Origin of the sequence: Burkholderia cepacia, from assembly GCF_029962485.1 — a bacterium.
In the GTDB taxonomy this organism is placed as follows: Bacteria; Pseudomonadota; Gammaproteobacteria; order Burkholderiales; family Burkholderiaceae; genus Burkholderia.
On sequence record NZ_CP073638.1, the window covers coordinates 2,284,279 to 2,339,802 of the forward strand.

Here is a 55,524-nt window from a genome sequence, read left to right on the forward strand (position 1 = left end):
ATCGGCTTTCAAATCTGAAAGCGCGGCCCGTTGATCTGAGTCTGGATGTCGCCGGAAAGGCAGGTTTTGTCGCGATCCAGCACGATCCTGATCGGGACCGGCCGGCGTGCAGCAGCCTGGCCGAGGGTGCGAAATGGACCGGCGCCGCCGCGGCAAACGGGTTTCGCGAGTACACGCACATCAGCGAGCCGCCCGCGCGGGGCGCCGACACGGTCAAGCGATCGCGACACATTCTCACAAAGATGCGCAGACCTCGACACTACGATACGTAAACGATATGTAATATTTGGAAATGATTCGCGTTGACGCCACGCCCGAGCGTCGACGCGCGATCGCGGGCCGGCACGCGGCATCGTGTTCGAGTCATTGCTCCCGACGGGTTGAGCCATTCGTTCATAAGTAGTCCTCTGGATGGACGATCGAGGAAAAGCGACATCGTGATGAACATTCTGTACACCAACTTCCACCGCGACTACGGCGGCGGCCAGGATACCTACGTACGCGATCTCGCCGCCGCGATGAGCCGGCATCATCGCGTGACCGTCGCGTCTCCGGAGGGAAGCCGCCTGTCGCGCCTGTTGAAGGACAGCCCCGACGTGGCCATCTTCGACATGGAATTCAAGCCGCGCTGGAACCGGCTGTGCCAGGAAATCGTCCGGCTGCGCCGGCGGATCGCCGCCGAGCGCTTCGACGTCATCCACGTGAACGGGTCCGCCGACCACCGGCAGGTGATGCTCGCGCTGCTCGGGTGCCGGTACCGGCCCGCGGTCGTGCTCACCAAGCACAACACGTATCGCGCCGACAGCTTTGGCAACCTGCTGCGCGCTCGGCTCGCCACCGACCACACCATCGCGGTCAGCGACTACGTCGCGAGCATGCTCGCGCTGCGCTCCCCGTACGGAGACGTGACGGTCGTGAAGCACGGCGTGCGCCGGTCGGCCGCCGAACGACTGGCCATCGACGAGATCCGCCGCCGCAAGATCGCGCTGTTCGGGCCGTCAGGCGCGGACGCGATCGTGCTGGGCAGCAGCGCCGGCACCGCGCCGGAGAAAGGCTGGATGGACCTGATCGCGGCACTGGGCGGCCTGCCCGAGGGCGAGCGCGAGCGGTTTCGTGTGCTGCTGGTCGGCGCGGAGCCTTCCCGCGAGCAGCGCGAACAGATCGCGCGGCACGGCATGGCGTCGCGCACCGCGTTCACCGGGCGCCTCGACGACGTACGGGCGCCGTTCTCGATCATCGACGTGTCGTTCGTGCTGTCGTACCACGAAAGCCTGTCGTACGCGTGCCGCGAAGCGATGTCGCTCGGCTGCCCCGCGATCGTCACGCGCGTGGGAGGACTGCCCGAAAACGTCGAGCCGGGCGTGGACGGCTGGGTCGTCCCGCCGCGCGAGCCCGAGGCGATCGAGGCCATCCTGAGCGCGATCGCGCGCGAACCCGGCTGTGTCCGTTCGATGGGACGCAGCGCGCGGCTGAAGGGCAGGCGCGAGTTCTCGTTCGACACTTTCGTCGACGCGACGTTGTCCGTCTATCAGAAATCGATTCGACACAACCCCTACCGTTGGGTGACATCCATGAGGTCCGTTTGATGGCGATGAATATCTGGAAGAAGTACTGGGACTTGCGGACGCAGGAATGTCCGTGCGACGTGCACTTCGTCGAATGGCTGGAGTCCGTCCGTCTCAGGGGCGTGCGCATCTATCACTTCGGCACCGGCGGGCATCACCATGTCGGCGTGGAATGCGCGCGGCCGCACCTGAACAACACCGTCTTCGGCGTGACGGCGTCGCCGAAGGAATACAAGTCGTATGTCGATCTCGTCACGCGGCAACCGGAAGTCAGCAAGACCTACCTCGCGTACTTCGGCGACATCTATACGAGCAATTCGGGCTTGCTGCCGGCGTTCGACGTCGTCACGCTGTTCCATCTGTGCGAGTTCCGCGACGAGTCGAATAGCCGCTATGGCGCGAAGACCGACGAAGAGGTGCTCGACCTGTTCGCACGCCATACCGCAGCCAACGGCCATCTGCTGTTCTATAAGGGCTCGTCGGCATACCGGAAGGCCGAGCCGATCATCGCGCAGTGGGCGGCGAATGCCGATTTCGTCGAAGTCGGCGACTTCAAGACCCTGCGGATCTTCCGCAAGGCTGCGTAACCCCGCGTTTTTTCCCGTCCGCCGATGTTTACGTCCGCCCCGCGCCATCCGATCCTGATGTATCACCAGGTACGCCCGTTGCCGCCGCCGACCGACCGGCTGCGCAGCCTGAGCGTCGCACCCGATGCGTTCCGCCGCCAGATGTCGCTGTTCAAGCGGCTCGGCTACCGCGGGCTGAGCGTGCGCGAACTGCAGCCGTATCTGCGCGGCGAGCGCAGCGGGAAGGTCTTCGGCATCTCGTTCGACGACGGTTTTCTCAACGTGCTGACCCATGCGATGCCGGTGCTGGACGAGCTCGGGTTCACCGCGACCTGCTATTTCGTCGCCGGCCGCTTCGGCGGCGAGAACGACTGGGATGCAGGAGCCGACACCGCGCGCTCATCGCTGATGACCTGCGAGGACATGCTCGTGTGGCGCGATCACGGCCATGAAATCGGCTCGCATACGCTCGATCACGTCGCGCTGTCGCAGGTGCCCGGGTACGAGTCGGATCATCAGGTAAGCGAATCGAAGCGGCGGCTCGAGGCATTGAGCGGCCAGCGCGTCGAATCGTTCTGCTATCCGTACGGCGACCTGGATGCGCGGGTGCGCGACCAGGTCGCCGATGCCGGTTACGACAATGCGACGACGACCCGGCGCGGGTGCGCCGCCGCGGCCGACGATCCGTTCCTGCTGCCGCGGATTCCGGTCGCGGGCGGTGTCGGGGCCGTTCGGTTGTGGTTCAAGTGCATGAAGGCGCAGGTGCGGGCACGCGGGTAAAACGGCGCCGTCGCCGGCCCGTGCATCGATACATGGGCCGTTCACCACGACGGCGTTCGGCCCGTCCATGCAAGACCTTCACACGGACGAGCCAGCCGCCAGGTCAACCCGGCGAGCGAAACACGCGCGTCGCGGAAGGCGAACGCGCATGCTGCTTCAGGTACGCGAGCGCATCGTCGATCGACAGCACGTGCTGCTCCCCGCTCCTCATCCGCAACGACACCTCGCCGGCCAGCGCTTCCTTCCGTCCGGCCACCGCGACGATCGGCGCGGCCAGTTCCCGCGCGTCGAAAATCTTGCGCGTCAAGCGCTCGGAACGAAAGTCCCGCAGCACGCGACAGCCGATCTCCTCGAACGCGAACGCCGTGTTGTCCGCGAATGCACGGTCGTCCTCTCCGATGTTCGCGACGACGATCTGATCGGGCGCCAGCCACGTCGGCAACCAGCCCTCGTAATGCTCGAGCAGGATGCCGATGAACCGTTCGAGGCTCCCGAGTACCGCGTGATGCAGCATGACGGGCGTCGCGCGTGCGCCGTCCTCCGCGACATAGGTTGCGCCGAGCCGTTCCGGCAACACGAAGTCGAGCTGGATCGTCCCGCACTGCCACTTCCGCCCCTGGCGGTCGAGCAGATGAAACTCGAGCTTGGGGCCATAGAATGCCCCTTCTCCCGCCAGCATCGCGAAATCCAGGCCCGCCGCTCGCGCAGCCGACGCAAGCATCGCTTCCGCACGATCCCAGACCGCATCGTCGCCCGCGCGAACCGCCGGCCTCGTCGACAGCGCCACGTCGAATCCGTCGAACCCGAAGTCGGCATAGATCGTCTTCAGCAGCACGCAGAATCGCGCCACTTCGACCTCGACCTGATCGGGCAGGCAGAGCACGTGCGCATCGTCCTGCGTGAATGCACGGGCACGCATGAGCCCGTGCAGCGCGCCCGACGGCTCCGCGCGGTGCACTGCCCCGAATTCCGCGTAGCGGACCGGCAGGTCGCGATACGAGCGAACACCCTTCCTGAAAAGCTGCACATGGCACGGGCAGCTCATCGGCTTGAGGCAGTACGGGTTGCTGTCGCTCTCGAGCGAGAACATGTTTTTCCCGAACTTCTCCCAATGGCCGCTCTGTTCCCACAGCCCGCGCGACACAATCTGAGGTGTCCTGACTTCGGCGAAGCCGGCTTGCCGCATCCTGGCGCGAATGTATTCCTCGACGACCCGGTAAAGGACCATGCCGCGCGGGTGCCAGAAAATGGCGCCCGGACTTTCATCCTGCTGGTGAAACAGATCGAGTCTGCTGCCAAGCACTCGATGGTCGAAATCGTCCATCACGTTCTCCGTTGACGTCGATGCTGGACGAACGGAGCATGAAAAAAGCCCCGTCCGTTTCCGGCGGGGCTCCTGGGGATGATGTGACGCACTGGCCTACGACGTGCAACCTCCCCCCGGCCCGCCCTTGGCGGTCGTGGTGGTGGTCGTGGTGGTCGTGACGAAACGTGCGTTCATGGGGTGAATCTAGTCAACCTCGTGCCGGCTGTCAATCACGAGTTCGAATCGCGATCGCACCGGTTCGCAACGATGCGACCCCGCGCCGCGACGCAATCGCCCTTACACCGACAAGCCGCCTGACACCTCGATCGCGGTGCCGTTCACGAAACTGGCTTCGTCTGACGCGAGGAATGCATAGACGCTCGCAATTTCGCCCGGCGTGCCGAGGCGCCGCTGCCAGCACCCCAGTCGGTTCTGAATTCCCCCGGCTTCAACTGCAAGCAGATGCCGACGGGGGCGTCACGATGTGCAGCCACGGGCAACCGGAGGCGAGCGCCGCGAAGATCCCGCCTCGCCCGGACGGAGGCCAGCGACCGGACGGATTGCTCCAGAGAAGGGATACTCCGGGGCAGTTTCTGTACAATCCCGGAGTGCAGCACGCTGCAGGTGTAAATTTCACCCGGCTGCACACTTTCATACTGTACCTGAGTATAGTATATTCCCATCTACCGACAGGAAAGAGGCCATGCCTTACAGTCCCAAAGAAAAGAAGCAAGCGCTCACCCGGGTTCGCCGTATTCGCGGGCAAGCGATCGCTCTTGAGCAGGCGCTTGAAGAGAACGCCGAATGCGCTGCGATTCTTCAGCAGCTTGCGGCCGTCCGGGGTGCGGTCAACGGTTTGATGGCAGCCGTGCTGGAAAGCTATCTGCGAGAAGAATTTCCGGAGAGTGAAACCGCGACCGACTCGCAGAGAAAGTCCATCGAGGAAACCATCTCTATCGTTCGGTCCTACCTCCGATAACCGGTGCCAGGGCGGCGCCAGGTTTCGGATATCTAACTTGGTTGAGGAAGCGAAATCATGAAATCACGTGCAGCTGTTGCCTTCGGGCCTGGAAAGCCGCTGGAAATCGTCGAGATTGACGTCGAGCCGCCGCGCAAGGGCGAGGTTCTCGTGAAAATCACGCACACCGGTGTTTGCCATACCGATGCGTTCACGTTGTCGGGTGACGATCCGGAAGGCGTGTTCCCGGCCGTCCTCGGTCACGAGGGTGCAGGCGTCGTCGTTGAAGTCGGCGAAGGCGTCACCAGCGTGAAGCCCGGCGATCACGTCATTCCGCTCTACACCGCGGAATGTGGCGAGTGCCTGTTCTGCAAGTCGGGCAAAACCAACCTTTGCGTGGCGGTTCGTGCGACACAGGGCAAGGGGCTCATGCCGGACGGCACGACGCGCTTCTCGTACAACGGACAGCCGCTGTTCCACTACATGGGCTGTTCGACGTTCAGCGAATACACCGTGGTCGCGGAAGTCTCGCTCGCCAAGATCAACCCGCAAGCCAATCCCGAGCACGTCTGTCTGCTTGGCTGCGGCGTTACCACCGGCATCGGCGCGGTTCACAACACCGCCAAGGTTCAACCCGGCGACTCGGTGGCCATCTTCGGTCTCGGCGGTATCGGTCTGGCCGCCGTTCAGGGTGCGCGACAGGCCAAGGCCGGTCGCATCATCGCCATCGATACCAACCCGGAAAAATTCACGCTGGCTCGCGTGTTCGGCGCAACCGACTGCCTGAACCCGAACGACTACGAGAAGCCGATCCAGGAAGTCCTCGTCGAGATGACCGGCTGGGGCGTCGACCACACCTTCGAGTGTATCGGCAACGTCAACGTCATGCGCGCTGCGCTCGAATCGGCTCACCGTGGCTGGGGCCAGTCGATCGTGATCGGCGTCGCGGGTGCCGGGAAGGAAATCTCGACCCGTCCGTTCCAGCTGGTTACCGGCCGGGTCTGGAAAGGCTCGGCATTCGGTGGCGTAAAGGGACGCTCCCAGCTGCCGGGCATGGTGGAAGATGCAATGAAAGGCGAAATCGATCTCGCCCCGTTCGTCACGCACACCATGGGCCTCGACAAGATCAACGACGCATTTGACCTGATGCACGAAGGCAAGTCGATTCGTACGGTCATTCACTACTGATGCCGGCCTGGCTGCGCGGCGCTACGCCGCGCAGTCTTTCACTGCCCAAGGAGAGCTATTGTGAGTGCAATCTCTATCCCTCCGCCAGTGAACAACGGAACGCATCACGAACATCCCGGTTTTCCCGGCGGCATGCTCCAGTGCCGCTGTGCCGGCGACAAGGTCGAAGTTGCCGTCGCGGCGCAAACATTGCACAACCACGCCTGCGGTTGTACCCAATGCTGGAAGCCTGCCGGTGCAACCTTCGCCATTGTCGAGGTCGTGCCGCGCGACAAGGTGAACGTGCTTGCGCACCCTGAAATGCTTTACATCGTCGACGAGCATGCAGCCATTCAACGACATGCCTGCCGGGAATGCGGCGCCCATACGTTCGGTCGCATTGAAAACCGGCAGCATGCGTTCTACGGCCTTGACTTCGTTCACACCGAACGCTCTTCCCAAGAGGGCTGGTCGGAGCCGCGCTTTGCCGCGTTCGTCTCGTCGGTCATTGAAAGCGGCATCCCGCCTTCGAAGATGGCGGAGATTCGCGACAGGCTGCGCGAACTCGATCTCGAGCCGTACGACTGTCTTTCTCCGGGCCTGATGGACGCACTGGCCATTCACGCGGCCAAGCAGAAGGGCACTTACCGCGGAGCCCGAACTCGCCATTGCCGTTCTTGTACCCCTCGTCGTCCTCGCGATCTGGTTGACCGTACATCGAATCAAGAACGCCCATAGCGACACGAAACACCGAAACGCATTCGACTGACTGGCTGTCACCTGGAAACGTCACAGCCACACCATCTGCTCAAATTTGGAGAGAACCCATGGAACGCGTTGAACATCACGCCAGCTTCGACGGCTGGCAGGACGTCTATCAACACCATTCCGAAACGCTCGACTGCATGATGAGGTTCGGCGTATACCTGCCCCCGCAAGCGGCTCACGGCAAGCTACCGGTCCTCTACTGGCTGTCCGGCCTCACCTGCACTGAACAGAACTTCATGACCAAGGCCGCGGCTCAACGTTACGCGGCCGAACATGGCGTCATCGTTGTCGCGCCGGACACGAGCCCGCGTGGCGAGGGTGTCGCTGACGACGCTGCGTACGATCTCGGCCAGGGCGCAGGTTTCTATGTCAACGCAACGCAATCCCCGTGGGCCGCACATTATCGGATGTACGACTACGTCGTCCACGAGCTGCCCGCGCTGATCGAAGCCAGCTTGCCCGCCACGGATGCGAGAAGCATCAGCGGTCATTCGATGGGCGGGCACGGCGCCCTGGTCATTGCGCTGCGCAACCCGGGCCGCTATCGAAGCGTGTCGGCGTTCTCGCCCATCGTCGCACCATCCAGGGTTCCCTGGGGGCAGAAGGCTTTCCTCGCCTATCTCGGAGATGACCAGGAAGCCTGGAAGCAATACGACACCGTCGAACTCGTCCGTACCGCACCGGAACGCTTGCCGCTGTTGGTCGACCAGGGCCTTGACGACGAGTTTCGCGAAAAGCAGCTCCGGCCGGAGCTGCTTCGCGAGGCTTGCGAGGCTGTCGATCACCCGCTTCAGCTCAACCTGCGGCCGGATCATGACCACAGCTATTACTTCATCGCCAGCTACATCGGCGAGCACATTGCACACCATGCGTCTGCGCTGAAGCGCTGAGCGAGAGGAGAGCAAATCGTGTTCAGGGCCGCCGGCAAACGACATCACGTCGTGATCGTGGGTGCGGGCTTCGGTGGACTCGACGTCGTCAACGGCCTGACCAATTCCGAAGTCGACATCACGAACGCTACGCTTACTCGGCCGGCCAAACCTATTTCCCGGATGGCGTCGCACGACAGCACTGGTATCAGCCGGCCAATCAAGGGGCCGAAATCAAGATCGGGGAAAAGCTCGGCTGGTTGCGCTCGCTCGACACGGCGGCGGACGGCACCGCGAAGCCTTGATCGGTCTTTATATTGAATTCGCGCGAGTCCGGCACCAACACGAACTGCAGGAGAAGAACACCATGTCAAACGATTCGTCCGGCAAACGCTCCCGTCCCTCCACGGAGGGCTTCGTGGATGTGCGCGGTGCGCGAGAACACAATCTGAAGGATGTGGACGTCGTCATCCCGCGCGATGCACTGGTGGTATTTTCCGGCGTTTCCGGTTCTGGCAAATCCTCCCTTGCGTTCGGTACGATCTATGCCGAGGCGCAGCGGCGCTATTTCGAGTCCGTTGCCCCTTATGCGCGGCGCCTGATCGACCAGGTGGGCGTCCCGGATGTGGATGCCATCGACGGTCTGCCGCCGGCGGTGGCGCTGCAACAGCAACGCGGGGCCAGCAACGCGCGCTCTTCGGTAGGAAGCCTGACGACCTTGTCCAGTCTGGTGCGAATGATGTACTCGCGTGCCGGTGCGTATCCGGCCAACCAGCCGATGCTCTACGCCGAGGACTTCTCGCCGAACACGCCGCAAGGCGCATGCGCGAGCTGCCACGGTCTCGGTCGCGTGTACGAAGTCACCGAAGCGACGATGGTACCGGACCCGTCATTGAGCATACGCGAACGGGCGATCGCCGCCTGGCCGCCGGCCTGGCACGGGCAGAACCTGCGTGACATCCTCGTCACCCTCGGCTACGACGTCGATCGACCGTGGCGCGATCTACCGAAGAAAGACCGGGACTGGATTCTGTTCACCGAAGAGGCACCGACGGTACCGGTCTACGCGGGCCTGACGCCCGCTGAAACCCGCGCGGCCCTCAAGCGCAAGCTCGAGCCGAGCTACATGGGCACCTTCACCGGGGCGCGGCGCTACGTCCTGCATACCTTCGCCAATACCCAGAGCGCGCTGATGCGAAAGCGCGTGTCGCGCTTCATGGAGGGCAAGCTGTGCCCCGCTTGCCACGGCAAGCGACTCAAGGCCGAGGCACTCTCGGTGACCTTCGCCGGCGTGGACATCGGCGAATTCATGCAAATGCCGCTGGACCGCTTGGCGTCGCTGCTCGAGCCGATCGCCCAGGGCAATTTCGGAGCACACACCGCCGGAGCGGGTACGGACCGGGAAGCAACCGAGCGCGATCGCAAAGAACGTGCCGCATCGGGTCGCGCGACGCATACGGTAACGCCGGACGTGCGCCGCACGTCCGCACTGTCGGAGGAAAAGCGCCTCGCCGCGCAACGACTGGCTCAAGGGGTGGTTGCACGATTGCGCCAATTGCGGGAACTGGGCCTGGGCTACCTCACGCTCGACCGTGCCACGCCCACGCTCTCGGCCGGCGAACTGCAGCGGTTGCGATTGGCCACGCAGCTGAGTTCGATGCTGTTCGGCGTCGTGTACGTCCTCGATGAACCTTCCGCGGGCCTGCACCCTTCCGACAGCCAGGCCCTGTACGACGCGCTCGACAGGCTACGCGACGCCGGCAATTCGGTATTCGTGGTCGAACATGACCTCGACCTGATGCGCCGCGCGCAATGGCTCGTGGACGTCGGACCGGAGGCCGGAGAACGGGGCGGCAGAGTGCTCTATAGCGGGGCGCCGGACGGCCTGCGCGCGATCGGTGAATCACGCACCGCGCGCTATCTGTTCGACGAGATTCCTGCTGCGCCGAGTCACGAGCGCGAACCCGCCGGATGGCTCGAGATGCGGGGAATTCATCGCCACAACCTGCATGGCGTGGACGCACGCATTCCTTTGGGCGTTTTGACGGCGGTCACGGGTATCTCGGGCTCCGGCAAATCCAGCCTGGTCGCCCAGGCGCTACCCGAGCTGGTGCTCCTGCATCTCGGTCACGAACCCGAAGACGACGCGGACGAAAGCACCAGCGAAGGTCCGGCCGTGATCGACGCCACCGCCGGCCACCTGACGGGGGATCTGGACGCGGTTCAACGCCTGGTTCAGGTAGACCAAAAACCGATCGGGCGCACGCCGCGCTCGAACCTGGCGACCTATACGGGGCTGTTCGACCACGTGCGCAAGCTTTTCTCCGCCACGCCCGATGCGCGCCGCCGCCGTTTCGACGCCGGCCGGTTTTCCTTCAACGTGCCCAAGGGACGCTGCGAAACCTGCGAAGGCGAAGGATTCGTCAGCGTGGAACTGCTGTTCATGCCCAGCGTGTACGCACCTTGCCCGACATGCCACGGCGCACGATACAACGAGGCGACACTCAAGGTGCTCTGGAACGGCCGCAACATTGCCGAGGTGCTGCAGATGACCGTGGACGAGGCGCGGGACTTCTTCGCCGACGAAGACGCGGTGGCCCGCCCGCTGCAACTGTTGCGGGAGATCGGGCTCGGTTATCTGCGCCTGGGGCAGCCGGCGACCGAACTCTCCGGAGGCGAAGCGCAGCGCATCAAACTCGCGACGGAATTGCAGCGCAGCCAGCGCGGACGCAATCTCTATGTGCTCGACGAGCCGACGACGGGACTCCATGCGTCCGACGCCGATCGACTGCTGGTGCAACTGCAACGCCTCGTCGATGCCGGCAACTCGGTCGTGATCGTCGAACACGATATGCGTGCGGTCGCACAGGCCGATTGGGTCATCGATGTCGGCCCGGGTGCGGGTGACGAAGGCGGGCGCGTCGTCGTAGCGGGAACGCCTCGGCAAGTCGCTCAAGCGCCAGGCAGTCGCACGGCGCGTTTTCTTGCCGAGGAACTGGCGCGAGCCGGCTCGGGCCTGACCGAACATCGCCGCAAGCAGCGACGCACGCAGGCTTGACCGACGATACTCACATGAAAGCGCCACTGCGAGAACGGCATGGCAACTTCGACGATTGGATTCACGAACAAGTCGGCCGAAAAATTCTTCAAGCTTTTGCGTGACGCAGAGGTCAAGACGCTATTGGATGTGCGACTCAACAACGTCTCTCAATTGTCGGGATTCGCCAAAAAGGCCGACCTGAAGTACTTTCTTTCACAGCTCATCGCGGCAGAGTTCGTCGAACTCCGAGACTTGGCTCCGGAAAAAGATATGCTCAGGCAATATCAAAGAAAGGAGATTGGCTGGGAAAGTTATGCCACGAAATATATCGAATGCCTGGCGAAACGCCAGGTGAAAAACAATCTCGACATCGCGCTATTCGATCGCGGATGTTTATTGTGCAGCGAAGGCAGACTCCACCACTGTCACCGAAGACTGGCGGTAGAGTATTTGAATGCTCGCTGGAACAACAGGCTGAATGTCACGCATCTCTATTGAGCGCGATGGTCATCGACCGGCCTCGTATCGTCAACCCGGTTCGGCCCGCACCGGACTGCGCGCCTGGCCTGAAGACGCGTGTCTTCAGGCCAGGCCGTGACACGACAACAACCCGTTCAGCCGAATCCGCATGCCACGACAACCGGGTACCTCGGATTTACGCCGGCGTGAAGCTGTAAACAGCCAGCTTGTTGCCGTCGGGATCGCGCGTATAGGCGGCAAAGGCATGCGGAGCCCAGCCACGCGGGCCCACTGCGCCTTCATCGGGGCGGCCCAGGGACAGAGCGGCATCGTGGAATGCCTGGACGGCCGAACGAGTCGAAGCTTCAAAGCTCACCGTTACGCCGTTGCCGATGGTGGCGGGTTGCCCGTTGGCAGGCTTCAGAACGAAGAACGAAGGCTTGCCGGCACCCCAGATCGAACCAGCGTCATCGGGCAGGTCTGCAATGCGGGACCAGCCGAGCGTTGCGAGGACCTTGTCATAAAAGGCACGTGCTTCCGGCAGGTCGTTGGTACCAACCGTAACGTGGGTGAATGTGGTCATAATGCGATTCCTCAGCGAAAGTGAAAAAACAGACGATCCTGCCGATCTGGGTCATGCGCTCATGGGTCACGGAATCTGCGCCCGAAATTCCAATTCACATGCTTGTTGAATTAATGGCAATCAAGTGCGCCTGCAAATGCGCTTGCGTTGCACCAATTCACATCCAGCAAGATCAATTCTATTGAGACGCTTCGGATGATTCTGGCCAAGATCCAACCTTCAAATCACATGGAGTCTGAATAATGTTTCCCTTTGGGCATGACGAGCAGGCGAAGGTCCAATTTCCATCCGTGGATTCGCACAGGTCTGCTGGTCCGGCGTCGACCCATCCGGTGCATCTCGTGGTCTACCCGGGATTCAAGTTGATGGAGGCCGTGGGCCCGGTAAGCGTCTTTAGCTACGCGAACCGGCATCTCGCCGCTCAGGGGGATACGAGGCGGTACGCAATCAACCTGGTGGCCCCGACGCCGGGCGCCATTTCTTCAGACACGCTGATCTCGCTCGACGTGAGCGCAGGCTTACCCGAGGGCGAAGCACTTTCCACGGTACTGATTGCAGGCGCGCTCGACATCGAGTCGGCGATCGCTCGCGAAACCGCCCTTGTGGACTGGGTCCGCAGACGATCGATCGCCGCCAAGCGCTTCGCAGCGCTTTGCTCCGGAAGCTTCTTTCTTGCCACTGCCGGTGTGTTGAGTGGCCGACGTGCCGCGACTCACTGGAGCGTTGCCACACTGCTGCAGCAGCGGTTTCCGTCAGTCGAAGTCGACGCTGACGCGATCTTCATTCAGGAAGACAACATCTGGACGTCCGCTGGCGTCACGGCAGCGATCGACCTTACGCTGGCTTTTGTCGAACAAGATTTCGGACGCAACCTCGCGCTGGCGGTCGCCCGTGATTTGGTCATCTACCTGAAGCGCCCCGGCGGCCAGTCGCAGTTCAGCGACGTGTTGAACAGCCAGATGACCGCGGCGCCGGAGATCCGGGACGTTCAAACCTGGGTCAGTTCGAATCTGAGCAAACCGTTGCAGCTTGAAGACATGGCCGAGAAGGCCGGGATGAGCGTTCGCAACTTCACTCGCCTGTTCAAGGAGGAGGTTGGCATGCCGCCGACCCACTACCTCGTTCGAGCACGTTGCGAGCGTGCGGCAACCCTGTTGCTGGACAGTGACCTGCCGCTGAAAACGATCGCTTCCCGCGTAGGGTTTCCAACAGAGGAGCAAATGCGCAAGGTATTCGTCCGGCATTTTTCTCTGACACCACGCGCTTATCGAGCGCGCTTTTCTACTACCAGCCTGAAAACTTCGTGAAGTCGAAGCCAACCGTAATGACGATGCCGAACGAGAGCGGGATGATCTTGCACGGTGCTGCGTCAATCCGGCAAAAGAAAGCGCACAGTTCTTTCTCTTTTGTGACCGTCAACTTATTGCGTCGCACCGGTGACAACACAAGAGCGAACGCGAGCACGACATCATCGCCTGCGCACCACGCGCAGCGACGATCAACCCGACCTGGCTCAAATTGAAGTCCCGCTCGACCATCAGTTCCGTCAGTGCAGCGATAGGCAGCACGACCGACGGATGGAACAAATGCGCTTTGATCAGGGCTTTCATCATCGACTTCATCGTGAAAAGGCAATTACCGTGACGGCCACACATGTGCGTTGCCGGCTGATGGACTCAACGGCATGGATGGTGAAAGCGATTCTAGCGAGCGGGGGCGGACGATTTGGGACAGGATTGCCGACAGAAATCGAGTCGGCGAGGCACGACGGATTTCTCGAGCATGTCTGACATGCCTTCACCCGGCGTCGCTAGATCGACTCGATCCGGTTGCGACTGATGCGCTCCCGGAAAAACCAGACCTCAATCCTCTGCAGAAATCCATTCGCGGCGCGCCTCCGACAGAAGGGGGAGAAAAGAAGAAGCTGCAGGTTCGGAACGGCCGCCTCATCGAGAATGGCGGCGGCATGGCCCACGCCCCGGGTAATAAGACAACATATCGAAGCTGTGGACATCTTCTCCGAGAACCAACAAACATCGAGCCAGCCAAGCCCAACTCCCCCTCCCTCCGTACCGGCATTCGTCAAACCAACTGTACCGGTACTGTACAGAAAACCGTCGCTAAACTGACCTCCATCCCAGTCCAGAACAGAATGGAGAATCCGCGATGGAATTCCTCACCCTCAGCGCATTGCCCGCCGGCATGCTGTTCGCGCTCGTCACGTCGATCACGCCCGGCCCGAACAACACGATGCTGCTCGCATCCGGCGTCAACTTCGGTTTCCGCCGCACGATGCCGCACCTGTTCGGCATCAGCATCGGCGTCGCGATCCTGATGCTGTGCGTCGGCTTCGGCCTCGGCGAAGCGTTCAAGCGCCTGCCGCTGCTGTACACGATCCTCGAAGCCGCCAGCGTCGCGTACCTGCTGTACCTCGCGTGGCGCATCGGCACGTCGGGCGAAGTGAAGGCGCACGGCGCCAAGCCGCGGCCAATGACGTTCGTCGAAGCCGCCGCGTTCCAGTGGGTCAACCCGAAAGCCTGGATGATGGTGCTGACCGCCGCGACGACGGTCCGCCTGTCCGCCGACTACGGGATGAATGCCGCGTGGATGTCCGTCGTGTTCATCCTGATCGGCTTCCCGTGCATCTGCCTGTGGGCCGCGTTCGGCCTCGGCCTGCGCCGCTTCCTGTCGAATCCCCGCGCGCTGCGCATCTTCAACGTGACGATGGCCGTGCTGCTGATCCTGTCGCTGTATCCGCTCATCGCGCACCTGCTGCCGCAGTAAGCGCTCACAGCGCGCCCGTTGAGATTCACGCGAGGCAGGCGTACCCTTTTGGTACGGGCGCGCGCAACCGCTTCGCCGGTTGCGCCGCTGCTGTCGGGAGAGTGCCGATGAAGCCACTGCTGAGGGCGGGAGAACACATCGAGGGGATGCACTGGATCGCCGAGTATCATCCGCTCACGCACGAGATTCGCGTGCTGCGCGAAGACATCCAGATTGGCATTTACTGCGCGCCGCCGACGATGTTCGGCGAAGAGGAAGACATGGGCGCCGCGAACCTCGCCGATCATCGCAGCCGGGAAGCCGCGCTGCGCGCGTATCTGCGCAACTTCGTCAAGGAACACGACGCGGAAGAATAGCGGCCCGAACGGTGCCGCTCAAAAAGGGCCGGCGCAGCGCACCGGCCCGCACGCCGCTCAATGCCCGAGCGACTCGATCTTGCCTGCCGGCTGCGCGACGCCATGCGGCCGCGCCATCTGCTTGATCAGCAACGCGATGCACGCGAGCACGCCCGCGACGGCGATCGTCGCAAACACACCCGCGAACGAAAAGTGCCGGCGCGTCAGTTCGGCGACGAGGAACGACCCCGCGATCCCGCCGAAACGACCGACACCGAGCATCCACGCCACGCCCGTGCCACGCCCCTCGGTCGGATAGAACGCGGCGGCCAGCGCCGGCATCGACGATTGCGCGGTGTTCATCAGCACGCCGGCCACGAACACAACCAGCACGAGCAGCCCGACGTTGCCGGCCGCCTGCCCGATCGCATACACGCTCACCGCCGTCAGCGCGTAGCACACGGCAATCACGCGGTTCGCGTTGAAACGGTCCATCAGCACGCCGCACAGCACGGCGCCCACGCCGCCGAGCGGGAACAGCGCCGAGATCAGCGTTGCGCTCTTCGGCGTCAGCCCCGCGTCCTTCAGCAGGATCGGCATCCAGTTGATCGACGCGTAGAAGATCACGAGACCCATGAAGTACGCGAGCCACAACATCACCGAGCCGACGATGTACGAGCGCGACAGCACGACGCCGAGGCCCTTGCTGCCCGTCTGCGGCACGGCTTCGGTCATCGCGAACGAGCCGGCGTTCAGCGCGTCGCGCGAGATGCGCGCAAGCGTTGCGCGGATCTTGTCGACCTGCTGGCCGCTCGCGACCATGAAGCGCACCGATTCCGGCATCTTCAGCAGCAACAGCACGCCGAGCAGCAGCGGCGTCACGCCGCCGAGCATCAGCACGCTGCGCCAGCCGAAATGCGGAATCATCCACGCGGCGAGGAAACCGCCGAACGCGGCGCCGAGCGGGAAGCCGCAGAACATCAGGTTGATCACGGTCGCACGGCGCTTGTCCGGGCAGAACTCGCCCATCATCGTGACCGCGTTCGGCATCGCCGCGCCGAGCCCGACGCCGGTGATGAAGCGCAGGATCGTCAGGTGCCCAATCGTATTCGAGAAAGCGGACATCAGGCACGCGACGCCGAACAGGAACACCGAGCCGAGCAGCAGCGAGCGGCGCCCGAGCCGGTCGGACAACGGGCCCGACACGAGCGCGCCGCACGCGAGGCCGAACAGCGCGGCGCTCAGCACGGGCGCGAGATCGGGCTTGGTGAGGTTCCATTCGCCGAGCAGCGACGGCGCGATGAAGCCGATCGCGGCCGTATCGAAGCCGTCGAGCAGCACGATCACGAAACACATGAGGAACACGAGCCATTGAAAGCCGCCGAACGGCTGCTCGTTGATGAAGGTCTGGACATCGACCACGGGTGCGCGATTCATCGCGAGTCTCCTGGATGGTTATGCAAGAAACGCGGCTTCAGGGCCGCGCTTTTTCCTTTCTTCGCGCACCGATTCACTGCCGGTGCGTTCTTTCATCGTCGACGGCCCGCCAACGTCAGCGGGCCGCGCGATCGGATCACGCCCGGTGCTTAACCGGCCGCATCCTGTTCCTTGAAAATCTTGTCGGCGAGATGGAACGCGGAATTCGCGGCCGGCACGCCGCAGTAGATCGCGGTCTGCAGCAGCACTTCCTTGATCTCGTCGCGCGTCACGCCGTTGTTGCGCGCGGCGCGCAGGTGCAGCGCCAGTTCCTCGCCGCGGTTCAGCGCGACCATCATCGCGATGGTCAGCAGGCTGCGCGTATGGCGCGGCAGGCCGTCGCGCGTCCAGATCTCGCCCCATGCATAGCGCGTGATCAGGTTCTGGAATTCATCGGTCACCTCGGTGCGGTTCTCGATCGAACGGTCGACGTGCGCGTCGCCGAGCACCGCGCGACGCACCTTCATCCCTGCTTCGTAACGTTCCTGGTCGTCCATCGCCTTTGCCTCATGCGTTCAGGAAATCGAGCAGCGCACGGTTGAAGCCGTCGGTGCACTCGATGTTCGAAATGTGCGCGGCGTCGAATTCGACGTGCAGCGCACCGGGAATCGCGGCGGCAAGCGCGCGGCCCTGGTCAGGCGGCGTCGACATGTCCTTCGCACCGGTCACGACGAGCACCGGCAGCGTGATGCCCTTCACTTCCTCGCGCAGGTCGGCCGCGTTCAGCGCGTCGCAGTTCGCCGCGTAGCCGTCCTTGTCGGTATGCACGAACGTGTCGCGGATCGCGTCGAACAGGCGCGGCTCGCGTTCGACGAATGCGTCGGTGAACCAGCGCGGCAGCACGGCGTCGGCCAGCGCGGCCATCCCTTCAGCGCGCGCCTTCTGCGCACGCGGCGCCCACACTTCCGGCGAGCCGATCTTCGCGGCGGTATTCGACAGCACCGCGCGCACGATGCGCGACGGATAGCGCGCGGCGAGCGCGGCGCCCGTCAGCCCGCCCATCGAGATCCCGCAGAAATGCGCGCAGTCGATGCCGACGTGGTCGAGCAGGCCGATCACGTCGCCGGCGAGCTGCTCGACCGTGTACGAACCGGCCGGCGCGTCGGAATGGCCGTGGCCGCGCGTGTCGTAGCGCAGGATGTTGAAGTGCTGCGTGAGCGGACGGATCTGCGGCGCCCACATCTGCAGGTCGGCGCCGAGCGAGTTCGAGAAAACGAGCCACGGCGCGTCGGCGCGCGCGGCACGGTCGATCCGGTAATGCAGTTTCACGCCGTTGACAGTGGCGAAAGGCATCAATGTTCTCCTGGTTGGATCGTGCCCGCATGCAGCGCGAGCACGGCGTCGACATAGGCCTGCGCCTCGCCGACGTAATGTGCGGGATCGAGCAGCCGCGCGAGCGCGTCGCGCGACAGGTGGGCCGACACGGTCGCGTCGGCGGCGAGCACGTCGAACAGCGTCGCGCCGGTGCGCACGGCTTCCTTCGACGCGTGCTCGACGACGTGATGCGCGTCGAGCCGTCCGATCCGGTCGCCGAGCGCGAGCATCACGGCTTCGCCGAGGATCAGCCCGTGCGTCAGGTCGAGGTTCGCGGCGAGGCGTTCGGTATTGACGTCGAGGCCCGCGACGATCTGCGCGATCTGCGCAAGCGCGCCGCCGGTCAGGCGCGCGAGATCGGGCAGCGCGTCCCATTCGGCCTGCCAGCCGCCGAGCGCGCGCTCATGTTCCTGCACCATCCCCGCGAACACGGTCGCGACGAGGTTGGGCGCGCGCACCGCGGCGGTGAGCACCGCCGCGCAACCGACCGGGTTGCGCTTGTGCGGCATCGTCGACGAACCGCCCTTGCCGGCGGCGGCCGGCTCGCCGAGCTCGCCGACTTCGGTCTGCATCTGCAGCGACACGTCGCGCGCGATCTTGCCGAGCGTACCCGTCAGCATGCCGAAACAGGATGCGGCTTCCGCGATGCGGTCGCGCTGCGTATGCCACGGCACGGCCGGCGCGGCGAGCTTCAGGTCGGCCGCGAGCGCGGCGGTGACGCCCGCCGCCTGCTCGCGCAGGCTCGCGAGCGTGCCGGCCGCGCCGCCGAACTGCAGCACGAGCGCACGCTCGCGCAATTCGGCGAAGCGCGCGCGGTGGCGCAGCAGCGCATCGAGCCATTGGGCGAATTTCAGGCCGAGCGTGATCGGCAGCGCCTGCTGCAGCCACGTGCGGCCGATCATCGGCGTCGCGCGATGCGTGCGCGCGAGCGCCGCGAGCGATACGCACGCTTCGTCGAGCATCGGCTCGAGCACGTCGAGCGTGTCGCGCAGTTGCAGCACGGTCGCGGTATCGATGATGTCCTGGCTCGTCGCGCCCCAATGCACGAACTTCGCGGCCTCGGGGTCGTCGGCCTTCACCTGCGCGGTGAGCTGCTTGACGAGCGGAATCGCGAGATTGCCGCCGAGCGCCGCGCCATGCGCGAGCGCGTCGGCGTCGAGCCGGCCGGCGTCGCACGCGCGCTCGATCGGCGCGACCGCGGCGGCGGGAATCACCTGCTGCGCGGCAAGCGCACGCGCAAGCGCGGCCTCGACGTCGAGCATCCGCTGGATCGTCGCGCGGGGCGACCAGATCCGGTTGAGCGGCTCGGTGCCGCAGATGAGAGAGGTCAGGCGGGCGCTGTCTTCGAGCATGGCATCAGATAGGGGAAACGGCGTGCGCCTATTGTCCACCCAAGCGTGCCGGCCTGCGCGCGAGCGCACGCGCCGGCATGCCGGTGGTTCAGGCAGCGGCCTTCTGCGTCGCGTCGATCAGCGGCACGCCGGTCAGCTTCTGCAGTTCGTCGAACGACAGGTCGGTGAAGATCTCGCTCACCGCGAGGCCGTCGGCCGTCACGTCGAGCACCGCGAGATCCGTATAGATACGGCTCACGCATTGCACGCCGGTGACCGGGTACGAGCACTGCGCGACGATCTTGCTTTCGCCCTGCTTCGTCAGGTGCTCCATCATCACGAACACCTGCTTCGCGCCGATCGCGAGATCCATCGCGCCGCCAACAGCCGGAATCGCATCGGGCGCGCCCGTGTGCCAGTTCGCGAGGTCGCCGTTCGCCGACACCTGGAACGCGCCGAGCACGCAGTAGTCGAGGTGGCCGCCGCGCATCATCGCGAACGAATCCGAATGGTGGAAATACGCGCCGCCGGTGAGCAGCGTCACGTGCTGCTTGCCGGCGTTGATCAGTTCGTCGTCTTCCTCGCCGGGCGCGGGCGCGGGGCCCATGCCGAGCAGGCCGTTCTCGCTGTGCAGGAAGATTTCCTTGCTCGGGTCGAGGTGGTTCGCCACCAGCGTCGGCACGCCGATGCCGAGGTTCACGTACGCGCCTTCGGGGATGTCCTGGGCGACGCGCTTGGCCATTTCATCGCGGGTCAGTCGTTTCATCTGGATATCTCCCTCAAGCAGCTTGTGATGCAGCGTGTTCGGCAGCCAGCTCGGCCGCGTGCGCGGCCTGCGGCACCTCGACGACGCGCTGGACGAAAATGCCCGGCGTCACGATGTGTTCCGGGTTCAGCGCGCCGAGCGGCACGACTTCCGACACCTGCACGATCGCGACCTTCGCGGCGCTGGCCATGATCGGACCGAAGTTGCGCGCGGTCTTGCGATACACGAGGTTGCCCCAGCGATCGCCCTTGTACGCCTTCACGAGCGCGAAATCGGCGTGGATCGGCGTTTCGAACACATATTGCTTGCCGTCGATCACGCGCGTTTCCTTGCCTTCCGCGAGCTTGGTGCCGAAACCCGTCGGCGTGAAGAAGCCGCCGATGCCGGCGCCCGCCGCGCGAATGCGCTCCGCGAGGTTGCCCTGCGGCACGAGTTCCAGCTCGATCTCGCCTGCCCGGTACAGCCCGTCGAACACCTGCGAATCGCTCTGGCGCGGGAACGAGCAGATGATCTTGCGCACCTGCTTTGCCTTCAGCAGCGCCGCGAGGCCCGTCTCGCCGTTGCCCGCGTTGTTGTTGACGATCGTCAGGTCGCGCGCGCCCTGTTCGATCAGCGCGTCGATCAGCTCGGACGGCATGCCGGCCGTGCCGAAGCCGCCGATCATGATTGTCGCGCCATCGTGGATGTCGGCCACCGCCGACTGAAGCGATTCGAAAATCTTGTTGACCATGTCTCTTCCTGATACGAACCCGCGGCTCGATGCGCGGCCTGTCGAGGGGACACGCGCGTGCCGCGTGCCGCGCCGGGGCCGATGTCGATCCCGGTATTTGTTCGCTATTCGAACCTAGATTCGATTAGCGAACGATGGGCCGATCATAGAGTCGCGCACAGCGCGTTGTCAAGGCGGGTTCCCTCGGGGGCCGTCGCATCGTCGAACGGCAACCCGACGTAGTTTTCGGCAAGCGACTGCGCGGCGGCCCGCGAGCGCGTCACGTATTTCAGTTCGGCAAACTTCAGGCGATTGACGAACGGCGAGTCCTCCGGCGACGAATGCAGCATGTTCGTCATGAAGTACGAGAAGTGCTCGGCGCGCCACACGCGTTCGAGGCAAGTCGCCGAATACGTGTCGAGCGGCGTCGTGTCGCCCGTCCGGTAGCGCGCACCGAGCGCGCGGGACAGCGCGCGGACGTCGGCTACCGCGAGGTTCATCCCCTTCGCGCCGGTCGGCGGCACGATGTGCGCGGCGTCGCCGGCCAGGAACAGGCGCCCGTGCTGCATCGTCTCCGACACGAAGCTGCGCATCGGCGTCACGCTCTTCTGCGTGATCCGGCCCTCGGTCGGCGTCCAGCCCGTGTCGTTCGAGAAGCGCGTGTGCAGTTCGTCCCAGATCCGCGTGTCGGACCATTCGGCGAGGTCTTCATCGGGCTTGCACTGCAGGTACAGGCGCGTGACCGTCGGCGAGCGCATCGAGAACAGCGCGAAGCCGTTGTCGTGATGCGCGTAGACGAGTTCGTCAAGCGACGGCGCCGCATCGGCGAGGATGCCGAGCCACGCGAACGGGTAGACGCGCTCGAACGTGTTCAGCCGCTCGGCCGGAATCGTCTGGCGCGCGATGCCGTGGAAGCCGTCGCAGCCGGCGATGTAGTCGCAGTCGATGCGGTCTTCGCGGCCGTCCGCGTGCTTGAACGTGACGAACGGGTGCTCGCCTTCGACGTCGTGCAGCGCGACGTCGCTCACTTCGAAATGCATCTGATGAGCATGCTCGACGCCGGCGGCGATCAGGTCGCGCACGACTTCGTGCTGGCTATAGACGGTAATCGCGCGCCCGCCGGTCAGTTCGGACAGGTCGATGCGATGGCGCTGGCCCGAGAACAGCAGCTCGATGCCGTGATGTTCGAGCCCTTCGCGGCGCATCCGGTCGCCGAGACCGGCTTCGTTCAGCGTGTCGACCGTACCCTGCTCCAGCACGCCGGCGCGGATGCGGTTCTCGCAGTATTCGCGCGAACGCGCTTCGACGAGGATGGAATCGACGCCTTGCAGGCGCAGCAGATGGGAAAGCAAAAGGCCGGACGGACCGGCGCCGATGATGGCGACCTGGGTGCGCATTGTTCGTCTCCTGAACATTGGTTCGAGTAATGGAACACATTTGAGCGCTTTCCCGACTATGCGGCAACGCGATTCAGGAGATATGTTGTATACGTTTTGAAGATACTGCCTCCGGCGATGGATACGCTCGATCTGAACCTGATTCCCTACCTCGTCGCACTCGACGACACGCGCAACGTGAGCCGCGCGGGCGACTTGCTCGGCGTGAGCCAGCCGCGCGTGAGCACGGCGCTCGGCCGGCTGCGTGAGTACTTCGGCGATCCGCTGTTCGTGCGCACGTCGCGCGGGATGGAGCCGACGCCGCGCGCGCTCGCGCTGCTGCCGGCCGCCCGCGATGCGCTCGCGCAGATCGAGCGCGGCCTCGTCGCGCCGCACGACTTCGATCCGGCCGCGAGCACGCATACGTTCTCGATCGCGCTGTCGGACGTCGGCGAGATCGTGTTCCTGCCGAAGCTGCTGCAGGCATTCGCGACGCGTGCGCCGCACGCGAACCTGCGCTCGGTCTCGCTCGCGCACGACGAAGTCGGGCGTGGCCTCGAAGCCGGGTCGATCGATCTCGCGGTCGGCTACTTCCCCGATCTCGACGGCAACAACTTCTTCCAGCAGCGGTTGTTCACGCACCGGTTCGTCTGCCTGATGCGGCGCGGCCATCCGTTCGAACAGGCGCCACCGTTCACGGTCGAGCAGTTCCTCGCGTGCGGGCACGCAGTGGTGCGCGCCGAAGGCCGCAGCCAGGAGGTGCTCGAGAAATATCTCGCGAAGCAGCGCATGCAGCGCCGCGCGGTGCTCGAGACGCCGCACTTCATGAGCCTGCCGTTCATCCTGAGCCGCACCGACCTGATCGCGACGGTGCCGCATGCGATCGGCTATGCGTATGCGGCCGAGCACGCGTTCATCGTGCCCGTCGAGCCGCCGCTCGCCCTCCCGCGCTTCGACCTGAAGCAGCACTGGCATCGCAAGTACCACAACGATCCGCGCACCGCGTGGCTGCGCGGCGTCGTCGCCTCGCTGTTCAACGACGAACAGGACGAATGGCCGAAGTGACGGACGGTAAGCGGCAGGCCGCACACACGACCCGCGAAAGCATGAAACAATGGCCGGATATCGGCCGCCGCTGGCGGCCTTCGATGGAGCCACTACATGGGTAAGGGAAAGAAAATCGCGCAGGCCGAGCCGGCCGCCTCCCGGCCGAGCCGTGAAGAAGCAGAAGACGCCGTCCGCGTGCTGTTGCGCTGGGCCGGCGACGATCCCGCACGCGAAGGGCTGCTCGATACGCCCGCGCGCGTCGTGCGCGCGTACGAGCAGTTCTTCGCCGGTTATGCGCTGGAGCCGCGCGACATCCTCGCGCGCACGTTCAGCGAAGTCGACGGCTACGACGAGATGATCGTGCTGAAGGACATCCGCTTCGAGAGCTACTGCGAGCACCACATGGTGCCGATCATCGGCCGCGCGCACGTCGCGTATCTGCCGAACCATCGCGTGGTCGGCATCTCGAAGCTCGCGCGCCTCGTCGATGCATTCGCGAAGCGCCTGCAGATCCAGGAAAAGATGACCGTGCAGATCGCCGACACGCTGTTCGACGTACTGCAGCCGAAGGGCGTCGGCGTGATCCTCGAAGCCGCGCACCAGTGCATCTCGACGCGCGGCGTGCACAAGCCGGGCGTCGAGATGGTGACGTCGCGCATGCTCGGCACGTTCCGCACCGATCCGTCGACGCGCCGCGAATTCCTGTCGATCGTCGCGAACCCTTCTTCAGTCAACCTGACGAATACCTGATGGCGCAGACGAAGCAAGCGGCACACGCGCCCGTCGTGCTCGTAACCGGCGCCGCGCGCCGGGCCGGGCGCGCGTTCGCCGAGTATTTCGCGAAGCATGGCTATCGCACCGCGGTGCATTACGACCGTTCGGCCGACGCCGCGCAGGCCGCCGCCCGCGCGATCGCCGAACGCGGGCACGATTCGGTCGCGTTGCAGGCCGACCTGTCGGATGCCGCGCAGATCACCGCGCTGATCGACCAGGTGTATGCGCGCTTCGGGCGCCTCGACGTGCTGGTCAACAACGCGTCGGTGTTCTGGCAGGACCACTTCCCGAGCTTCGACCTCGCGGCGTTCGACCAGGCATGGGCCGTCAACTGCCGCGCGCCGATCCTGCTTACGCGGGCGTTCTACGAACGCGCGCGCGCCGCCGGCACGCAGGGCGTCGTGGTGAACGTGATCGACCAGAAGATCAAGGAAAACTTTCACCGCGACCACTTCAGCTACACGGTCGCGAAGGCCGCGCTCGGCAACCTCACGCAAATGCTCGCGCTGTCGTCCGCGCCGGTGCTGCGCGTGAACGCGGTGTTCCCGGGGCTGATGCTGCCGAGCGACGACCAGACGCAGGCCGACTTCGAACACGCGAGCCGCGCGTCGACGCCGCTCGCGCGCATCGCCGGCCCCGACGACGTCGCGAGCGCGATCCTGCTGCTGACCGGCAACGCGTACAACGGCGTGGATTTCGTCGTCGATGCGGGGCAGAACCTGATCCGCGTCGACCAGGACGTGCTGTACAAGCACCGCTCGCCGGACGGCAAGCACTGACGCACACGGCGCACGCCCGTGCGAATCGAGCGCGCCGCCGCCCGCCGCCCGCCGCCCGCCACGTTAAGGCTTCTCGGCGCTCCCGCCTTCGCGAACCTTGCCCTGCGCGACACTCGTGCCGGCCGGCACGCTGTGCGTGAGCCACACGTTGCCGCCGATCACCGAGCCGCGCCCGATCGTCACGCGGCCGAGAATCGTCGCGCCCGCGTAGATCACCACGTCGTCCTCGACGATCGGGTGCCGCGCATTGCCCTTGACCAGTGCGCCTTCGCCATCGGCCGGGAAACTCTTCGCGCCGAGCGTGACGGCCTGGTACACGCGCACGCGCTCGCCGATGATCGCGGTTTCGCCGATCACGACACCGGTGCCGTGGTCGATGAAGAAGCTCGGGCCGATCTGCGCGCCCGGATGGATGTCGATGCCGGTGGCCGAGTGGGCGATTTCATTGATGAATCGCGCGAGTAGCGGCACGCCGAGCTGGTGCAGCGCGTGGGCGAGCCGATGGTGCATCATCGCGAGCACGCCGGGGTAGCACAGCAGGATCTCTGTGATGTGCTGCGCGGCCGGATCGCCCGCGTATGCGGCCTGGATGTCGCTGACGAGCAGCGCGCGCACCGCCGGCAACTGCCGGCCGAATTCACGCGCGATTTCGAACGCGCGTTCGTCGAGTTCCGCGAACGGCGTATCGGCATGCTCGGGCAGGAACGGCAGCGCGCGGCGAACCTGCTCGGACAGGATCCGCAGCGTGCTTTCGAGCGTATGGCCGACGTAGTAGTCGACGCTTTCGTCGGTGAGGTCCGGCGCGCCGTAATGCGTCGGAAACATCGACGCGCGCAGGCCGGTCACAATCTTGCAGATCGCATCGCGCGACGGCAGCTCACGGATGCCGCGCGGATGGCGCGTGCGATGGAGTTCTTCGCGCGACTCGCGCAAGCCGGCGACGATTTCTTCGAGGCCCCACTGACGGACGGGTGATGTCGACATATGCCAATGCAGGCGGCCGCGCTCGGTCGCACGGCCGCTAATAAAGTGACGGGTTCCACAAGATTACCGCGTTTTTTGTCCGGGAGCGGTACACCGGGGATCGGCCGGACGGCCGACGACGCGCGAGCGTGGCGGCGTCACATCGTGACGCTGCTCGCGTCGATCCAGCGCACGGCCCAGTCGCGTGCGTGCGCGATCGCGTCGCCTTCGTCGTTGAACTGGAGCTCGATCGGAAAAAAACGGTTCGCAACAAGCTCCCCGTCGCTCGATCGGGAGATCACGACGTAGGGCTTGAACGAACCATCGCTGGCGCGCGCGGGCGCGCAGTTCAACAGATAACCGCGGTGCGTGAAGGCAGTAGTCGCTTGCATGAATCCGCCACCTCTAGTCCCTTGCTTTGTTGTTCACTACCCGTCTTTAAGGGTGCTGCGGCGCCCCGGCGCGGGCAGAGGCGGCGAGACTTCATCCCCTGTCGCCGCTTCGCAGGAAAAGAATCATACTCTGTAGAAAACGCGTCTTCTAGCTGAAATAAATCATGACAAATCAGTGCGCGTCGCGCGACCGCGGCGATCGCCCGCGCGCCTTTTCCCGTCGTGCCCGGAACGGGATTTGCTTCGATCCGGAGCGTTTCGCCGCCAGGAGAGCCGCGATGGAATCATCCGGTCAAACAGGTCGTGTGCGCCCGCGCAGTGTCGAACTCGACAACGACGACACGCACGACAGCACGGTCGACACCGACGGCAAGAACCGCGAGGCGGCGCGCCTCGCCGGCAACGGACCGATCTCGCCCGACGAGATCACGCGCAGCAACGCGTCGCTCGTCAATGCGATGCCGGAAGCCGGCGACGGCTTCGCCGGTTTCGACAGCCGCCCCGGCGGCAACCATCCGGCGTTCGCGCTGCGCGCGGGTTACATGGTGATCGAGAAAGGCTTCGACGCGCCGGCTCCGAGCGACGCGATGTTCGGTCCCGTCCACAGGATGTACGGCAGCGCGTACTGGCCCGGCCACGGACGGCGGCCGGAACGCATCATCGAGCTGACAGCCGTACCGCGGTAGCGGGCGCCGCGTTTGAATCGATCGTTCGTTTGCGGAAGTTTGCGGAACGGCATCGGTCGCAGCCCGATGGCGGCGGATCGGCGCGCGCGGCCGATGCTCGAGTGAACGATTTCACGCATCGGCGTCGGCGGTTTCATGCGCACCGCGAATCGTGCCGATGCACATGCGTTGATCGAAGTCATGTCGAAACGGCGCAGTTGCGATTGAATGGCGGTGCGTGCGGTGCATCGATGTGCCTGTCGCGCACGATCGACGTGCGTACCCATGAAACGCATCACGCCGCTGCATGCGCATGCGTTCCGCCACCGGCGCGAACCGCGGCTACGACCGAGCCACGCGCCACCCCTCGCGCGACGCAGCATGCGCCGCGCGCATGGCCATTCGCCACGGCGACAGACGCGGCGCGGCCACCCGACCCGACGGGCACCGCACTGCAAAGTCCCCGCCGTTGGTTTACTCTGCCTCGCAGCATTGCGCATTGCCCAGCCTGATCGGCCATCCGGCCGACTTCGTTTCAACCCGCCACTCGGAGACACTATGTACAAGCGTATTCTGGTTGCCGTCGACGGCAGCGACACGTCCCGCCACGCGTTCGATGCCGCGCTGGCGCTCGCGAAAGCACACGGCGCCGAGCTGCAGCCGTTCTACGTCGTCGAGAACGCCGCGATCTACTACAACGTGCCCGGCTACGATCCGTCCGTGCTGCGCGATCAGCTCGTCGCACAGGGCAACGAACTCGCGCAGGAATTCACCAAGCTGATGCAGGCAGCCGGCGTGAAAGGCGAAACGCGGCTGAACGAAGCGACGTCGCTCAACGATGTGTCGTCGCTGATCCTCGACGGCGCGAAGGCGTTCGGCGCCGATCTGCTCGTGCTCGGCACGCATGGCCGCCGCGGGTTCCGCCGCCTCGTGCTCGGCAGCATCGCCGAACAATGCGTGCGGCACGCCACGCTGCCCGTGCTGCTGATTCCGGCGGCTGCGAACGTCGACGAACAGGCCGCCTGAACGCCATCCGGAGGGCTCAGCCGGTCGCGACGTTTTGTCACCCGACAGCGTCAACTTGCGGTGGGACAATGATTCCGTCGATTCAACGCCGGAGTAAACGATCATGCTGACGCCCGTCGCCACACGTCCCGCCGCCACGCCTCATGCCGGTAGCTGGGCTCCTCGCCAGGCCGCGCACTGCTCGTCGTGCGCCATGCGGCACCTGTGCATGCCGCAGGGCCTGGCGCCCGAAGCACTCAGTCGCCTCGAGTCGGTCATCTGCGCGGCTCGCCCCGTCAAGCGCGGCGAAGCGCTGTTCCGCGAAGGCGACGCATTCGACAACCTGTACGCAGTACGCTCGGGTTCGCTGAAAACCGTCGCGACGCGCCATGATGGCCGCGAACAGGTCACGGGCCTGCATCTCGCCGGTGAAGCGCTCGGCCTCGACGGCATCTGCGACGATAGCCACCCGCGCACCGCGGTCGCACTGGAAGACAGTTCCGTCTGCGTGATCCCGTACAGCGCGCTGAAGACACTGTGCTCCGAAGCCGGCTCGATGCAGCTGCGCATGCACAAGCTGATGAGTGAACAGATCGTGCGCGAAACGTCGCAAACGATGCTGCTCGGCTCGCTGAATGCCGAAGAGCGCGTCGCGGCTTTCCTGCTCGACGTCTCGTCGCGTTACCTGAAGCGCGGTTACTCGCCGTCGGAATTCAACCTGCGCATGACGCGCGAAGACATCGGCAGCTATCTCGGCATGACGCTCGAAACGGTCAGCCGCACGCTGTCGAAGTTCCAGAAGCGCGGCCTGATCGAAATGCAGGGCCGCCACGTGCAGATCGTCGACTTCGACGGCCTCCAGCACGTCTGATCCCGCACGGCGCGCACGGCTCGCGCGCCGCCTGCATCGCACCCCGAATCAATCGAGAAACAGCGCGGCGCGCGTCTTCAGCGCCGCGCTGAAATCGTCGAGCCAGCCGATCGACAGACGCCAGCTCTGCCAGTAGAGATCGATGTCGATGGTTCGCCCGCGCGACATGTCCACGAGTTCGCCCGCCGCCAGTTGGCGATCGACCATCCGGTCCGGACACATCCCCCATCCCAATCCCGTTTCGCATGCGCGTAGATAGCCTGCGACGTGCGGTATCCAGTGCTGCGGCGGATCGAGATCCGCGCGTGTCACGCGCCGGATGAAACGCGACTGCAGTCCGTCCTTCGGATTGAACATCACACACGGCGCGCGGCGCAGCGCATCGCGCGTGATGCCCGCCCCGAAATAGCGTTCGTAAAACGCCGGCGAGCACACCGCGCGATAACGGATGCGCCCGAGCCGCTCCGACCGGCACCCCTGAATCGGCTCGGCCTGCGCGGTCACGGCGCCCTGCACGCTGCCGTCGCGAATGCGCGACGCCGTGTAATCCTGGTCGTCGATCACGAGGTCGAGCAACGTCTCGCGCTCCGTGCAGAACGGCCCGACCGCGTCGATGAACCACGTCGCGACGCTGTCGTCGTTGACGGCCACACGCAACGTCGGCCATGCGCTCGCGATCTGGCCCGGCAGCGCCGGCATCCGGCCGCCCAGTTCGGCTTCGAGCAGCTGCACGCGCTCGGTATGCCGGCACAGCAGCGCGCCCGACGTCGTCGCGACGCACGGCTGCCCGCGCTTGACGAGCACGCTGCCGACGCGCTCCTCCAGCAGCTTCACGCGCTGCGACACGGCCGACGGCGTGACATTCAGCTCCTTGGCCGCCCGCTCGAACGAACCGTGCCGGATCACGGCCGCGAGGGCATCGAGCAACGCGTAGTCGAGCATTAGATTTCCTTAATCTGCATTAGGTGAATTAGCTTCTCTTATTTTCATGCTGACCGCAGACTAGCGCTACCCGAATCATTCGTCTACTGCTTCCACCGCTGCCCACCATCATGAACTGGCTCGCTTTTTCCCACGGCGCCGCCCTGTGCGGATCGCTCATCGTCACCATCGGCGCGCAGAACGCGTTCGTGCTCCGCCAAGGCATCATGCGCGCGCATGTCGGCAAGATCGTGCTGCTGTGCGCGGTGTCCGACATGATCCTGATCGGCGCGGGCGTCGGCGGCGCGTCGGTGCTCGTCGAACGCTATCCGACCTTCGTCCATGCGGTGCTGTACATCGGCCTCGCGTATCTCGCATGGTTCGGCATCAACGCGCTGCGTCGCGCATTCAAGCCGGGCCACGAAACGCTCGACGTGCGCGGCGACGCGGTCGCACCGCCGTCGCAGAGCGGGCTCTCGATCGTGCTGATGACGCTCGCGTTCACGTGGCTCAATCCGCACGTGTATCTCGACACGTTCCTGCTGATCGGCACGGCCGGCGCACGCGAGCCGGAAGGCGCACGGCTCGCGTTCGCAATCGGCGCGATGACGGTCAGCATCGTGTGGTTCCTCGGGCTCGGCTACGGCGCGCGACTGCTGGCGCCGTGGTTCCGCAAGGCCGTCGCGTGGCGTGTGCTGGATGGCGCGATCGGCAGCATGGTGCTGTTTCTCGCGGCGGTGCAGTTGCGCTGACCGCCCCCTCGTACGGGCGGCCGACTGCCGCCCGTCTCCCCTTCCGCGCCGGCGCAACGCCGGGGCAACCGGCCTCCCCTCATCGCGCTCCCGGCTGCAAAAAAATCGCTCCCGATCGAATGCAGCCATACGGGACACTCACGTAACGGACGAAGCGTCCGCCATCCGCTGCAAGCCATCCGTCATCGCGGCAACGCGCCGGCTGCACGAATCGGAGCGATCGGCGAGAATGGCCGGTGTCCCGCGACAACGGCGGAACCGCACCGCGCACCCCGCCGTCCCGCCGCATTCGTATCGCCCCACCCCGCAGTTCGATCCCGTCACCCGCAGTTATCGGAGAGGAACATGGCACACCGCACCCTCGGCACATCGACCATCCAGGTTTCGCCGCTCGCGTTCGGCGGCAACGTCTTCGGCTGGACCGTCGACGAGAACGCGTCGTTTTCGCTGCTCGACGCGCTTGCCGACACCGGCATCAATTTCATCGACACGGCCGACGTCTATTCGGCCTGGGTACCCGGCAACAGCGGCGGTGAATCGGAAACCATCATCGGCAAGTGGCTCAAGCGCTCCGGCAAGCGCGAGCAGGTCGTGATCGCGACCAAGGTCGGCCTGCTGGCCGCACGCGCGGGACTGAAGAAGGACAACATCCTGAAGGCCGTCGACGATTCGCTCGGCCGCCTGCAGACCGACTACATCGACCTGTATTTCTCGCATCGCGATCTCGCCGACACGGCCCCGCTCGAAGAAACGCTCGGCGCGTATCAAACGCTGATCGACGCCGGCAAGGTGCGCATCATCGGCGCGTCGAACTACAGCGGCGCGCGCCTGCGCGAAGCCGCCGCCATCAGCCAGCGCGACGGGCTGCCGGCGTATCAGGTCATCCAGCCCGAGTACAACCTGATCGACCGCGCCGACTACGAACGCGATCTCGAGCCGGTCGTGCGCGACCTGAAGCTCGGCGTCGTCAACTACTATGCGCTCGCGAGCGGCTTCCTGTCGGGCAAGTACCGCAGCGAAGCGGACCTGAAGAAGAGCGTGCGCGGCGATCGCGTCGCCGGCTATCTCAACGAACGCGGCTTGCGCATCCTCGCGGCACTCGACGCCGTGTCGGCGAAGCACCGCACGCAGCCGGCCGCGATCGCGCTCGCGTGGCAAATCGCGCGACCGACGATCACCGCTCCGATCGCCAGCGCGACGTCGCTCGCGCAGCTCGAACTGCTCGGCGAAGCGATCCGCGTTCAACTCGATCAGGACGATATCCGCCAGATCGACGAAGCCAGCGCGACCTGAAGTCCGCGACGGCAGCAGGCCGGTGGGGAAATCGCGCGATCCGCGTGGTTTGTCGACCGGCCTGTGTCGTCTAGCCGAAAACCACGCGCGTATTTTGACTCGCACGGCCGCTTGCGTTGACTCAGCCGGACATCGATCGCGCCATCGCCCGCTGCGCCCCGCCGCAAGTGGGTCACGCGAGCGTCCCGGGTCTTTCACGGATTGACCGCGCCATTCGACGTGCCCGAGACTGCGCCGCTCAGGCGGTCATTGGGAGAACGTCATGCCGGACATCAGCACGGAGATCGCCACGGTCTCGACGCGCGCCGTACGCGGCGCCGAGCGCGTCGACTTCTGGGTCGACCATGTCGCGCGCACGCTCGTGCGGATCGAATGCAGCGGCAAGTCGTCCGAGGGCATCGACGCGTCGATGCGCAAGCGCGATCTCGGCCTGTTCAGTGCATGCGACATCGTCGCGAACCGGCATGCGGTCGTGCGCACGCCGCACAACATTCACGCGGACCAGCGTGACGCCGTGTTCATCTGCCTGATGCACGAAGGGCAAGGCTATACGTTCCAGGACGTCGACTGCATGCAGCATGCGCCCGGCGATCTCGTGCTGTACGACACGTCGATGCCGTACGGTCACGGCTTTCCGGCCGACATGGCGATGACCGTGCTCGACGTGCCGCGCGACACGTTCGAAGCGCGCGTCGGCCCGTGGCGCTATCGCAGCCTCGTCAAGATCGATCGCGACGACGGCGTGACGTCGTGGGCCGTGCGGCAGGTCTATGCACTGCTCGCCGCGCCGCAGGAGCCGACGCCCGACGCGCGCGAGCGGCGCGCCGCCGCGATCCTCGACCTCGTGCAGTCGATGCTGCGGCTGCGCGACGGCGACGCGTCGCCGACGAAGTCGACCGTCCACACGCTGTCACGCGCGAAGGCATTCATCGACAACCATCTCGCCGACGACGATCTCGACAGCCAGTCGGTGAGCCGCGCGATCAACCTGTCGCCGCGGCAGCTTGCGCGCGTGTTCGAGATCGAAGGGATGCCGCTGACGCGCTACATCCTCGCGCGGCGGCTCGAACGCTGCCGCGCCGACCTGCGCGACCGGTCGCTGAAGCACCTGACGGTCAGCGAGATCGCGTTCCGTTGGGGCTTCAACAACAGCGCGCATTTCAGCCGCAGCTATCGCGCGCGGTTCGGCGAGACGCCGAGCGAGTCGCGGGCGCCTGCCGACGCGCGCTAGGCCCGTTCGCGCCGCCACCCTCCGCCGTGTCCCGGCGAGGCAAGCGCGGCGGCCGTCCCGGTCAAATGGGGCCGCAACCCGCTCGCTAAGCTGGCTTCCTGCGCGGCGGCACTCGTTCCGCCGCCCGACAGCAAGGAGAAGAAGCGGGATGGAGACGTACGACCATATCGTCGTCGGTGGCGGTTCGGCCGGCTGTACGGTCGCGCATCGGCTGGTGAAGGCCGGCAGGCGTGTACTGCTGCTCGAGGACGGCCCGAAGGACGACAGCCTGTTCGTCCGGATTCCGGCGACGTTCATCCGCGTGCTCGGCACGCAGCGCACGGTCACGTTCGAGAGCGAGCCGCAGCCCGGCGCAGCGGGCCGCAAGACCTATGTGCCGCAGGGCCGCACGCTCGGCGGCGGCAGTTCGGTCAACGCGATGCTGTACGTGCGCGGCACGCGCGACGACTACGACGACTGGGCCGCGCTCGGCTGCACGGGATGGGGCTGGGACGACGTGCTGCCCGTGTTCAAGCGCGCCGAATCGCACCTGCGGCTGTCCGAGCCGTTCCACGGCACCGACGGCCCGTTTAAAGTCGGCGACACGCGCTTTCGGCATCCGCTGAGCCTCGCGTTCGTGAAGGCCGCGCAGGAAACCGGCATCGCGTACAACGACGACTTCAACGGCGCCGCGCAGCACGGGGTCGGCTTCTATCACACGACGATCTTCGACGGGCAGCGCGGCAGCACCGCGGCCACCTATCTCGCCGAAGCGATCGCTCATCCGAACCTGCGCGTGCTGACCGGCTGCCGCGTGATGCGCATCCGGTTCGACGGGCGGCGCGCAACGGGCGTCGAATGGCGCACCGAAAGCGGCGCAACGGGATCGGCTGCCGCGCGCGCCGACGTCGTGCTCGCGGCCGGCGCGCTGAGCACGCCGAAGCTGCTGATGCTGTCGGGCGTCGGCCCCGGCGCGCACCTGCGGGCGCACGGCATCGACGTGCTGCACGACAGCGGCGAAGTCGGCGCGAACTACCAGGATCACCTCGAGGTATCGATCTACGGCCGCAGCCACGCACCGGTCAGCCTGCTCGGCGAGGATCGCGGGCTGAAGGCGCTGCGTCACGGGCTGCAGTGGATGCTGTGCCGCACGGGCCTGCTGACGTCGAACGTCGTCGAATCGGGTGCCTTCGTCGATACGACCGGCAGCGGCCGCCCGGACATCCAGTTCCACGTGCTGCCGACCCTCGTCGGCGACGTCGATCGCGAACCGCTGCCCGGCCACGGCCTGTCGATCAACCCATGCCTGCTCAGGCCACGTTCACGCGGCTCCGTGCAACTGCGCGGCAACGATCCGGCCGCACCGATCCTGTTCGACAGCGGCGCGCTGTCCGATCCGGCCGACGTCGACGGCCTCGTGCGCGGCGTCGCGCTGGCACGGCGGATCATCCGCGCGCCATCACTCGCACGCATCGTCCGCGAAGCCGAGACGTTGACCGACGCGGCACTCGCCGACTACGTGCGGCACCGCGCGAAAACCGTCTATCACCCGGCCGGCACGTGCCGCATGGGCAACGACGCGCATGCGGTCGTGACGCCGCGCCTCAAGGTACAAGGCCTGGATGGATTGCGGATCTGCGATGCATCGGTGATGCCGCGCATCGTGTCCGGCAACACGAACGCGCCGACGATCATGATCGCGGAGCGCTGCGCCGAGTTCATGCTGGCGGAGTGACGCGGCGTGGAAGCAAAAGCGGCGCGTGACACACGCGCCGCCAAGCCGTCAGGAGAGCGGCGTCCTCACCCGCCCGCACGCGCCGCATCGCGTAGCGCCATCGGAGACGCGCCGTAGCGCTCGCGAATCGCGCGGCTGAAGTGCGCCTGGCTCGAAAACCCCCAGCGAAACGCGATCTCGCCGATGCTCGTCTTGCGCAGCCGTGCATCGGTCAGCTCGCGATGCGCGTGCGACAGCCGCTCCGACCAGATGTGCTGCGTGATCGACTCGCCTTCGGCCGCGAAGAGCCGGCCCAAATGCCGCAGCGACAATCCGACGGCATCGGCGACGGCCTGCGGCCCGAGCTCCGGCTCGCCGAGATGCGTCGCGATGTACTGCTTCGCGGTCAGCAGGTATGACAGCGACGCGCGCGACGCCCCCGCGCCATTCACTTCCGTGTCGATGAGTTCCGCGATCAGCGTGCGCGTGTGCTCGGCAAACCGCGCGGCATCGCGCTCGACCGGATCCTTCATGAACCGCTCGACGCTCGCGCGCAACGTCGCGCCGAGCATCGCACCCGCACCCGGCCTCGGCGCGATCCGCAGCGGCAGCGCGGCCAGCTCCGCATCGAGCCGGTCGTCGAACGATGTGACCGGAATGTCGATCAGCAGCTGTCGCATCGGTGTCAGGAATCCGAACAGATAAGGCACGCGCGTGTCGTAGACGACGACATCGCCGGCTTCCGCGAGCAGGCACCGGTCGCGCTGGATGAAATACGCGCGCCCGCTCAGGATCTGGCACGCGAACAGCGATTCCTTCGGCAACTGGCGCACCAGTGCAGGGCTGCGCTCGATCACGTGATCCTGCCCACTGATGTCGGCGATGCCGAGGCCCGGCAGCGCGATGTCGGTCTTCTCGACCTCGAGCCCCGCCGGCGACAGCGACGAGCAGCGCAGCCCGACCAGCGTCGCCGCATTGAACGCATCCCAGTACGCCATCCTGTCGCGCGCCGGCACGTCGGCAGTCGAGCCGCGCGTGCATGAAAAAACGGTCGAATTCGTCACGTCGCCTCCTGCGGGCGCCTGTCGTGCGGAGCGGCACGGATTGGGGGATGGTTCGTCTGGATTTTGGTGCAATGCAATGTCCGGCGCGGTCAAGCAATTCGTCCAGCCCAGTCAAGAGCGGCGCGCACCGGCTGGCTAAAGTCGAGCCCACGACAACTCATACAAGGAGACAAACCGTGGTCGACAAAGCCGTATCCGAATTCTGGCAAAACATCCCGGCGATTGCCAATCCGTTCAAGCCCGATGCGCTGCCCGAAGCTTACATCCCGAACGCGGCCACCGACGACGAGCGTTATTACGTTCCGTTCACCGAAACGGTTTCGTCGCGGCCGCTGTGGATCTCGCCGTCGCAGAACAAATGGTGCGACGTCCTGATGGCAAAGGAAGCGGGGCTCGTGAACCGGCACTACCACCCGCACGAGGTGTTCGCGTACACGCTGTCCGGAAAATGGGGCTACCTGGAGCACGAATGGACCGCGACGCGCGGCGATTTCGTGTACGAGACGCCGGGCGAAGGCCATACGCTGGTCGCGTTCGATCATCCCGAGCCGATGCGCGCGTTCTTCATCGTCAAGGGGCCGCTGATCTGGCTCGACGAAGAAGGCAACCCCGACGGCTACTTCGACGTGCATTCGTACATCGCGATGTGCAAGGCACATTACGAGAAGGTCGGCCTCGGCGCGCAAGCGATCGAGAAGCTGTTCCGCTGACGCACGGCGAGGCTCCCCATGACATCCCCCTCCTCATCCGGATCCGCCTGGACGTACGAGAACAGGCTGCTGCTGATCCTGTTCATGACGTTCGGCTTCGTGTTCTTCGACCGCCTCGCGCTGTCGTTCCTGTTCCCGTTCATGTCCGCCGAGTTGCACCTGACCAACACGCAGCTCGGCATGGTGTCGTCCGCACTGGCGCTCACCTGGGCGCTGTCGGGCGCCGCGACCGGCGCGTGGTCCGATGCGCGCGGCACGCGCAAGCCGCTGCTGATCGCGGCCGTGCTCGGCTTTTCCGTGTGCTCGGCGCTGTCCGGGCTCGTCGGCGGCTTCGCGAGCCTGATCGCGTTCCGCGCACTGATGGGCATCGCCGAAGGCCCCGTGCTGCCGCTGTCGCAGTCGCTGATGGTCGAAAGCTCGACGCCGAGTCGCCGCGGATTGAACATGGGCCTGCTGCAAGGCTCGGCCGCCGGCCTGCTCGGCGCGATGATCGGGCCGCCGGTCGTGATCGGCATCGCGACCACGTACGGCTGGCGCGAGGCGTTCTACGTGTCGTGCATTCCGGGCTTCCTGATCGCGTTCTGCATCTGGCGCTGGGTACGCGAAGTGCCGCCCGGCGGCGTGCGGCACGCGCAGGCCGACGGCGCCGGCATGCCGGCCGCGAGCGGCACGGCGATCAACCGCTGGGCGCTGCTGAAGGAACGCAACATCCTGCTCTGCGTGCTGATCAGCTGCTGCTTCCTCACGTGGTTCGTCGTGATCATCTCGTTCGCGCCCGTCTTCCTCGTGGAAAACCGCCACCTGTCGCCGTCCGACATGGGCGTCGTGATGACCTGCCTCGGCGCCGCGTGGGTGTTCTGGGGCTTCGCGGTGCCGGCGATCTCCGACCGGATCGGCCGCAAGCCGACCATGATCGTGTTCGCGCTGATCGCGGCCGTGTGCCCCATCGCGATGATTCACGCGAATTCGCTGGTGGCGCTCTGCGTGCTCGTGCTCACGACCTACACGGGCCTCGGCTGCTTCACGCTGTTCATGGCGACGATCCCGGCCGAAACGGTGCCGCCGCGCGCGATCGCCAGCGCGCTCGGGCTGATCATGGGCGCGGGCGAGCTGATCGGCGGCTTCGTCGCGCCGACCGTCGCCGGCTTCGCGGCCGACAAGTACGGCCTGCAGTTCGCGATGTGGACGTCGGCGACCGGCGCGATCCTCGCGTGCGTGCTGTCGTTCGGCCTCGTCGAAACCGCGCCCGCCGTGCTGCGCAAACGCGCGCTCGCCGGTGCCGCCGCCGCGAATCGTCTCGATACACAGAACCTCGGAGGACGCTGACATGCGAGCACTTCAATGGCATGGCCCGCGCGACGTCCGTCTCGTGGAAATCGATACGCCGAGCGTCGGACCGGGCGAGGTGCGCATCGCGGTCGCGTATTGCGGCATCTGCGGCAGCGACCTGCACGAATACGCGGATGGCCCGCACGCGATTCCGGTCGACACGCCGCATCCCCTGTCACGCCGTACCGCACCGCTGACGCTCGGCCACGAGTTCTGCGGCACCGTCGTCGAAGTCGGCGAAGGCGTGACGACGCTGAACCCGGGCGATTGTGTCGCCGTCGAGCCTGAATATCGTTGCCACCAGTGTGCGTACTGCCGCTCGGGGTCGTACAACCTGTGCGTGTCGATGGGCTTTGCCGGGCTGATGGGAGACGGCGGGATGGCCGACTTCGCGGTCGTGCCGGCCTACATGCTGCACCGGCTGCCCGACGGCGTGAGCCTCGAACAGGCCGCCGTGATGGAACCCGCGGCCGTCGCACTGCACGCGCTGCGCCGCGCCGAGCTCCGGCTCGGCGACACGTGTGCGGTATTCGGGCTCGGGCCGATCGGCCTGCTGCTGATCCAGCTCGCGAAGCTGCAGGGTGCGACGACCATCGTCGCGGTCGACGTGTCAACAGAGCGCCTCGCGGCCGCCGCGCGCTTCGGCGCGACGCACGCGTTCAATGCGCGCACGCTCGACGCGTCCGTGCTGCGCGACGCGATCCATGAGGCATCGGGCGGGCTCGGCGTCGACGCGAGCTTCGAGGCGGCCGGCTTGCCGGCCACGTTCGAGGCGGCGATGCAAGCGCTGCGCAAGGGCGGCCGCGTCGTGATGGTCGGCCTGATGCCGCAGGCGGGCTTCGACGCGTTCCGCGCGGTCAACGACGAGCTGACCTTCACGGCGAGCGTCGGCTACCGGCATGCGTACGAAGACCTGCTGCGGATCGTCGCGTCGGGCGCGCTCGATCTCACGTCGATCGTCACGCGCACCGTGTCGCTCGAAGACGCCGTCACCGACGGCTTCGACGCGCTGCTCGCCGACCGTACGCAGATCAAGATCCTGGTTTCCCCCGCGCAGCGGCACGCGCGCTCCACCCCCGCCGTCGAGAGTGTCGAACATGAGTCTCCAGTGGTTATTTGAGGACAAGTCCGTCGTCGTAACGGGCGGCACATCAGGCATCGGCGCGCGCACCGCGTTGCGGTTCGCGGAAGCCGGCGCGTCGGTCGTTGCGCTCGGGCTCGACGCCACCGGCCCGCATGCGCCCGTGCATGCGGGCATCCGCTGCGTCGAGCTCGACGTGACCGACAGCGATGCGCTGACACGCACGATCGCGACGCTGCCGCGGCTCGACGTGCTCGTCAACGGCGTCGGCATCAGCCGGCACGCGGACGAATACCGGATGGACCAGTTCGAGCTCGTGCTGAACGTGAACCTGACGTCGGTGATGCGCGCGTCCGACGCCGCGTTGCCGGCGCTGTCCGTACAAGGCGGCAGCATCGTCAACGTCGCATCGATGTACACATACTTCGGCAGCAAGGACCGCCCCGCGTACAGCGCGAGCAAGGGCGGCATCGCGCAGCTCACGCGCTCGCTCGCGCAGGCGTGGGCCGATCGCGGCATCCGCGTGAACGCGGTCGCGCCCGGCTGGATCGACACGCCGCTCAGTACCGGCCTGATGGCCGACACGCAGGCGTCGCGCCGCATCCTCGAGCGCACGCCGCTCGGGCGCTGGGGCACGGCCGACGAGGTCGCGGATGTGATCCTGTTCTTGTGCTCGCCCGGCGCGTCGTTCGTGACCGGCGCGGTCGTGCCGGTGGACGGCGGGTACTCGACGGTCTAGCGCGTCGCGCGCAGGGCACCGGCGGGTTCGCGAAACCCGCCGGCGCCCTGCGCTGCGCAATGCCCTCCTGCCGCCACTGAACCGGGAATCGCCCGGTTCCGGTTTGTTCATATCAATCAGTAGTCCCATCAAAAATATCCGATCCGATCGGAACATGTGAGGAGCACATTGGAGATGACGAAAAAGACCTTACTGGCACTCGCGGCCTGCACGATTCCGGCCGCGGCGTTCGCACAGAGCAGCGTGACGATGTTCGGGCTGATGGATGCCGGCATCAGCTATGTCAGCAACCAGAGCGGCCACGGCGCCGCGAAATTCGACGACAACATCTTCTTTCCGAACCTGCTCGGCTTCGAAGGCAAGGAGGATCTCGGCGCGGGCACGCGTGCGATCTTCCGGCTCGTGAACCAGTATTCGCTCGGCAACGGCTCGATCATCGGCGGCGGGCTGTTCGCACGCACGGCCTACGTCGGGCTGCAGAACGACCGGTACGGCACGCTGACACTCGGCAACCAGTACGAGTTCATGGTCGATTCGCTGGCCGCCAGCGGCAACGAGATCGCGCAGGATCTCGTCGGCCTGTACGGCTTCCGCAACGGGCCGTTCGACAAGCTCGCGCTGCCGAACAACCCAACCGGCGCATTCGACTGGGACCGCGTCGCGGGCAGCAATCGCGTCGCGAATTCCGTCAAGTACACGAGCCCGTCGCTGTCGGGCCTCACCTTCGGCGCGCTGTACGGCTTCGGGAACGTCGCCGGGTCGGTCGGCGCGAACAACACCGTCAGCGTCGGCGCGAGCTACGACAACGGCCCGTTCGGCGCAGGTGCCGCCTATACGAACCAGAAATATGGCGCGGCCGGCGGATTGCCGCCCACCAGCGTGCGCAACTGGGGCGCAGGCGTGCATTACACGGTCGGTACGGTCACGGGGAAGGCGCTCTTCACGACCGTGCACAACGCGCAGAACGGCGCGGGTGCGTGGTCGGCCGAAGCCGGTGCCGCATGGCACCCTTCGCCTGGATGGGTCGTCGGCGCGAGCTACACGTACATGAAGGGCAACGACACGCTCGACAACGCGCATGCGCATCAATTCCTGGCCGCCGTCCAGTACTGGCTGTCGAAGCGCACGATGGTGTACGTCGCGGGCGTGCATCAGCGCACGGGCCACGGCAGCAACGCGCAGATCAACGGCGTGATGGATGCGGACGGTGCATCGAGCGGCGCACTGCAGTCGATCGCACGGATCGGGTTCAGCACGCGGTTCTGACGGAAAAAAAGGGCGCCGGCCACGATATCGGGCCGGCGCCAGCCGGCGCGCCGCCGGGCTTTCATCCGGCAACGCGCTCGCCATGCATCTGACTCAGAAGCGGATCGTGACGGATTTCGGTTCCGTATAGGCGTCGATGAACGACGAACCGTATTCACGGCCGATGCCGGACCCTTTCGCGCCGCCGAACGGCACGGCCGGATCGACGAGCGTATGCATGTTCACCCACACGGTACCGGCCTCGATGCGCGGGACATAACGCAGCGCCTTCGCGAGATCGTTCGTCCACAGGCTCGCGGTCAGCCCGAACGGCGTGTCGTTCATCATCGCGATCAGTTCTTCGTCATCGTCGAACGGCACGAACGCGCCAACCGGGCCGAAGACTTCGTTGCGGTACACACTCGATTGCAGCGACTTCGGCAGCACGATCGTCGGCTTCACGTAAAAACCGTCGCGCGCATAGGCGCCGCCGCCTGTGACGATCGTGTCGCCATCCGCGCGCGCCTGGTCGAACGCGTCGAGGCACTTGCGAAACTGCGGCTCGTTGCACACCGGCCCCATCATGCCCGCGTCGTCCATCGGGTCGGACGGCTGGAAGCCGTCCAGCCGCGCCTTCAGCTTCTCGACCACCTCGTCGAACTGCGAACGATGCACGAAGAAGCGCTCAGCCGATGCGCACACTTGCCCGCTGTGCAGGAACCCGGCTTCGAGCACGCCGTCGAGGATCTTCTCGACCGGCGTATCGGGCAAGAAGCCGGCCGCATTCTTGCCGCCCAGCTCGAGCGTGAAGCGCGTGAAGTTCGCCTTGACGGCTTCCTCGCCGATGATGCGGCCAGTCGGCACCGAGCCCGTGAACGACACCTTCGCGATACGCGGATCGCGGATCACCGAAGCGCCCACCCTGCCCGAGCCGTTGATCACGTTCAGCGTGCCCGGCGGCAAGCCGGCTTCGGTGCCCAGCTCGGCGATACGCAGCATCGTGAGCGGCGTGAACTCCGACGACTTGATCAGCACCGTGTTGCCGGTCGCGAGCGCCGCGCCGAACTTCCACACGGGAATCATCACCGGGAAATTCCACGGGATGATGCCGAAGACGACGCCGAGCGGCTCGCGCAACGTGAACGACGTGTACCGCTCACCGTTCATGCTCGGGAACGACGGCGCGAGCGTTTCGCCTGCGATCTTGGTGGCCCAGCCCGCGTAATAGCGCAGCCAGCGCGCCGACCAGCTCACTTCGATCGCGCGCGACAGGCCGATCAGCTTGCCCGACTGCGCGGTTTCGATCTGCGCGATCTCTTCGCCGTGTGCTTCGATCAGATCCGCGAACCGCAACAGGATGCGCTCGCGATCGGCCGGCGTCACCTGCGCCCACGCGCCGCGAAACGCACGATGCGACGACGCGACCGCCGCCTCGATCTCGCCGTCGGTCGCCTGCGCGACGGAACCGGTCACCGCGCGTGTCGCCGGGTTACGCACGTCGATCCGTTCGCCGCCGCTGCCGGCGACAGCCCGGCCGTCGATGTAGTGACCATGCTCGCGCGCAAGAAACCGTTTGACCTCGTCCAGCATCTGCACCAATGCCATTTTCCTGCCTCCGGAATTCGATGTGAATGAAATGCCCGATCAGGCCGCGTTGGCGATCAGGTCCGACGCCTTTTCGGCGAGCGCGATGGTCGGCGCGTTCGTGTTGCCGCTCGGGATGCTCGGCATCGTCGAACTGTCGGCCACGCGCAGCCCTGCGATGCCGTGCACGCGCAATTGCGGGTCGACGACGGACGACGCCGCGTCCGTGCCCATCCGGCACGTGCCCACCGGGTGATAAACCGTCTTCGCCGCGCCGCGCACCCAGTCTTCGATGCCGGCTTCGTCGTCGGGCGGGCAATCCGGCGAGAAGATCTCGTCGACGTGCTCCGCGAGTGCAGGCTGGCGCAGCATCTTCAGCGCCAGCTTCGCCGCGCGAATCTGACCGTCGACGTCGCGGCGATCGGCCAGATAACGGCCGTCGATCCGCGGCAGGTCGGCCGGATTCGACGAACGGATCATCACGCGACCGCGCGAATGCGGCTGCAGATGGCCCGTCTTGATCGTGATGCCGTGCGTCCTGCCCTGCGTCACGCCGATCGGGTCGTCGAACGAATCGATCGTCGGCAGGAAGTGGAACTGCACGTCCGGCTGCCCCTGCCCGCAGGTATCGACGAACGCGAACCCTTCGAGCACCGGCGAAGTCAGGATGCCGGAGCGGAAGAACTTCCATTCGATGCCGTGCTTGAGCGCGCGCCATCCCTTGTCCTGGCCGTAGAGCGACACCGGCGTGCGGATCGTCGCGTTGACCGACATGTGCATGTGATCGTGAAAATTCTCGCCGACCGGCAGCACGTGCCGGACCGGCACGCCGGCGCCTTCGAGCACGCTGCGCGGCCCGATGCCGGACAACTGCAGGATCTTCGGCGAACCGATCGCGCCGGCCGTCACGATGATTTCCGCACGCGCCTTCGCCGTCACGCGGCGGCTGCCCTGGCGATAGGTGACGCCGGTCGCGCGGCCGCCCTCGATCTCGACGCGCTCGACCAGCGCATCGACTTCGAGGCTCAATTCAGGACGGTTCCGGATCGCCTTCAGATAGGTGGCCGCGGTCGAGCCGCGCTCGCCGTTGAAGATCGTCGCCTGATAGAACCCGACACCCTCCTGCCGCTCGCCGTTGTAGTCGACCAGGTAATCGAGACCCATCTGCTGGCCGGCCCGTACGAACGCCTGCGACAGCGGATGCCGGTAGCGGATCTCCGTGACCTGCAGATGCCCTTTGTTGCCGTGATAAGGCGCCGTCAGCGACTCGTTGTTCTCCGCCTTCGCGAAGTAGCGCAGCATCTCGTCGGCGCCCCAGCCCTTGCAGCCGAATTCGTTCTCCCAACGGTCGTAGTCGTTGCGGTGCCCGCGCACGTACAGCATCCCGTTGACCGAACTCGATCCGCCGAGCACGCGCCCCTGCGGCACCGCGATCGACCGGCCCTTCACGTCGTCCGACGGTTCGGCCGCATATGGCCAGGTGTGGCGCGGAATGGCCTTGGCGAGCCCGCCCGGCATGTGGATGAACAGGTCCTTGTCGTGCCCGCCCGCTTCCAGCAGCAGCACGGTGCCCTTGCGGCGCTCGACGAGGTGGGTCGCAATGGTGCAGCCCGCCGACCCGGCGCCAATGACGATGTAATCGAAAGTTCTATCGGACATCCTGATATGCGCCCGCCGTTGTCCGCGCAACGTTCGCCGGCGCGTGCCGCCGCCGCGTGCGTCGCCTGCCTTCGGCGGTGTCTCCTTGAAAATCGGTGGTGGTTCCTGATGGCGCGAGCCAGCCCGTGCGGTTCGTTGCGACGCAACGGGAATCGCCATGGCGACAGCCCGATATGCATGGATGATTGATCGACCGCGTTTCGATTCTAGAAGCGCGCCGCCAGCACACCTCGGCGTTCCGTGCACACTTTTGGCTTCAGCGTGCAGAACCGCGCGGCCACCGTACCGGCTTTTTTCATTTGCATTAATCTTGGAGCGTTCCCGGCACCTTCCCTCCCCCGGCCATGGCACATGAACTCGTCGTCAGCGCGAGCAACGGCAGCGCAAACCTGCGAGAACTCGTCGCAGACAGTTTCCTGCCGCTGGTTTTTCACGATACCGGCCCGCTTTTCCAGATGTCGGTGCGCGTCGCGTCGGTGGGCGGGCTGCGCATGGCGGAGGTGGACACCACGGCCGTCCGGGTCGACCGCGATCGCGCGCTGGCCGCGCGTACCGAAAGCGACTGCTACAAGATCCTGTTCCAGATCGCCGGGCAAAGCCGCATCACGCAGCGCAACACGACGTCGACCGTCAATCCGGGCGAATGGGTGATCTACGACGCAACGCAGCCGTACCGGATCGAATCCGCGCACGCGTCGCGCTTCGTCGCCGCGCTGACGCCGCCGCGCAGCAGCACGATGTGGCGGTGGTTCGTCGAACGCGCGGGCGTTCAGGTTCGCCAGACCGTCGGCAATGCCCGGCTCGCGCTGCAGTCGATCCACTACCTGATGGACGGGCAGGTGCCGAACGATCCGGAAAGCCTGTTCGGCTTCGAGCAGTCGACGCTGATGCTGCTCGATTCGGTGATCCGCCGCGAAGCCGGCGATTCGCTCACCGGCGCCGACGCACGCTGCGCGGCGCTGCGCATGAATGCCGAAATCCATCTCGCGCATCACTACCACGATCCCGACCTGTCGCCGGACCGGCTCGCCAGTGCGCTGAACGTATCGAGACGTACGCTCTACAGCGCGCTCGCCGCGACCGACCAGACACCGCAGAGCCTGATCCAGGAATACCGGCTGCAGGCGAGCCGGCGCGCGCTGGAGGATCCGGCCGATACCCACCGGAACCTGCTGGAACTGGCGATTGCATGCGGTTTCTCGGACATCACGCATTTCGGTCGCGCATTCAAGGCGCGGTTCGGGTGCAGCCCGGGTGCTTACCGGCTCGCGCATCGTGCCATTCCGGGGTCTTGAAGCGCGGCGTCCGGCGGCGTTTCGACCGCCTTTCCGGATACCGTAACGATTCCGCTTCGACAGCGAGCAACGCATGCCTCGGGAATAAATCCGGCGCGGCACCGGTACATCGCGTGTCGCCACGCCGTTCGCTGCGCCGGACGTGCGGGTGCGCGACACCCCACCCGATTCAGCGAGACCGCTCATGCCACTGCCCAACCACGCCGCCTACGCGCGCTTCGCCATCGCCATGCACTGGTCGATCGCGATCCTGATCCTGTTGAACCTGTCGATCGGGCTCTACATGGATACGTATCCGCACAACTCGTCACAGTTCAACGGCATCCTGTTCTATCACGCGTCGATCGGCAGCCTGATCTTCATGCTGACCGTGCCGCGCCTCGTCTGGCGCGCGACGCACATGCCGCCGCCGCTGCCCGACAGCGTTCCGGCCTGGCAAGCGCGAATCGCCGGCGCGTTGCACGGCGTGCTGTACCTGCTGCTGTTTCTCGTGCCGCTGACCGGCTACGTGCACCGCCTCGCAGGCGCACATGCGGTCAGCTTCTTCGGCATCACGGAACTGCCGGTGCTCGTCGGCCGCGACGAACCGTTGCGACTCCTCACCGATATGCTGCACCGCGCACTGGTGCTGACGCTCGGCTTGCTGCTGGCCATGCACGTCGGCGCCGTGGTGAAACACAAGTTCGTCGATCGCGACGGGGTGGCGGAACGGATGGGGATCTGAAGGAAACAGGAACACGCGCCGGCACGCGGCGCGTCGTTCATCGGGCATTCACCGCGAACCGCAGCGATTCCGGCGGACGATCTCGGGGTCGACGCTCGCATGCCCCGGCGAAATCCGCATCATCACCAGCTTTGCGTCGCCGCCCGGTGTGGACCACAAGCTCATCTGCGTCAGGTCGATCCCGTTCGACGACTTCAGCCAGCGCACCATGCGGACCTGATCCGGGAAGCAGATCGTCGCGCCTTCGTTGTCTTCGAGGATGGTCCCGTACGCTTTCAGCGTCGCACGCATTGCGTCGACAGCCTGGGTTCGTGACACGGCGGCGTGCATCGCGTCGGCCGCATCGTCGTAGATCGCGTCGAACGCTTGTGCGTTGAAGCGCTGCATCACCAACGCCTCCGCCCGAAGCGCGGCCTGCTTGTTGTCGGCGTAGTAGCCGAAATGAATGCGCGTGCCGAGCGCGAACAATGCGATGCCCGTCAGCGCAACCAGCGCCAGCGCGATCTTCCATCTGCGGTTCGCGGTCTTCGATCCCACGGGCGGTGACCTCTTACGAGATATCGGCGATATCGTGCATGTCACGCCGTTCCGCATCGGATGTCAACCCACGGGAATCCTCGATGCGCTGCCTGGCCTCGGCGACGATACGCAGCGATTCGCGGACGAATCCGTCATCCGCCGTCGCTTCGAGAAGCAGCGCGTCGGCGCGTTGACGCCGGTCTTGGCGGGGATTGTGCGGCAGGATGAACGTCATTCGAATTTTCCAGGGCGCGAAAAGCGAGCGCCGCTTCTCAAGCGCGCTCGCCCGGGCGAGTGGGCCGATTGTCGCCACTGCGTGCGCGGACCACAATACGCCGGCATCGGAATTGACCATTGTTGACATGGGCGGCGGCGCGCGAGGTCATCGCGCGATGGGGCAGGGATCTGAACGAGAGACGCCAGATGTTCGAGCTCTACATCTCGAAGGCCATTTGAACGCAAGCCTTCACACGTCCGGAACAGATAGTCGCTTGAACTACCCAATCCTCCGGACGCAGTGGCCAATCGGTGGACCACGATCATCTGGTCGAGATTGCCTGCGTACTGGGGCGCAGACGTATCGATGGTGAAGGTGATTGCAAAACCCAGAGGATTACCATCCATGTCCTTCAGTTCAACCCAACGAGGGACATAGGCGCCGCAAATCATTTCCCTTCGCCAAAGCCATTGCAGTTCGCGTTCGGCGTTGAGCATGTCGATCACCTTCACATTCGCGACGATCGGTATCTTGCTCGTGCTTTCGGCGCTGCAAGGCCGGACAAGCCGTCAAGCGCATATCGCGCTCCGTGAGGCTGGATGGGCTGAACTGCACAATCATTTCCCGCTGCCCCGGATGCTCGAGATGCCGGGAGCTTGTGGGTGCCGGACCGCCAGACCAGATGTCCGAAAATGGCGCACGTCGTGGGCGTCCAAGATATACGATCTCACTCATGCCTACCCCCATCGACACCCCCGACAGCGACGCCTGCTACCTGGCGCTGAAGGCGCACGACGCGCGCTTCGACGGCTCTTTTTTCGCGGCCGTCACCAGCACCGGCATCTACTGTCGTCCGGTATGTCGTGTGAAGACGCCGCGTCGCGAGAATCTCCGCTTCTATCGTCATGCGGCAGAAGCCGAAGCGGCAGGTTTCAGGCCTTGCCTGCGTTGCCGCCCCGAATTGGCCCCGCGCGCGGCGTCCTGGAGCACGGAGGACGCGTCGCGCATCCTGGCCCTGCAGGCGGCGCGCTTGATGGATGAACCGGACGCCTGGAGATTCATGACCCCGGCGCTCCCGGCCTTCGGTCGATCGGCCGGCGGCTTGATGCCGCGCATTGCGCAACGGCTGGGCGTGAGCGACCGCCATTTGCGGCGCATTTTCGACGCACACTTTGGTGTCTCGCCGCTCCAGTACCTTCAAACACGCCGGCTGTTGGCTGCCAAGCAGCTGATTGCCGATACCCAATTGCCGATGAGCCAGGTCGCGGTGTCCAGCGGCTTTTCCAGCGTGCGACGCTTCAACGATGCCTTCTCGCGCCACTACGGCCTGAATCCCAGCGCCTTGCGCCGGGCCAAGGCCACATCCGACGGCCAAGGCGTGAGCGTGAGACTGGGCTGGCGGCCTCCTTATGACGTGGAGGCGATGGTGGGCTTTTTGCGCCTGCGTGCGTTGCCCGGCGTGGAGCAGGTCGCGGGTCTGGAATACACGCGAACGTTGCGGCTTTTGCAAGGCACGCAGGCTCGCAGCGGCTGGTTGCGCGCACGCTTCGACGAAGATCGCGCCCAGGCCGTGCTGACGATCAGCGATTCATTGGCCGCCGCCCTGCCAGCCGTGATCAACCGTGTGCGCGCCGCGTTCGATCTGGACGCCGACCCGATCGCCATCCATGCGGCTCTGCACGCCACCTTTCCGTTGGGTGAAGGCTTGCGGGTGCCGGGCACACTGGACGGCTTCGAACTGGCGGTGCGCGCCGTGCTGGGTCAGCAGATCACGGTGGCCGCTGCACGCACACTGGGGGCGCGCCTGGTTGCGGCCTTCGGCGATCCGATCGAAACGCCTGTCGCGGGCCTGGATCGCCTTTTTCCCACTCCAGTTGCTTTGGCCGCTGCCACTGGCGACGAGCTCGGCCGATTGGGCATCACACGACAACGTCAGACCGCGTTGCATGCGCTGTCTCACGCCGTACTGGAGGGGCGCATCGCTTTGCATCCAGGCGTAGACGTCGCGGCGACCTGCGCCGAATTATGTGCGCTGCCCGGCATCGGCGACTGGACCGCACAGTACATCGCCATGCGTGCGCTGCGCTGGCCTGACGCCTTTCCGGCCGGCGACATCGCGCTGCAAAAGGCCCTGGGTGTGGGTAGCGCCCGTGCCGCGGCACAGGCTGCCGAGAAATGGCGGCCCTGGCGCGGCTATTCGGTGCTGCGTGCGTGGCATGCCATGGATCGCAGCGCTTCAATCTGAATACTACTTAGATCAACGCCTCTCCGGGTCGCGTGACTCGTCACCACCGGAAGCGATCAATTTGCACGATGAATTCAATCACACGGATCCTGGATACGGTACATGCCCAGAGCGATTTATTCGGGTGCAGCGATACCGAATTCTCGATAGACGAGTCCTTTCGATCGGCAAGACGTTTCGATCTCGACGCTCATTCCTGGATCGAAATCGTGCCGGGATGGATGTCGGGAGCTTCGCAGCTCTACGAGCAGTTGCGCAACAGCGTCCCGTGGCTCGAGCACGATCGGCGCATGTTCAACAAGGTGTTTCGCGAGCCACGCATGACGGCGGTCTACAAGAATGTTGCCGATGTGCCCGACGCGCGCCTGCTGCAGGTTGTCCGTGCGTTATCGCATCACTACGGTGTGGAATACGACGGCCTGTGGATGAACCTCTATCGCAAGGGGCAAGACAGTACAGGCTGGCACCGCGATCACGGCTCCTGTCGGAAGCTGAATTGCATCGTACCCGTCCTGACGCTCGGCACGACCCGCCGGTTCCTGATCAAGCCGATCAAGGGCGGCCGCTCCGTGACCTTCAAACCCTCCTCAGGCGATCTGGTCGTGATGGGAGGGCGCTCCCAGCAGGACTGGGTGCACTGTGTGCCCAAAGAGCCGGAAATCGACGGTGCACGAATCAGCGTCAACTTCATGAGTTCGGCGCAGGGCGTGCGGGATTAGCAAGGAAGCCGCCGGGATCTGGCGACACTGGCGCGATTGCGCGGTAAGACGCACCTGGCAGGCCGTCGATCACCACATCTCGACATGAAGACCATCCGCATCGACATCGTTGCACCCGGTCACCCACGTGACGCGTGCCGACGACAGCCTGACCGATCGTCCTGATCAGGCGTTCAGACGCAAAGAGGTGGAATGAGCGGGTGATATCGACTCGCCTTTCGGAATTCACTCAAGCAAAGGTCTATCGAACAGCCGGCCGGTGAATCCGCGCTTGCCAGATAAAACCGCTTCCGGTTGCGCCGCTCCTTCGAGAATGGGTCTATCGGGTTACCTTGCGTCCGTCAGCGCCAACACGATTGGATCGTGTCGAAACCACGCCAGAATCATTTCGATATCCTTATTTTGCAGGGAGAACAACGATTGCTTGCAAGTCACCGCAAACGTGGCCGCAATCGAACCGTTCGCACCTCGTAAGCATGCAGGCCGCACGTCACGTTCGCGGAAAGCCACGCCGCAGGTGCCGTTCGAAGGCACGCTGCGCGTACTCGGGACGTGCAATGCGATCCCGCGACAGCGCCTCCGTCCAATTTTCGGGACCCAACGTGCGCCCCCTCGATAGCGACTCGGACAACATCGCCGAGAAAAGCGACCAACGGGATCCTCGAAACGACAGCACCGATCTCCCGCCGCACCTCATCCAACCCCAAATAATTCCCCTTGACGACCTATCTTTCGATATATATCTTTAGATATGTTTTTCGACATATAGGACAGGATCATGCGACACAACCACTTCCGCGGCCATGACCGTTGCGACGGTCATGGTGCGCATGCCCGCCCCGACTGGTTCGCCGGTCTCTGGTACGCGATCGGCCGCCACCGTCGCGGCCACGACATGTTCGGCGGCGGCCCGTTCGGAGGCCGTGGCGGTCGCGGCGGCGGCTTTGGCGATTTCGGCGACGACGGCATGCCGCGCGGCCGCCAGTTCAGCTCCGACGATCTCCAGCTGCTGCTGCTCGCGCTGGTCGCCGAGCAGCCGAGCCACGGCTATGAGCTGATCAAGGCGCTCGACACGCGTTCGAACGGTTTCTACAGCCCGAGCCCCGGCATGGTGTATCCGGCGCTCACGTATCTCGAAGAAGTCGGCTTCGTCGCGTCGCAGGCGGAAGGCAACCGCAAGCGCTATGCGCTGACCGACGCCGGCCGCGCGCATCTCGATGCGCAGCGCGAGCGTGTCGACACGCTGTTCGCCCGCCTCACACACCTCGCCCGCAAGATGGAATTCATGCGCCGCGCGTTCGCCGGGGAATCGGCCGGCAACGAAGCACCGGACGAATCGCAGGCCGGCTGGCTGCCCGAGTTCGTCGAGGCACGCCTCGCGCTCAAGCGCGCGCTGCTGCACAAGAGCGCTGCCGATGCCGACGAACAACGCCGCATCGCGGCCCATCATGCGCCGCGCGACGGCCGAAATCGAAGGCGGCTCCGGCGCGTGATCCGCGCTGCCCCGTCACCACTCAAGGAGAACGGATAGATGCAGAACACATCCGAGCGCACCGTGACCCGCGTGCGCCATACCCTCAAATTCCGCCTGCTGCAGGTCCTGCGCGTGCATGCCGTGACGCCGCACCTGCTGCGCGTCACGCTCGGCGGTCCCGATCTCGCGGATTTCGAATCGGCGTCGTTCGACGATCACGTGAAAGTGTTTTTCCCGCCGCCCGGCGCCGAACGGCCTGCAATGCCGACGCTCGGCGCGAATGGCCCCGAGTTTCCGGAAGGCGAGCCGAAGCCGGTCGCGCGCGACTTCACGCCGCGCCGCTTCGACCGCGCCGCCGGCGAACTCGATCTGGAATTCGTGCTGAACCATCCGGGCCCCGCGTCGCAATGGGCTGCGCAGGCACGTGTCGGCCAATGGCTCGGTATCGGCGGCCCGCGCGGTTCGTTCGTCGTCCCGACCGGTTTCGACTGGCATCTGCTGATCGGTGACGATACGGCGCTGCCGGCCATCGCGCGGCGTCTCGAGGAATTGCCGGCCGGTGCGCGTGCGGCCGTCGTGCTGGAAGTCGCCGATCGTGCCGCACAAATCTCGTTCGACACGCGCGCCGACGTGCATGAAGTCTGGCGCTTCCGCGCCGAAGCCGACGCAGCAGACGGCGATGCGCTGCTGAACGCCGTTCGCGACCTGCCGTTGCCGTCGTCGGGCGACGGCTACGTGTGGGCGGCCGGCGAAGCGCTGTCGATGCGCGCGGTCCGCCAGCATCTGACCGGCGAGCGCGGCATCGACAAGTCGCGTATCCGCGCGGCGGCGTACTGGAAGCGCGGCGCGGCGGCCGTGCACGAAACGCTGGAAGACTGACGGATACGGGCGCCCGGCAAGGGGGCACCCGGTTGACCGGCGGATGACACAATCGTGGCGTCCGCGCACCAGCGGGCTTGGCACCGGTATCGCGGCTGGTATATATCTGTGTGTGCGACGCCGCTGTCAGGCGACAGCCGCCGCAGCCCGCCCAGGAGCGCCCGGTCATGACAAAAGAAAGCCACGCTTCGCCTTTCCTTCGCAACCTGAAGATCGTCGGCTATTGCGGCCTCGCCGCGGTGGTACTCGCGCTGTTCGTCGCGATGTGCGCGATCCTGAAGGAAAGCGCCCTCGATCGCGATGCCGCTCAGCACCCGGCCGATACGCCTGAACTGCACGATGCGGGCGGCGGCCCGTCCGCATCGGCCGAATCGGTCAAGACACCCGGCTGACGGCGTCCTGCCCGATTTCCTTTCACTCAGGGCGCGTGCCGGCGCCCCATCACGACCGCGTGTACCGCATCGCCGAGGCGTTCGAGCAGCGCGATCGCGCGTTGCCCGTACAGGTGCGCGGCCAGCGCGCCGGCCGTACCGACCAGCACACCGCCCGCCATGTCGAACGGCCAGTGCACGCCCGCATAGACGCGCCCCCACGCAATCGCCACGGCCATCGCGGCCATCACGAACCCGGTCACGCGCGTCGAGCCGCCGAGCATCAGGCCCACAGCCAGGCTCCACGCAAACGTCATGTGATCGCTCGGAAACGAGCTGTCCGGCGCGTGCGGAATCAGTTGCGTGCCGACGCCGGCCATGAACGGACGCGGCGAGAACCAAAAATGCCCGATCACCTGCGCGAGCGCGAGCGCCACGCATACGCCGACGCCGGCTTCGATCGCCTGGCGCCGCGTCGGGCGCGCGCCGAAGATCCAGGTCAGCAACAGCATGGCCGGCAGTGCGTAGACAAGCCAGTCGGCGGCGAAAATCGCGAGACGGGCGACGCCCGGCTGCGGCGCAACCCCGGCGTTGATGGCGGAAAAGAGGGTGAGATTGAGGTTCTGCATGAATCCGGTTGCGTGGGGCGTAAAAAATTCGACCGGTTGCCCGGCCTGATACGAACGATGCTAGGGCGCACCCGCTTAAGCGATGCTTAATGCGGCCGCCGGCGCGAATCCCGCTGCGGCGAACGCACTTAGAGCCTGCACTGCAACACAAGTTCACACAATTGTCATATTCCCGCGCGACTGTCTCCCGTAAAGACTCACCCGGCTTCCCGTAAAGACTCACCTTTTTCACATCGTGGCGTCATCGACGCGTGCGACCATCGCGCCGCCGGGCGCCATCCCTGCCGTTAGCGCCGTTCGTCTCAATATTTACGCCGCAAATTATTCGAAATCGGCAACAATTAATTCCATATGCGGCATCGCACAACGGCAACGCACAGGCATAGGATTACGAGCTTACGAGCACTCATCCACGAAGCGATCAACAACAAGGAGTCCGCATGAAACCCAGCGATGTCCGATCGAAAGCGTTTGCGATGCCGTTGACCAGCCCTGCCTTCCCGATGGGCCCGTACCGTTTCGTCGATCGTGAGTTTCTGATCATCACGTATCGCACCGATCCGGACCGTCTCCGTGAAATTGTCCCCGAGCCGCTGCAGGTCACCGAGCCGCTCGTGCATTACGAATTCATTCGCATGGCCGATTCGACCGGCTTCGGCGACTACACCGAAAGCGGCCAGGTCATCCCCGTCGAATACAACGGCCAGCCGGGCGGCTACACGCTCGCGATGTATCTCGACGATCACCCGCCGATCGCCGGCGGCCGCGAGCTGTGGGGCTTCCCGAAGAAGCTCGCGTCGCCCACGCTGCACGTGAACACCGACCACCTCCTCGGCACGCTCGACTACGGCAAGGTGCGCGTCGCCACCGGCACGATGGGCTACAAGCACAAGGAACTCGACATCGACGAGCAGACGAAGCGTCTCGCCGGCCCCAATTTCCTGCTGAAGATCATCCCGCACGTCGACGGCACCGCGCGCGTCTGCGAACTGGTGCGCTATTACATGCAGGACATCAAGATGAAGGGCGCGTGGACGGGCCCCGCCTCGCTCGAGCTGGCGCCGCACGCGCTCGCGCCGGTAGCCGACCTGCCCGTGCTCGAAATCGTCGAAGCCCGGCACCTGGTCGCAGATTTGACGCTGGGCCTCGGCGAAGTCGTCTACGATTACCTGGCTCAGTAACACGTCCGCAGTCCTTTCTCCCTGTCAATCCTTTCACCACGGGAATTCGAAATGAGCAACCTGAATGGCAAGACCGCAGTCGTCACGGGCGCCGCGAGCGGCATCGGCAAGGAAATCGCACTCGAGCTCGCCAAGGCAGGCGCGGCCGTCGCGATCGCCGACCTGAACCAGGACGGCGCGAACGCGGTCGCCGACGAGATCATCAAGGCGGGCGGCAAGGCGATCGGCGTCGCGATGGACGTGACGAACGAGGAAGCCGTGAACAGCGGCATCGACAAGGTGGCCGAAGCATTCGGCTCGGTCGACATCCTCGTGTCGAACGCGGGCATCCAGATCGTCAATCCGATCGAGAACTATTCGTTCTCCGACTGGAAGAAGATGCAGGCGATCCACGTCGACGGCGCGTTCCTGACGACGAAGGCCGCGCTCAAGCACATGTACAAGGACGATCGCGGCGGCGTCGTGATCTACATGGGTTCGGTGCACTCGCACGAAGCGTCGCCGCTGAAGTCGGCGTACGTCACGGCCAAGCACGGCCTGCTGGGCCTCGCACGCGTGCTGGCGAAGGAAGGCGCGAAGCACAACGTGCGCTCGCACGTCGTGTGTCCGGGCTTCGTGCGCACGCCGCTGGTCGACAAGCAGATTCCGGAGCAGGCGAAGGAACTCGGCATCAGCGAGGAAGAAGTGATCAAGAAGGTGATGCTCGGCAACACCGTCGACGGCGTGTTCACGACGGTGCAGGACGTCGCGCAGACGGTGCTGTTCCTGTCGGCGTTCCCGAGCGCAGCGCTCACGGGCCAGTCGTTCGTCGTCAGCCACGGCTGGTTCATGCAGTGAAGCCCCGCGCCCCCACCGAAAAGCAGGCCGTCGATGCGGCGGACCTGCAACACGAAGCCGGCGCGCCGGCCCCCGCGCGGTCGCTGCCGTACGAGACGATCGCGCTCGTCCTGCAGGGCGGCGGCGCGCTCGGCGCGTATCAGGCCGGCGTGTTCGAAGGGCTGCACGAGGCGGGCGTTCCGCTCGACTGGATCGCGGGCATCTCGATCGGCGCGCTCAACACCGCGCTGATCGCCGGCAATGCGCCCGAGCACCGCGTCGAGCGCCTGCGCGAATTCTGGGAAACGATCTGCCAGCCGGCGTTCTTTCCGACGATTCCGGCCGCGTTCGAATTCGCGCTGTTCAACAGCATCGACCAGATCCGCACGTTCTTCACCGCGTCGCAAGCTGCAAGCGCGATGATGCAGGGCCAGCAGGGCTTCTTCGTGCCGCGTTTCCCGCCGCCGCTGCCGGGCGTGTCGGACCATCCCGAGAAAATCAGCTGG

At 65.3% G+C, this 55,524-nt stretch carries 56 protein-coding genes and 2 pseudogenes (1 of these 58 only partly in view); 37 read left to right on the plus strand and 21 right to left on the minus strand.

The features are described 5' to 3' along the window. Positions 1-440 precede the first annotated feature (440 nt). The 3 genes from KEC55_RS26660 to KEC55_RS26670 are packed head-to-tail and all read left to right on the plus strand — an operon-like array spanning position 441 to position 2,911. Positions 441-1,586, plus strand: coding sequence for a glycosyltransferase (locus tag KEC55_RS26660; protein WP_282511439.1), 1,146 nt, complete (start codon positions 441-443; stop codon positions 1,584-1,586). Between the two features lie 5 nt (positions 1,587-1,591). Continuing rightward, a complete protein-coding gene (locus KEC55_RS26665; RefSeq protein ID WP_124454474.1) occupies positions 1,592-2,152 on the plus strand; it encodes a hypothetical protein in 561 nt (186 codons plus the stop codon). A gap of 24 nt (positions 2,153-2,176) precedes the next feature. Next, a complete protein-coding gene (locus KEC55_RS26670; protein ID WP_282508103.1) occupies positions 2,177-2,911 on the plus strand; it encodes a polysaccharide deacetylase family protein in 735 nt (244 codons plus the stop codon). Positions 2,912-3,014: 103 nt separating this feature from the next. Here the strand turns inward: KEC55_RS26670 and thrS are convergent, their stop codons facing one another. Together thrS and KEC55_RS26680 are read right to left on the minus strand one after the other, a co-directional pair. Beyond that, positions 3,015-4,235, minus strand: coding sequence for a threonine--tRNA ligase (gene thrS, locus KEC55_RS26675; protein WP_282508104.1), 1,221 nt, complete (start codon positions 4,233-4,235; stop codon positions 3,015-3,017). 279 nt (positions 4,236-4,514) lie between these two features. Next, a pseudogene (locus KEC55_RS26680) lies at positions 4,515-4,637 on the minus strand (SDR family oxidoreductase); the annotation flags it as partial. 283 nt (positions 4,638-4,920) lie between these two features. Here KEC55_RS26680 and frmR point away from each other — a divergent pair. The 6 genes from frmR to KEC55_RS26715 all read left to right on the plus strand — a co-directional run bounded on the left by frmR (position 4,921) and on the right by KEC55_RS26715 (position 11,517). After that, positions 4,921-5,196, plus strand: a complete 276-nt coding sequence (gene frmR / locus KEC55_RS26685; RefSeq protein ID WP_282508105.1) for a formaldehyde-responsive transcriptional repressor FrmR — start codon at positions 4,921-4,923, stop codon at positions 5,194-5,196. A gap of 57 nt (positions 5,197-5,253) precedes the next feature. Then, positions 5,254-6,363 (plus strand): S-(hydroxymethyl)glutathione dehydrogenase/class III alcohol dehydrogenase, encoded by a 1,110-nt coding sequence (locus KEC55_RS26690; RefSeq protein WP_282508106.1) that lies wholly within the window; start codon positions 5,254-5,256, stop codon positions 6,361-6,363. Positions 6,364-6,423: 60 nt separating this feature from the next. Next, on the plus strand, positions 6,424-7,080 hold the full coding sequence (gene gfa, locus KEC55_RS26695; protein ID WP_282508107.1) for an S-(hydroxymethyl)glutathione synthase: 657 nt from the start codon (positions 6,424-6,426) through the stop codon (positions 7,078-7,080). An 89-nt stretch (positions 7,081-7,169) separates the two neighbouring features. After that, complete coding sequence (gene fghA / locus KEC55_RS26700; RefSeq protein WP_282508108.1) at positions 7,170-8,000, plus strand: S-formylglutathione hydrolase; 831 nt, start codon at positions 7,170-7,172, stop codon at positions 7,998-8,000. 346 nt (positions 8,001-8,346) lie between these two features. Next, the gene (locus tag KEC55_RS26710) at positions 8,347-11,037 is read left to right on the plus strand and encodes an excinuclease ABC subunit UvrA (RefSeq protein ID WP_282508109.1); all 2,691 of its coding nucleotides are present in this window, start codon (positions 8,347-8,349) and stop codon (positions 11,035-11,037) included. A 39-nt stretch (positions 11,038-11,076) separates the two neighbouring features. Then, positions 11,077-11,517, plus strand: coding sequence for a DUF488 domain-containing protein (locus KEC55_RS26715; protein ID WP_282508110.1), 441 nt, complete (start codon positions 11,077-11,079; stop codon positions 11,515-11,517). 157 nt (positions 11,518-11,674) lie between these two features. Here KEC55_RS26715 and KEC55_RS26720 read toward each other — a convergent pair whose 3' ends face one another. Next, positions 11,675-12,061, minus strand: a complete 387-nt coding sequence (locus tag KEC55_RS26720) for a VOC family protein (protein WP_282508111.1) — start codon at positions 12,059-12,061, stop codon at positions 11,675-11,677. A gap of 365 nt (positions 12,062-12,426) precedes the next feature. Between KEC55_RS26720 and KEC55_RS26725 the strand changes: the two genes are divergently transcribed. Then, positions 12,427-13,368 (plus strand): GlxA family transcriptional regulator, encoded by a 942-nt coding sequence (locus tag KEC55_RS26725; protein WP_282511441.1) that lies wholly within the window; start codon positions 12,427-12,429, stop codon positions 13,366-13,368. A 108-nt stretch (positions 13,369-13,476) separates the two neighbouring features. Here the strand turns inward: KEC55_RS26725 and KEC55_RS26730 are convergent, their stop codons facing one another. Next, positions 13,477-13,674, minus strand: coding sequence for a hypothetical protein (locus tag KEC55_RS26730; RefSeq protein WP_282508112.1), 198 nt, complete (start codon positions 13,672-13,674; stop codon positions 13,477-13,479). 553 nt (positions 13,675-14,227) lie between these two features. Between KEC55_RS26730 and KEC55_RS26735 the strand changes: the two genes are divergently transcribed. Then, positions 14,228-14,845: a LysE family translocator gene (locus KEC55_RS26735; protein ID WP_282508113.1), complete on the plus strand. Its 618-nt coding sequence runs from the start codon at positions 14,228-14,230 to the stop codon at positions 14,843-14,845. Positions 14,846-14,952: 107 nt separating this feature from the next. After that, a complete protein-coding gene (locus KEC55_RS26740) occupies positions 14,953-15,201 on the plus strand; it encodes a hypothetical protein (RefSeq protein WP_282508114.1) in 249 nt (82 codons plus the stop codon). 57 nt (positions 15,202-15,258) lie between these two features. On the opposite strand, the gene KEC55_RS26745 is transcribed toward KEC55_RS26740, so the two are convergent. From KEC55_RS26745 to pobA, 7 genes are all read right to left on the minus strand, one after another. Further along, positions 15,259-16,617, minus strand: coding sequence for an MFS transporter (locus KEC55_RS26745; protein WP_176048765.1), 1,359 nt, complete (start codon positions 16,615-16,617; stop codon positions 15,259-15,261). 149 nt (positions 16,618-16,766) lie between these two features. Further along, the gene (gene pcaC / locus KEC55_RS26750) at positions 16,767-17,153 is read right to left on the minus strand and encodes a 4-carboxymuconolactone decarboxylase (RefSeq protein WP_006480129.1); all 387 of its coding nucleotides are present in this window, start codon (positions 17,151-17,153) and stop codon (positions 16,767-16,769) included. Between the two features lie 10 nt (positions 17,154-17,163). Then, complete coding sequence (gene pcaD / locus KEC55_RS26755) at positions 17,164-17,949, minus strand: 3-oxoadipate enol-lactonase (RefSeq protein WP_282508115.1); 786 nt, start codon at positions 17,947-17,949, stop codon at positions 17,164-17,166. Continuing rightward, entirely contained in the window at positions 17,949-19,322 is a 1,374-nt protein-coding gene (locus KEC55_RS26760) for a 3-carboxy-cis,cis-muconate cycloisomerase (RefSeq protein ID WP_282508116.1), read from the minus strand. Before KEC55_RS26760 ends, pcaD begins: the two co-directional genes overlap by 1 nt. A gap of 88 nt (positions 19,323-19,410) precedes the next feature. After that, complete coding sequence (locus tag KEC55_RS26765; RefSeq protein WP_006482308.1) at positions 19,411-20,067, minus strand: CoA transferase subunit B; 657 nt, start codon at positions 20,065-20,067, stop codon at positions 19,411-19,413. Between the two features lie 13 nt (positions 20,068-20,080). After that, positions 20,081-20,797 carry a 3-oxoacid CoA-transferase subunit A gene (locus KEC55_RS26770; RefSeq protein WP_176048768.1) on the minus strand — a complete coding sequence of 239 codons (717 nt, stop codon included), beginning with the start codon at positions 20,795-20,797 and terminating at the stop codon, positions 20,081-20,083. A gap of 143 nt (positions 20,798-20,940) precedes the next feature. Beyond that, the gene (pobA, locus tag KEC55_RS26775; protein WP_282508117.1) at positions 20,941-22,173 is read right to left on the minus strand and encodes a 4-hydroxybenzoate 3-monooxygenase; all 1,233 of its coding nucleotides are present in this window, start codon (positions 22,171-22,173) and stop codon (positions 20,941-20,943) included. 117 nt (positions 22,174-22,290) lie between these two features. Between pobA and KEC55_RS26780 the strand changes: the two genes are divergently transcribed. From KEC55_RS26780 to KEC55_RS26790, 3 genes are all read left to right on the plus strand, one after another. Continuing rightward, a complete protein-coding gene (locus KEC55_RS26780) occupies positions 22,291-23,217 on the plus strand; it encodes a LysR family transcriptional regulator (protein WP_069749493.1) in 927 nt (308 codons plus the stop codon). Between the two features lie 96 nt (positions 23,218-23,313). Next, positions 23,314-23,949 (plus strand): GTP cyclohydrolase I FolE, encoded by a 636-nt coding sequence (gene folE, locus KEC55_RS26785; RefSeq protein ID WP_282508119.1) that lies wholly within the window; start codon positions 23,314-23,316, stop codon positions 23,947-23,949. Further along, a complete protein-coding gene (locus KEC55_RS26790) occupies positions 23,949-24,752 on the plus strand; it encodes an SDR family oxidoreductase (RefSeq protein ID WP_282508120.1) in 804 nt (267 codons plus the stop codon). Before folE ends, KEC55_RS26790 begins: the two co-directional genes overlap by 1 nt. Positions 24,753-24,815: 63 nt before the next feature. Here the strand turns inward: KEC55_RS26790 and epsC are convergent, their stop codons facing one another. Beyond that, positions 24,816-25,736: a serine O-acetyltransferase EpsC gene (gene epsC / locus KEC55_RS26795; protein WP_282508121.1), complete on the minus strand. Its 921-nt coding sequence runs from the start codon at positions 25,734-25,736 to the stop codon at positions 24,816-24,818. 137 nt (positions 25,737-25,873) lie between these two features. Next, a complete protein-coding gene (locus KEC55_RS26800; RefSeq protein WP_034189753.1) occupies positions 25,874-26,107 on the minus strand; it encodes a hypothetical protein in 234 nt (77 codons plus the stop codon). Positions 26,108-26,385: 278 nt separating this feature from the next. Between KEC55_RS26800 and KEC55_RS26805 the strand changes: the two genes are divergently transcribed. From KEC55_RS26805 to fnr, 3 genes are all read left to right on the plus strand, one after another. Further along, the gene (locus KEC55_RS26805) at positions 26,386-26,793 is read left to right on the plus strand and encodes a DUF3005 domain-containing protein (protein ID WP_282508122.1); all 408 of its coding nucleotides are present in this window, start codon (positions 26,386-26,388) and stop codon (positions 26,791-26,793) included. A 537-nt stretch (positions 26,794-27,330) separates the two neighbouring features. Continuing rightward, positions 27,331-27,798 carry a universal stress protein gene (locus tag KEC55_RS26810; RefSeq protein WP_176048776.1) on the plus strand — a complete coding sequence of 156 codons (468 nt, stop codon included), beginning with the start codon at positions 27,331-27,333 and terminating at the stop codon, positions 27,796-27,798. Positions 27,799-27,901: 103 nt separating this feature from the next. Continuing rightward, complete coding sequence (gene fnr / locus KEC55_RS26815; protein WP_282508123.1) at positions 27,902-28,648, plus strand: fumarate/nitrate reduction transcriptional regulator Fnr; 747 nt, start codon at positions 27,902-27,904, stop codon at positions 28,646-28,648. A 48-nt stretch (positions 28,649-28,696) separates the two neighbouring features. Here fnr and KEC55_RS26820 read toward each other — a convergent pair whose 3' ends face one another. Further along, positions 28,697-29,590 carry a LysR family transcriptional regulator ArgP gene (locus KEC55_RS26820; RefSeq protein ID WP_282508124.1) on the minus strand — a complete coding sequence of 298 codons (894 nt, stop codon included), beginning with the start codon at positions 29,588-29,590 and terminating at the stop codon, positions 28,697-28,699. 110 nt (positions 29,591-29,700) lie between these two features. Between KEC55_RS26820 and KEC55_RS26825 the strand changes: the two genes are divergently transcribed. From KEC55_RS26825 to KEC55_RS26840, 4 genes are all read left to right on the plus strand, one after another. Continuing rightward, positions 29,701-30,321 carry a LysE/ArgO family amino acid transporter gene (locus KEC55_RS26825; RefSeq protein WP_282508125.1) on the plus strand — a complete coding sequence of 207 codons (621 nt, stop codon included), beginning with the start codon at positions 29,701-29,703 and terminating at the stop codon, positions 30,319-30,321. Between the two features lie 345 nt (positions 30,322-30,666). Next, positions 30,667-31,614 carry an aldo/keto reductase gene (locus KEC55_RS26830; protein ID WP_282508126.1) on the plus strand — a complete coding sequence of 316 codons (948 nt, stop codon included), beginning with the start codon at positions 30,667-30,669 and terminating at the stop codon, positions 31,612-31,614. A gap of 262 nt (positions 31,615-31,876) precedes the next feature. Then, on the plus strand, positions 31,877-32,845 hold the full coding sequence (locus tag KEC55_RS26835) for a helix-turn-helix domain-containing protein (RefSeq protein WP_282508127.1): 969 nt from the start codon (positions 31,877-31,879) through the stop codon (positions 32,843-32,845). Between the two features lie 148 nt (positions 32,846-32,993). After that, positions 32,994-34,559, plus strand: coding sequence for a GMC family oxidoreductase (locus KEC55_RS26840; RefSeq protein WP_282508128.1), 1,566 nt, complete (start codon positions 32,994-32,996; stop codon positions 34,557-34,559). A gap of 65 nt (positions 34,560-34,624) precedes the next feature. On the opposite strand, the gene KEC55_RS26845 is transcribed toward KEC55_RS26840, so the two are convergent. Further along, positions 34,625-35,602: a helix-turn-helix domain-containing protein gene (locus tag KEC55_RS26845; RefSeq protein ID WP_282508129.1), complete on the minus strand. Its 978-nt coding sequence runs from the start codon at positions 35,600-35,602 to the stop codon at positions 34,625-34,627. Between the two features lie 176 nt (positions 35,603-35,778). Between KEC55_RS26845 and KEC55_RS26850 the strand changes: the two genes are divergently transcribed. The 5 genes from KEC55_RS26850 to KEC55_RS26870 all read left to right on the plus strand — a co-directional run bounded on the left by KEC55_RS26850 (position 35,779) and on the right by KEC55_RS26870 (position 40,727). Continuing rightward, positions 35,779-36,312 carry a 2,4'-dihydroxyacetophenone dioxygenase family protein gene (locus tag KEC55_RS26850; RefSeq protein ID WP_282508130.1) on the plus strand — a complete coding sequence of 178 codons (534 nt, stop codon included), beginning with the start codon at positions 35,779-35,781 and terminating at the stop codon, positions 36,310-36,312. An 18-nt stretch (positions 36,313-36,330) separates the two neighbouring features. After that, entirely contained in the window at positions 36,331-37,638 is a 1,308-nt protein-coding gene (locus KEC55_RS26855) for an MFS transporter (RefSeq protein ID WP_282508131.1), read from the plus strand. 1 nt (position 37,639) lies between these two features. After that, positions 37,640-38,761, plus strand: a complete 1,122-nt coding sequence (locus tag KEC55_RS26860; RefSeq protein WP_282508132.1) for a 2,3-butanediol dehydrogenase — start codon at positions 37,640-37,642, stop codon at positions 38,759-38,761. Beyond that, on the plus strand, positions 38,739-39,461 hold the full coding sequence (locus KEC55_RS26865; RefSeq protein ID WP_282508133.1) for an SDR family NAD(P)-dependent oxidoreductase: 723 nt from the start codon (positions 38,739-38,741) through the stop codon (positions 39,459-39,461). Before KEC55_RS26860 ends, KEC55_RS26865 begins: the two co-directional genes overlap by 23 nt. Before the next feature lie 174 nt (positions 39,462-39,635). Further along, complete coding sequence (locus KEC55_RS26870; protein ID WP_282508134.1) at positions 39,636-40,727, plus strand: porin; 1,092 nt, start codon at positions 39,636-39,638, stop codon at positions 40,725-40,727. 93 nt (positions 40,728-40,820) lie between these two features. Here the strand turns inward: KEC55_RS26870 and KEC55_RS26875 are convergent, their stop codons facing one another. Both KEC55_RS26875 and KEC55_RS26880 read right to left on the minus strand, forming a co-directional pair. Then, a complete protein-coding gene (locus tag KEC55_RS26875; RefSeq protein ID WP_282508135.1) occupies positions 40,821-42,311 on the minus strand; it encodes an aldehyde dehydrogenase family protein in 1,491 nt (496 codons plus the stop codon). A gap of 39 nt (positions 42,312-42,350) precedes the next feature. Beyond that, a complete protein-coding gene (locus KEC55_RS26880) occupies positions 42,351-43,949 on the minus strand; it encodes a GMC family oxidoreductase (protein ID WP_282508136.1) in 1,599 nt (532 codons plus the stop codon). A gap of 344 nt (positions 43,950-44,293) precedes the next feature. On the opposite strand from KEC55_RS26880, the gene KEC55_RS26885 reads away from it, so the two are divergent. Further along, positions 44,294-45,244, plus strand: a complete 951-nt coding sequence (locus KEC55_RS26885) for a helix-turn-helix domain-containing protein (RefSeq protein WP_282508137.1) — start codon at positions 44,294-44,296, stop codon at positions 45,242-45,244. Positions 45,245-45,428: 184 nt separating this feature from the next. Further along, complete coding sequence (locus KEC55_RS26890) at positions 45,429-45,968, plus strand: cytochrome b (protein WP_282508138.1); 540 nt, start codon at positions 45,429-45,431, stop codon at positions 45,966-45,968. A 48-nt stretch (positions 45,969-46,016) separates the two neighbouring features. Here KEC55_RS26890 and KEC55_RS26895 read toward each other — a convergent pair whose 3' ends face one another. From KEC55_RS26895 to KEC55_RS26905, 3 genes are read right to left on the minus strand one after another with little or no spacing between them, the layout of a single operon-like run. Beyond that, positions 46,017-46,505: a hypothetical protein gene (locus KEC55_RS26895; protein ID WP_282508139.1), complete on the minus strand. Its 489-nt coding sequence runs from the start codon at positions 46,503-46,505 to the stop codon at positions 46,017-46,019. Positions 46,506-46,518: 13 nt separating this feature from the next. Next, on the minus strand, positions 46,519-46,722 hold the full coding sequence (locus tag KEC55_RS26900; RefSeq protein WP_282508140.1) for a hypothetical protein: 204 nt from the start codon (positions 46,720-46,722) through the stop codon (positions 46,519-46,521). After that, entirely contained in the window at positions 46,719-47,201 is a 483-nt protein-coding gene (locus KEC55_RS26905; protein WP_282508141.1) for a gamma-glutamylcyclotransferase, read from the minus strand. The genes KEC55_RS26900 and KEC55_RS26905 overlap by 4 nt, the downstream gene beginning before the upstream one ends. 236 nt (positions 47,202-47,437) lie before the next feature. Here KEC55_RS26905 and KEC55_RS26910 point away from each other — a divergent pair, with 236 nt between their 5' ends. The 5 genes and pseudogenes from KEC55_RS26910 (at position 47,438) to KEC55_RS26930 (ending at position 52,413) form a co-directional block, all read left to right on the plus strand. Next, positions 47,438-48,949, plus strand: a complete 1,512-nt coding sequence (locus KEC55_RS26910; protein ID WP_282508142.1) for a DNA-3-methyladenine glycosylase 2 family protein — start codon at positions 47,438-47,440, stop codon at positions 48,947-48,949. Between the two features lie 68 nt (positions 48,950-49,017). Next, the gene (locus KEC55_RS26915; RefSeq protein WP_282508143.1) at positions 49,018-49,668 is read left to right on the plus strand and encodes an alpha-ketoglutarate-dependent dioxygenase AlkB; all 651 of its coding nucleotides are present in this window, start codon (positions 49,018-49,020) and stop codon (positions 49,666-49,668) included. A gap of 778 nt (positions 49,669-50,446) precedes the next feature. Further along, positions 50,447-51,161 (plus strand): annotated as a pseudogene (locus KEC55_RS26920) (PadR family transcriptional regulator). A 38-nt stretch (positions 51,162-51,199) separates the two neighbouring features. Continuing rightward, the gene (locus KEC55_RS26925; protein ID WP_282508144.1) at positions 51,200-52,021 is read left to right on the plus strand and encodes a siderophore-interacting protein; all 822 of its coding nucleotides are present in this window, start codon (positions 51,200-51,202) and stop codon (positions 52,019-52,021) included. A gap of 167 nt (positions 52,022-52,188) precedes the next feature. Next, positions 52,189-52,413 carry a hypothetical protein gene (locus KEC55_RS26930; RefSeq protein ID WP_282508145.1) on the plus strand — a complete coding sequence of 75 codons (225 nt, stop codon included), beginning with the start codon at positions 52,189-52,191 and terminating at the stop codon, positions 52,411-52,413. A 26-nt stretch (positions 52,414-52,439) separates the two neighbouring features. Here the strand turns inward: KEC55_RS26930 and KEC55_RS26935 are convergent, their stop codons facing one another. After that, positions 52,440-53,021, minus strand: coding sequence for an undecaprenyl-diphosphatase (locus tag KEC55_RS26935; RefSeq protein ID WP_282508146.1), 582 nt, complete (start codon positions 53,019-53,021; stop codon positions 52,440-52,442). Positions 53,022-53,461: 440 nt separating this feature from the next. On the opposite strand from KEC55_RS26935, the gene KEC55_RS26940 reads away from it, so the two are divergent. The 3 genes in view from KEC55_RS26940 to KEC55_RS26950 are tightly spaced (at most 51 nt apart) and all read left to right on the plus strand, a layout consistent with a single transcriptional unit that may run on beyond the window. Then, a complete protein-coding gene (locus tag KEC55_RS26940; protein ID WP_059238261.1) occupies positions 53,462-54,202 on the plus strand; it encodes an acetoacetate decarboxylase in 741 nt (246 codons plus the stop codon). Positions 54,203-54,253: 51 nt separating this feature from the next. After that, the gene (locus KEC55_RS26945) at positions 54,254-55,039 is read left to right on the plus strand and encodes a 3-hydroxybutyrate dehydrogenase (RefSeq protein ID WP_282508147.1); all 786 of its coding nucleotides are present in this window, start codon (positions 54,254-54,256) and stop codon (positions 55,037-55,039) included. After that, positions 55,036-55,524: the beginning of a patatin-like phospholipase family protein gene (locus KEC55_RS26950; protein WP_282508148.1), read on the plus strand. It continues 729 nt past the right edge of the window; 489 of the gene's 1,218 nt are visible here — the first part of the coding sequence; its start codon is at positions 55,036-55,038; its stop codon lies beyond the right edge, outside the window. The genes KEC55_RS26945 and KEC55_RS26950 overlap by 4 nt, the downstream gene beginning before the upstream one ends.

Coding starts and splice junctions, on each gene's coding strand:
- KEC55_RS26860 (WP_282508132.1), top strand. CDS start 37,640: ATGCGAGCACTTCAATGGCATGGCCCGCGCGACGTCCGTCTCGTGGAA.
- folE (WP_282508119.1), top strand. CDS start 23,314: ATGGGTAAGGGAAAGAAAATCGCGCAGGCCGAGCCGGCCGCCTCCCGG.
- KEC55_RS26740 (WP_282508114.1), top strand. CDS start 14,953: ATGAAGCCACTGCTGAGGGCGGGAGAACACATCGAGGGGATGCACTGG.
- KEC55_RS26765 (WP_006482308.1), bottom strand. CDS start 20,067: ATGAAACGACTGACCCGCGATGAAATGGCCAAGCGCGTCGCCCAGGAC.
- KEC55_RS26745 (WP_176048765.1), bottom strand. CDS start 16,617: ATGAATCGCGCACCCGTGGTCGATGTCCAGACCTTCATCAACGAGCAG.
- KEC55_RS26730 (WP_282508112.1), bottom strand. CDS start 13,674: ATGATGAAAGCCCTGATCAAAGCGCATTTGTTCCATCCGTCGGTCGTG.
- KEC55_RS26800 (WP_034189753.1), bottom strand. CDS start 26,107: ATGCAAGCGACTACTGCCTTCACGCACCGCGGTTATCTGTTGAACTGC.
- KEC55_RS26865 (WP_282508133.1), top strand. CDS start 38,739: ATGAGTCTCCAGTGGTTATTTGAGGACAAGTCCGTCGTCGTAACGGGC.
- KEC55_RS26930 (WP_282508145.1), top strand. CDS start 52,189: ATGACAAAAGAAAGCCACGCTTCGCCTTTCCTTCGCAACCTGAAGATC.
- KEC55_RS26725 (WP_282511441.1), top strand. CDS start 12,427: ATGGAGGCCGTGGGCCCGGTAAGCGTCTTTAGCTACGCGAACCGGCAT.
- KEC55_RS26735 (WP_282508113.1), top strand. CDS start 14,228: ATGGAATTCCTCACCCTCAGCGCATTGCCCGCCGGCATGCTGTTCGCG.
- KEC55_RS26880 (WP_282508136.1), bottom strand. CDS start 43,949: ATGTCCGATAGAACTTTCGATTACATCGTCATTGGCGCCGGGTCGGCG.
- KEC55_RS26835 (WP_282508127.1), top strand. CDS start 31,877: ATGCCGGACATCAGCACGGAGATCGCCACGGTCTCGACGCGCGCCGTA.
- KEC55_RS26830 (WP_282508126.1), top strand. CDS start 30,667: ATGGCACACCGCACCCTCGGCACATCGACCATCCAGGTTTCGCCGCTC.
- KEC55_RS26665 (WP_124454474.1), top strand. CDS start 1,592: ATGAATATCTGGAAGAAGTACTGGGACTTGCGGACGCAGGAATGTCCG.
- KEC55_RS26935 (WP_282508146.1), bottom strand. CDS start 53,021: ATGCAGAACCTCAATCTCACCCTCTTTTCCGCCATCAACGCCGGGGTT.
- KEC55_RS26890 (WP_282508138.1), top strand. CDS start 45,429: ATGCCACTGCCCAACCACGCCGCCTACGCGCGCTTCGCCATCGCCATG.
- KEC55_RS26710 (WP_282508109.1), top strand. CDS start 8,347: ATGTCAAACGATTCGTCCGGCAAACGCTCCCGTCCCTCCACGGAGGGC.
- KEC55_RS26925 (WP_282508144.1), top strand. CDS start 51,200: ATGCAGAACACATCCGAGCGCACCGTGACCCGCGTGCGCCATACCCTC.
- KEC55_RS26945 (WP_282508147.1), top strand. CDS start 54,254: ATGAGCAACCTGAATGGCAAGACCGCAGTCGTCACGGGCGCCGCGAGC.
- KEC55_RS26770 (WP_176048768.1), bottom strand. CDS start 20,797: ATGGTCAACAAGATTTTCGAATCGCTTCAGTCGGCGGTGGCCGACATC.
- KEC55_RS26900 (WP_282508140.1), bottom strand. CDS start 46,722: ATGACGTTCATCCTGCCGCACAATCCCCGCCAAGACCGGCGTCAACGC.
- KEC55_RS26670 (WP_282508103.1), top strand. CDS start 2,177: ATGTTTACGTCCGCCCCGCGCCATCCGATCCTGATGTATCACCAGGTA.
- KEC55_RS26660 (WP_282511439.1), top strand. CDS start 441: ATGAACATTCTGTACACCAACTTCCACCGCGACTACGGCGGCGGCCAG.
- KEC55_RS26760 (WP_282508116.1), bottom strand. CDS start 19,322: ATGCTCGAAGACAGCGCCCGCCTGACCTCTCTCATCTGCGGCACCGAG.
- KEC55_RS26905 (WP_282508141.1), bottom strand. CDS start 47,201: ATGCTCAACGCCGAACGCGAACTGCAATGGCTTTGGCGAAGGGAAATG.
- KEC55_RS26715 (WP_282508110.1), top strand. CDS start 11,077: ATGGCAACTTCGACGATTGGATTCACGAACAAGTCGGCCGAAAAATTC.
- KEC55_RS26915 (WP_282508143.1), top strand. CDS start 49,018: ATGAATTCAATCACACGGATCCTGGATACGGTACATGCCCAGAGCGAT.
- KEC55_RS26810 (WP_176048776.1), top strand. CDS start 27,331: ATGTACAAGCGTATTCTGGTTGCCGTCGACGGCAGCGACACGTCCCGC.
- KEC55_RS26690 (WP_282508106.1), top strand. CDS start 5,254: ATGAAATCACGTGCAGCTGTTGCCTTCGGGCCTGGAAAGCCGCTGGAA.
- thrS (WP_282508104.1), bottom strand. CDS start 4,235: ATGGACGATTTCGACCATCGAGTGCTTGGCAGCAGACTCGATCTGTTT.
- KEC55_RS26805 (WP_282508122.1), top strand. CDS start 26,386: ATGGAATCATCCGGTCAAACAGGTCGTGTGCGCCCGCGCAGTGTCGAA.
- KEC55_RS26790 (WP_282508120.1), top strand. CDS start 23,949: ATGGCGCAGACGAAGCAAGCGGCACACGCGCCCGTCGTGCTCGTAACC.
- KEC55_RS26720 (WP_282508111.1), bottom strand. CDS start 12,061: ATGACCACATTCACCCACGTTACGGTTGGTACCAACGACCTGCCGGAA.
- pcaC (WP_006480129.1), bottom strand. CDS start 17,153: ATGGACGACCAGGAACGTTACGAAGCAGGGATGAAGGTGCGTCGCGCG.
- epsC (WP_282508121.1), bottom strand. CDS start 25,736: ATGTCGACATCACCCGTCCGTCAGTGGGGCCTCGAAGAAATCGTCGCC.
- KEC55_RS26875 (WP_282508135.1), bottom strand. CDS start 42,311: ATGGCATTGGTGCAGATGCTGGACGAGGTCAAACGGTTTCTTGCGCGC.
- fghA (WP_282508108.1), top strand. CDS start 7,170: ATGGAACGCGTTGAACATCACGCCAGCTTCGACGGCTGGCAGGACGTC.
- KEC55_RS26825 (WP_282508125.1), top strand. CDS start 29,701: ATGAACTGGCTCGCTTTTTCCCACGGCGCCGCCCTGTGCGGATCGCTC.
- pobA (WP_282508117.1), bottom strand. CDS start 22,173: ATGCGCACCCAGGTCGCCATCATCGGCGCCGGTCCGTCCGGCCTTTTG.
- pcaD (WP_282508115.1), bottom strand. CDS start 17,949: ATGCCTTTCGCCACTGTCAACGGCGTGAAACTGCATTACCGGATCGAC.
- KEC55_RS26855 (WP_282508131.1), top strand. CDS start 36,331: ATGACATCCCCCTCCTCATCCGGATCCGCCTGGACGTACGAGAACAGG.
- KEC55_RS26885 (WP_282508137.1), top strand. CDS start 44,294: ATGGCACATGAACTCGTCGTCAGCGCGAGCAACGGCAGCGCAAACCTG.
- KEC55_RS26870 (WP_282508134.1), top strand. CDS start 39,636: ATGACGAAAAAGACCTTACTGGCACTCGCGGCCTGCACGATTCCGGCC.
- KEC55_RS26780 (WP_069749493.1), top strand. CDS start 22,291: ATGGATACGCTCGATCTGAACCTGATTCCCTACCTCGTCGCACTCGAC.
- KEC55_RS26940 (WP_059238261.1), top strand. CDS start 53,462: ATGAAACCCAGCGATGTCCGATCGAAAGCGTTTGCGATGCCGTTGACC.
- KEC55_RS26840 (WP_282508128.1), top strand. CDS start 32,994: ATGGAGACGTACGACCATATCGTCGTCGGTGGCGGTTCGGCCGGCTGT.
- frmR (WP_282508105.1), top strand. CDS start 4,921: ATGCCTTACAGTCCCAAAGAAAAGAAGCAAGCGCTCACCCGGGTTCGC.
- KEC55_RS26820 (WP_282508124.1), bottom strand. CDS start 29,590: ATGCTCGACTACGCGTTGCTCGATGCCCTCGCGGCCGTGATCCGGCAC.
- KEC55_RS26910 (WP_282508142.1), top strand. CDS start 47,438: ATGCCTACCCCCATCGACACCCCCGACAGCGACGCCTGCTACCTGGCG.
- fnr (WP_282508123.1), top strand. CDS start 27,902: ATGCTGACGCCCGTCGCCACACGTCCCGCCGCCACGCCTCATGCCGGT.